47 protein-coding genes and 1 tRNA gene (1 of these 48 only partly in view) are annotated in these 57,185 nt (G+C 53.6%); 28 read left to right on the top strand and 20 right to left on the bottom strand.

Features of this window, described 5'->3' with window-relative positions; translation table 11 throughout:
- Window positions 1-90: 90 nt before the first annotated feature.
- The 3 genes from yfbR to AC1MDE_RS21450 form a co-directional block, all read right to left on the bottom strand.
- On the bottom strand, window positions 91-690 hold the full coding sequence (gene yfbR / locus AC1MDE_RS21460) for a 5'-deoxynucleotidase (RefSeq protein WP_034825080.1): 600 nt from the start codon (window positions 688-690) through the stop codon (window positions 91-93).
- A gap of 186 nt (window positions 691-876) precedes the next feature.
- Window positions 877-2,094, bottom strand: a complete 1,218-nt coding sequence (locus AC1MDE_RS21455) for a pyridoxal phosphate-dependent aminotransferase (RefSeq protein WP_034825078.1) — start codon at window positions 2,092-2,094, stop codon at window positions 877-879.
- A 27-nt stretch (window positions 2,095-2,121) separates the two neighbouring features.
- The gene (locus tag AC1MDE_RS21450) at window positions 2,122-2,355 is read right to left on the bottom strand and encodes a hypothetical protein (RefSeq protein ID WP_480345068.1); all 234 of its coding nucleotides are present in this window, start codon (window positions 2,353-2,355) and stop codon (window positions 2,122-2,124) included.
- Between the two features lie 704 nt (window positions 2,356-3,059).
- Here AC1MDE_RS21450 and lrhA point away from each other — a divergent pair.
- From lrhA to AC1MDE_RS21375, 15 genes are all read left to right on the top strand, one after another.
- Window positions 3,060-3,983: a transcriptional regulator LrhA gene (gene lrhA, locus AC1MDE_RS21445; RefSeq protein WP_058961296.1), complete on the top strand. Its 924-nt coding sequence runs from the start codon at window positions 3,060-3,062 to the stop codon at window positions 3,981-3,983.
- A gap of 660 nt (window positions 3,984-4,643) precedes the next feature.
- On the top strand, window positions 4,644-5,087 hold the full coding sequence (locus AC1MDE_RS21440; RefSeq protein WP_034825074.1) for an NADH-quinone oxidoreductase subunit A: 444 nt from the start codon (window positions 4,644-4,646) through the stop codon (window positions 5,085-5,087).
- A 15-nt stretch (window positions 5,088-5,102) separates the two neighbouring features.
- Entirely contained in the window at window positions 5,103-5,783 is a 681-nt protein-coding gene (locus tag AC1MDE_RS21435) for a NuoB/complex I 20 kDa subunit family protein (RefSeq protein WP_007889318.1), read from the top strand.
- Window positions 5,784-5,898: 115 nt separating this feature from the next.
- The gene (gene nuoC, locus AC1MDE_RS21430; protein WP_058961297.1) at window positions 5,899-7,698 is read left to right on the top strand and encodes an NADH-quinone oxidoreductase subunit C/D; all 1,800 of its coding nucleotides are present in this window, start codon (window positions 5,899-5,901) and stop codon (window positions 7,696-7,698) included.
- Window positions 7,699-7,700: 2 nt separating this feature from the next.
- Complete coding sequence (nuoE, locus tag AC1MDE_RS21425) at window positions 7,701-8,216, top strand: NADH-quinone oxidoreductase subunit NuoE (protein WP_058961298.1); 516 nt, start codon at window positions 7,701-7,703, stop codon at window positions 8,214-8,216.
- Between the two features lie 2 nt (window positions 8,217-8,218).
- Window positions 8,219-9,559 (top strand): NADH-quinone oxidoreductase subunit NuoF, encoded by a 1,341-nt coding sequence (nuoF, locus tag AC1MDE_RS21420; RefSeq protein ID WP_176505727.1) that lies wholly within the window; start codon window positions 8,219-8,221, stop codon window positions 9,557-9,559.
- A 104-nt stretch (window positions 9,560-9,663) separates the two neighbouring features.
- Window positions 9,664-12,387 carry an NADH-quinone oxidoreductase subunit NuoG gene (nuoG, locus tag AC1MDE_RS21415; RefSeq protein WP_480345067.1) on the top strand — a complete coding sequence of 908 codons (2,724 nt, stop codon included), beginning with the start codon at window positions 9,664-9,666 and terminating at the stop codon, window positions 12,385-12,387.
- Window positions 12,384-13,361: an NADH-quinone oxidoreductase subunit NuoH gene (gene nuoH / locus AC1MDE_RS21410; RefSeq protein WP_045813644.1), complete on the top strand. Its 978-nt coding sequence runs from the start codon at window positions 12,384-12,386 to the stop codon at window positions 13,359-13,361. Before nuoG ends, nuoH begins: the two co-directional genes overlap by 4 nt.
- Window positions 13,362-13,372: 11 nt before the next feature.
- The gene (nuoI, locus tag AC1MDE_RS21405) at window positions 13,373-13,915 is read left to right on the top strand and encodes an NADH-quinone oxidoreductase subunit NuoI (protein WP_034825061.1); all 543 of its coding nucleotides are present in this window, start codon (window positions 13,373-13,375) and stop codon (window positions 13,913-13,915) included.
- 10 nt (window positions 13,916-13,925) lie between these two features.
- Complete coding sequence (gene nuoJ / locus AC1MDE_RS21400; protein WP_034825059.1) at window positions 13,926-14,477, top strand: NADH-quinone oxidoreductase subunit J; 552 nt, start codon at window positions 13,926-13,928, stop codon at window positions 14,475-14,477.
- Window positions 14,474-14,776 carry an NADH-quinone oxidoreductase subunit NuoK gene (nuoK, locus tag AC1MDE_RS21395; protein WP_034825057.1) on the top strand — a complete coding sequence of 101 codons (303 nt, stop codon included), beginning with the start codon at window positions 14,474-14,476 and terminating at the stop codon, window positions 14,774-14,776. Before nuoJ ends, nuoK begins: the two co-directional genes overlap by 4 nt.
- Complete coding sequence (nuoL, locus tag AC1MDE_RS21390) at window positions 14,773-16,608, top strand: NADH-quinone oxidoreductase subunit L (protein WP_058961299.1); 1,836 nt, start codon at window positions 14,773-14,775, stop codon at window positions 16,606-16,608. The genes nuoK and nuoL overlap by 4 nt, the downstream gene beginning before the upstream one ends.
- 220 nt (window positions 16,609-16,828) lie before the next feature.
- Window positions 16,829-18,349 (top strand): NADH-quinone oxidoreductase subunit M, encoded by a 1,521-nt coding sequence (nuoM, locus tag AC1MDE_RS21385; RefSeq protein ID WP_058961300.1) that lies wholly within the window; start codon window positions 16,829-16,831, stop codon window positions 18,347-18,349.
- A gap of 6 nt (window positions 18,350-18,355) precedes the next feature.
- On the top strand, window positions 18,356-19,819 hold the full coding sequence (gene nuoN, locus AC1MDE_RS21380) for an NADH-quinone oxidoreductase subunit NuoN (RefSeq protein ID WP_034825051.1): 1,464 nt from the start codon (window positions 18,356-18,358) through the stop codon (window positions 19,817-19,819).
- A gap of 165 nt (window positions 19,820-19,984) precedes the next feature.
- Complete coding sequence (locus AC1MDE_RS21375; protein ID WP_058961301.1) at window positions 19,985-20,437, top strand: GNAT family N-acetyltransferase; 453 nt, start codon at window positions 19,985-19,987, stop codon at window positions 20,435-20,437.
- A 148-nt stretch (window positions 20,438-20,585) separates the two neighbouring features.
- On the opposite strand, the gene AC1MDE_RS21370 is transcribed toward AC1MDE_RS21375, so the two are convergent.
- Window positions 20,586-22,244: a glucan biosynthesis protein D gene (locus tag AC1MDE_RS21370; RefSeq protein WP_045813641.1), complete on the bottom strand. Its 1,659-nt coding sequence runs from the start codon at window positions 22,242-22,244 to the stop codon at window positions 20,586-20,588.
- A 291-nt stretch (window positions 22,245-22,535) separates the two neighbouring features.
- On the opposite strand from AC1MDE_RS21370, the gene elaB reads away from it, so the two are divergent.
- Window positions 22,536-22,844 carry a stress response protein ElaB gene (gene elaB / locus AC1MDE_RS21365; RefSeq protein WP_034825045.1) on the top strand — a complete coding sequence of 103 codons (309 nt, stop codon included), beginning with the start codon at window positions 22,536-22,538 and terminating at the stop codon, window positions 22,842-22,844.
- Window positions 22,845-22,996: 152 nt separating this feature from the next.
- Window positions 22,997-24,193 (top strand): nicotinamide mononucleotide deamidase-related protein YfaY, encoded by a 1,197-nt coding sequence (locus AC1MDE_RS21360; protein WP_058961302.1) that lies wholly within the window; start codon window positions 22,997-22,999, stop codon window positions 24,191-24,193.
- A gap of 59 nt (window positions 24,194-24,252) precedes the next feature.
- Here the strand turns inward: AC1MDE_RS21360 and yfaE are convergent, their stop codons facing one another.
- The 4 genes from yfaE to lsrK all read right to left on the bottom strand — a co-directional run bounded on the left by yfaE (window position 24,253) and on the right by lsrK (window position 30,034).
- A complete protein-coding gene (yfaE, locus tag AC1MDE_RS21355) occupies window positions 24,253-24,513 on the bottom strand; it encodes a class I ribonucleotide reductase maintenance protein YfaE (RefSeq protein WP_058961303.1) in 261 nt (86 codons plus the stop codon).
- A gap of 2 nt (window positions 24,514-24,515) precedes the next feature.
- Window positions 24,516-25,646, bottom strand: a complete 1,131-nt coding sequence (nrdB, locus tag AC1MDE_RS21350; protein ID WP_034825039.1) for a class Ia ribonucleoside-diphosphate reductase subunit beta — start codon at window positions 25,644-25,646, stop codon at window positions 24,516-24,518.
- A 65-nt stretch (window positions 25,647-25,711) separates the two neighbouring features.
- Window positions 25,712-27,997 (bottom strand): class 1a ribonucleoside-diphosphate reductase subunit alpha, encoded by a 2,286-nt coding sequence (gene nrdA, locus AC1MDE_RS21345; protein WP_058961304.1) that lies wholly within the window; start codon window positions 27,995-27,997, stop codon window positions 25,712-25,714.
- Between the two features lie 465 nt (window positions 27,998-28,462).
- Entirely contained in the window at window positions 28,463-30,034 is a 1,572-nt protein-coding gene (gene lsrK / locus AC1MDE_RS21340) for an autoinducer-2 kinase (RefSeq protein WP_058961305.1), read from the bottom strand.
- 208 nt (window positions 30,035-30,242) lie between these two features.
- On the opposite strand from lsrK, the gene lsrG reads away from it, so the two are divergent.
- The gene (gene lsrG / locus AC1MDE_RS21335) at window positions 30,243-30,536 is read left to right on the top strand and encodes a (4S)-4-hydroxy-5-phosphonooxypentane-2,3-dione isomerase (protein WP_058961306.1); all 294 of its coding nucleotides are present in this window, start codon (window positions 30,243-30,245) and stop codon (window positions 30,534-30,536) included.
- A 485-nt stretch (window positions 30,537-31,021) separates the two neighbouring features.
- Here the strand turns inward: lsrG and ubiG are convergent, their stop codons facing one another.
- Window positions 31,022-31,747 carry a bifunctional 2-polyprenyl-6-hydroxyphenol methylase/3-demethylubiquinol 3-O-methyltransferase UbiG gene (gene ubiG / locus AC1MDE_RS21330; RefSeq protein WP_479399079.1) on the bottom strand — a complete coding sequence of 242 codons (726 nt, stop codon included), beginning with the start codon at window positions 31,745-31,747 and terminating at the stop codon, window positions 31,022-31,024.
- A gap of 177 nt (window positions 31,748-31,924) precedes the next feature.
- Here ubiG and gyrA point away from each other — a divergent pair, with 177 nt between their 5' ends.
- Together gyrA and rcsC are read left to right on the top strand one after the other, a co-directional pair.
- Window positions 31,925-34,564, top strand: a complete 2,640-nt coding sequence (gene gyrA, locus AC1MDE_RS21325; RefSeq protein ID WP_058961308.1) for a DNA topoisomerase (ATP-hydrolyzing) subunit A — start codon at window positions 31,925-31,927, stop codon at window positions 34,562-34,564.
- A 166-nt stretch (window positions 34,565-34,730) separates the two neighbouring features.
- A complete protein-coding gene (gene rcsC, locus AC1MDE_RS21320; protein ID WP_058961309.1) occupies window positions 34,731-37,583 on the top strand; it encodes a two-component system sensor histidine kinase RcsC in 2,853 nt (950 codons plus the stop codon).
- A 41-nt stretch (window positions 37,584-37,624) separates the two neighbouring features.
- On the opposite strand, the gene rcsB is transcribed toward rcsC, so the two are convergent.
- The 3 genes from rcsB to AC1MDE_RS21305 are packed head-to-tail and all read right to left on the bottom strand — an operon-like array spanning window position 37,625 to window position 42,112.
- Complete coding sequence (rcsB, locus tag AC1MDE_RS21315) at window positions 37,625-38,275, bottom strand: response regulator transcription factor RcsB (protein WP_034825012.1); 651 nt, start codon at window positions 38,273-38,275, stop codon at window positions 37,625-37,627.
- A gap of 1 nt (window position 38,276) precedes the next feature.
- Window positions 38,277-40,934: a phosphotransferase RcsD gene (rcsD, locus tag AC1MDE_RS21310; protein ID WP_058961323.1), complete on the bottom strand. Its 2,658-nt coding sequence runs from the start codon at window positions 40,932-40,934 to the stop codon at window positions 38,277-38,279.
- A gap of 23 nt (window positions 40,935-40,957) precedes the next feature.
- On the bottom strand, window positions 40,958-42,112 hold the full coding sequence (locus AC1MDE_RS21305; protein ID WP_058961310.1) for an MFS transporter: 1,155 nt from the start codon (window positions 42,110-42,112) through the stop codon (window positions 40,958-40,960).
- Between the two features lie 909 nt (window positions 42,113-43,021).
- Here AC1MDE_RS21305 and ompC point away from each other — a divergent pair.
- On the top strand, window positions 43,022-44,122 hold the full coding sequence (ompC, locus tag AC1MDE_RS21300; protein WP_058961311.1) for a porin OmpC: 1,101 nt from the start codon (window positions 43,022-43,024) through the stop codon (window positions 44,120-44,122).
- A 312-nt stretch (window positions 44,123-44,434) separates the two neighbouring features.
- Here the strand turns inward: ompC and AC1MDE_RS21295 are convergent, their stop codons facing one another.
- Window positions 44,435-44,587: a hypothetical protein gene (locus AC1MDE_RS21295; protein ID WP_167347126.1), complete on the bottom strand. Its 153-nt coding sequence runs from the start codon at window positions 44,585-44,587 to the stop codon at window positions 44,435-44,437.
- A 402-nt stretch (window positions 44,588-44,989) separates the two neighbouring features.
- On the opposite strand from AC1MDE_RS21295, the gene apbE reads away from it, so the two are divergent.
- The 3 genes from apbE to AC1MDE_RS21280 all read left to right on the top strand — a co-directional run bounded on the left by apbE (window position 44,990) and on the right by AC1MDE_RS21280 (window position 48,422).
- On the top strand, window positions 44,990-46,027 hold the full coding sequence (gene apbE, locus AC1MDE_RS21290; protein ID WP_058961312.1) for an FAD:protein FMN transferase ApbE: 1,038 nt from the start codon (window positions 44,990-44,992) through the stop codon (window positions 46,025-46,027).
- Between the two features lie 15 nt (window positions 46,028-46,042).
- A complete protein-coding gene (gene alkB / locus AC1MDE_RS21285) occupies window positions 46,043-46,684 on the top strand; it encodes a DNA oxidative demethylase AlkB (protein WP_480345066.1) in 642 nt (213 codons plus the stop codon).
- A gap of 85 nt (window positions 46,685-46,769) precedes the next feature.
- Window positions 46,770-48,422 carry a multidrug ABC transporter permease/ATP-binding protein gene (locus AC1MDE_RS21280; protein ID WP_058961314.1) on the top strand — a complete coding sequence of 551 codons (1,653 nt, stop codon included), beginning with the start codon at window positions 46,770-46,772 and terminating at the stop codon, window positions 48,420-48,422.
- A gap of 130 nt (window positions 48,423-48,552) precedes the next feature.
- Here AC1MDE_RS21280 and AC1MDE_RS21275 read toward each other — a convergent pair whose 3' ends face one another.
- Window positions 48,553-49,242, bottom strand: a complete 690-nt coding sequence (locus AC1MDE_RS21275) for a 4'-phosphopantetheinyl transferase family protein (RefSeq protein ID WP_480345065.1) — start codon at window positions 49,240-49,242, stop codon at window positions 48,553-48,555.
- A 140-nt stretch (window positions 49,243-49,382) separates the two neighbouring features.
- Complete coding sequence (locus AC1MDE_RS21270) at window positions 49,383-49,586, bottom strand: hypothetical protein (RefSeq protein WP_034824993.1); 204 nt, start codon at window positions 49,584-49,586, stop codon at window positions 49,383-49,385.
- Between the two features lie 210 nt (window positions 49,587-49,796).
- On the opposite strand from AC1MDE_RS21270, the gene AC1MDE_RS21265 reads away from it, so the two are divergent.
- Window positions 49,797-50,348, top strand: coding sequence for a GNAT family N-acetyltransferase (locus AC1MDE_RS21265; RefSeq protein WP_058961316.1), 552 nt, complete (start codon window positions 49,797-49,799; stop codon window positions 50,346-50,348).
- A 54-nt stretch (window positions 50,349-50,402) separates the two neighbouring features.
- Here AC1MDE_RS21265 and AC1MDE_RS21260 read toward each other — a convergent pair.
- The 3 genes from AC1MDE_RS21260 to AC1MDE_RS21250 form a co-directional block, all read right to left on the bottom strand.
- Window positions 50,403-50,479 (bottom strand) — tRNA-Pro (locus AC1MDE_RS21260).
- 72 nt (window positions 50,480-50,551) lie between these two features.
- Window positions 50,552-52,303, bottom strand: coding sequence for an LPS biosynthesis-modulating metalloenzyme YejM (yejM, locus tag AC1MDE_RS21255; RefSeq protein WP_058961317.1), 1,752 nt, complete (start codon window positions 52,301-52,303; stop codon window positions 50,552-50,554).
- Window positions 52,304-52,326: 23 nt separating this feature from the next.
- Complete coding sequence (locus AC1MDE_RS21250; protein ID WP_034824987.1) at window positions 52,327-52,554, bottom strand: YejL family protein; 228 nt, start codon at window positions 52,552-52,554, stop codon at window positions 52,327-52,329.
- 158 nt (window positions 52,555-52,712) lie between these two features.
- Here AC1MDE_RS21250 and yejK point away from each other — a divergent pair, with 158 nt between their 5' ends.
- Window positions 52,713-53,717 carry a nucleoid-associated protein YejK gene (yejK, locus tag AC1MDE_RS21245; protein WP_058961318.1) on the top strand — a complete coding sequence of 335 codons (1,005 nt, stop codon included), beginning with the start codon at window positions 52,713-52,715 and terminating at the stop codon, window positions 53,715-53,717.
- A 56-nt stretch (window positions 53,718-53,773) separates the two neighbouring features.
- Here yejK and rplY read toward each other — a convergent pair whose 3' ends face one another.
- On the bottom strand, window positions 53,774-54,058 hold the full coding sequence (gene rplY / locus AC1MDE_RS21240) for a 50S ribosomal protein L25 (RefSeq protein ID WP_058961319.1): 285 nt from the start codon (window positions 54,056-54,058) through the stop codon (window positions 53,774-53,776).
- 128 nt (window positions 54,059-54,186) lie between these two features.
- A complete protein-coding gene (gene radD, locus AC1MDE_RS21235) occupies window positions 54,187-55,941 on the bottom strand; it encodes a DNA repair helicase RadD (protein ID WP_480345064.1) in 1,755 nt (584 codons plus the stop codon).
- A 168-nt stretch (window positions 55,942-56,109) separates the two neighbouring features.
- Between radD and rsuA the strand changes: the two genes are divergently transcribed.
- Window positions 56,110-56,832 carry a 16S rRNA pseudouridine(516) synthase RsuA gene (gene rsuA, locus AC1MDE_RS21230; protein ID WP_058961320.1) on the top strand — a complete coding sequence of 241 codons (723 nt, stop codon included), beginning with the start codon at window positions 56,110-56,112 and terminating at the stop codon, window positions 56,830-56,832.
- A 12-nt stretch (window positions 56,833-56,844) separates the two neighbouring features.
- Window positions 56,845-57,185: the start of a Bcr/CflA family multidrug efflux MFS transporter gene (locus AC1MDE_RS21225; RefSeq protein ID WP_034824979.1), read on the top strand. It continues 850 nt past the right edge of the window; the window shows 341 of its 1,191 coding nt (coding positions 1-341); its start codon is at window positions 56,845-56,847; its stop codon lies off the right edge, out of view.

The following is a 57,185-nucleotide window of genomic DNA, read 5'->3' as shown; positions in this document are numbered from 1 at the left end:
GGAAACGAAGCGTTTCCGGATTCTTACACAGCCACTGGATCGTTCAACTGATCCTTAACTGATCGGCATTAGGCCATAGCGGCCCGTTTTTTATAATGGGGTATCCTGAGAAATTTCATCCAGCGACAGGCTAAAGCTTGGAATGAATATCTCTACAAAGTAATCCATTTCGGGGGAACGACGCTGTGACAATGTTTTCTCCAGACGTGCCTTAGCCAGCAAAAACTCGTTATTTCCTGCTGACAGCTCTTCCAGACATTTCACGTAGGCGCACAGCGCGTCAGCCTGCTTCACCACCGCTTGTTCACTCTCGCTATGCAAATGCTCGTCAATCAACGGACGGTAGGCATCCTGCAATTCCGGCGGCAACATCTCGATCAACTTCTGCTGGGCTATCTTTTCGATCTTTTTGTACTCATGAGCAATTTGCGCGTTGTAATACTTCACCGGCGTGGGTAAATCACCGGTCAGCACTTCGCTGGCATCGTGATACAGCGCCAGCATCGCAATACGCTCTGCATTGAGATTACCGTTAAATTTTTTGTTTTTGATAATGGCCAACGCATGCGCCACCATCGCCACCTGAAGACTGTGTTCAGAGACATTTTCGGTGCGAACGTTGCGCATCAATGGCCAGCGATTGATCAGTTTAAGACGGGAGAGATGAGCAAAAAAGTGGCTACGGGTCATAGACGGTTCCTGTTCTCACGGCGGGGAAGGAGTGCCTTCCCCGAGATGAAAACAGTATATACCCTTCATACTTCGGGTTGCATGTGCGTTAGCTGCGTTCACTTACCCAAGTCGCTCACGCAGGTAAGCAACCTGAATTCATTCACTTGCTGCCTGCATGCATGCATTGTGGGTCAGTGTGTCAGACTACTGACGATAGCCTTGCAGGAAACGACCAAATTTATTGATCGCCATCTCCAGATCATCAACACGTGGCAAGGTGACGATGCGCACATGATCCGGCCATGGCCAGTTAAAGGCGGTACCCTGAACCAGTAGCACTTTCTCTTGTAACAGGAAATCCAGCACCATTTTTTGATCGTCAAAGATGTTGAATTTCTTGGGATCGATGCGCGGGAACATGTACAAAGCGCCTTGCGGTTTCACGCAGCTGACGCCCGGAATGTCGTTGATCAATTCCCAGGCACGTTGGCGCTGTTCATACAAACGACCACCAGGTGCAATAAACTCGCTGATACTTTGATAGCCACCTAACGCCGTTTGAATCGCATGCTGAGCAGGCACGTTGGCGCACAAACGCATCGACGCCAGCATCTCCAGCCCTTCGATATAGCCCTTAGCGTGTTTCTTCGGACCGTTTAACACCATCCAACCCTGACGGAATCCCGCAACACGGTAGGTTTTAGACAGGCCATTAAAGGTCACGGTCAGCAGATCCGGCGCCAGTGCCGCAATCGAATGGTGCTGTGACTCGTCATACAAAATCTTGTCGTAGATTTCGTCAGCGAAAATGATCAGGTTGTGCTGACGCGCAATCTCCACTACTTCCATCAGCAGTTCTTTGCTGTACACCGCACCCGTTGGGTTGTTCGGGTTAATGATGACGATGCCACGCGTGCGCGGAGTTATCTTACTCCGGATATCGTCCAAATCCGGGAACCAGCCCGCAGACTCATCACACAGATAATGCACAGCTTTACCGCTCGACAGCGACACGGCTGCCGTCCACAAGGGATAATCTGGCGCAGGTACCAGCATCTCATCACCACTGTTCAGCAATGCTTGCATCGCCTGCACAATCAGTTCAGATACACCGTTACCAATGTAGATATCTTCGACGGTAACATCGCGCATATCACGCGCCTGGTAGTGCTGCATAATCGCTTTACGCGCCGAATACAGCCCTTTTGAATCACAATAGCCTTGCGAGCTCGGCAGGTTGCGAATCACATCAACCAGAATTTCATCAGGGGCTTCAAAACCAAACGGGGCAGGGTTGCCGATGTTGAGTTTGAGAACTTTATTACCTTCTTCTTCCAGACGCTTAGCTTCTTTCAGTACCGGGCCACGGATGTCATAACAGACATTTTCCAGCTTGCCGGATTTATCAATTTGAAAATTCATCGTTACCGCCTTAACGGGCAGAGTCCTTTAACCTGCCACCAAAATCAAACCTGCCCAATTTACTCCTCTCACTGTCACAAAAGAAGGGCGGCTTAAGGTTTTGGCGCGTTTGCCAATGATTCCTGTCTTGAGTGGCGTAAAACGCAGTTTGCGAAGGTTAATCTGGTTAATAACTCTATTGTTTGATTTTTCTGTAATATAAAATGCTGGTGGTTTGTGCTGGCACTGTAAAGCCGCTAATCCATAGAAAATGGAGGTCATTAAGAAATTTTTTATTTACATCCTGCAAAAAAAACCATTAGCGACCTGATGAAATAGTTAAAGAAATCTTGTTGGATGTCGAAGAACTAAACAGTGCCGTTGCAGCCATCGCTGGTGCCATTAAATGTCATGCATTCTTAATCAGTTTAAGGTGGCAGCATGAAGCGCTGCGAAGTGACCTGTTCTGATAACAGCAGCAGTTTAAATAGCATTTACACTGTAACTTTAACGCAGCTGCAGCAGTTTAAGAACCTGGGGGGTTAAAAAATGAGCGCTGTTGTGGCAGGATGTGGCGGAAAAGGGATTTGGTCAAAAAATGCGATGATTTGATCAAAAACATTTCCCTTTAAAGCGTAAAAATGATTAAGTATAATTTATTATTTGATGCACTTTATCGCTTCGCATCAGCATAACATGATGTTATCTCTTTTTGACCCGCAGGCCGTTTTCGCGGGAAACTAGACAACTACGCAGCTTCCAGCACCTGTGCGACATACGTCTTCGGACCCGAAGTTGTTCTGTCTTATTAGACGGCACTCCTCTGAATACAGAGTGACGTATCCGTCGGCATCCGCCTGACACGATTTTTCCATGACAGCTCCACACAGGGCTGTCATTAAGCACCATTACCTCTTATCTATTTGATAAGTAGGGTAATACACCAGGGTAGTAGTTTTAAAAAATCTTATAAGTGAAGAAAAAACATGACTAATGCAAATCGTCCGATACTGAATCTCGACCTCGATCTGCTGCGTACTTTTGTTGCTGTCGCTGACTTGAATACTTTTGCGGCGGCGGCTGCAGCAGTGTGCAGAACGCAATCCGCAGTAAGTCAGCAGATGCAACGTCTGGAACAATTGGTAGGTAAAGAGCTGTTTGCCAGACATGGACGTAATAAACTGTTGACGGAGCATGGCATTCAGTTGCTAGGCTACGCCAGAAAGATCCTTCGTTTCAATGACGAAGCGTGCACCTCTTTAATGTACAGCAACATCCAGGGCGTACTGACTATCGGCGCCTCCGATGACACTTCCGATACCATTCTGCCGTTCCTGCTTAACCGCGTAACGTCGGTCTATCCGAAGCTGGCCATTGATGTGCGCGTCAAACGCAACCCGTTCATGATGGAAATGCTGAATCAGGGTGAGGTTGATCTGGTTGTCACCACGTCCAGTCCTGGTAATTTCACCCATCAGGTCCTGCGTACTTCTCCGACGCTTTGGTACTGTGCTGCGGATTACATCTTCCAGCGCGGCGAAGCCATTCCACTGGTGCTGCTGGATGAACCAAGTCCGTACCGTGACATGGCGATCGATCACCTGAATGAAGCGGGCATCCCATGGCGCATTTCGTATGTTGCATCAACGCTGGCAGCAGTGCGTGCGGCAGTGAAAGCGGGTCTGGGTGTCACAGCACGCCCGGTTGAGATGATGAGCCCAGAGCTGCGTGTAATGGGTGCAGCTGAAGGGCTGCCGGTATTGCCCGATACTCAGTACCTGCTGTGCCGTAACCCAGACAGTGATAACGAGTTGGCGCTGGCGATCTTCAACGCGATGCAGTCCACCAACGATCCTTACAATCTGACGGCAAATGCAGATGGCACCCTGCTGCTGGATGACGAAGAGTAAGGTCAACAATAGCGGGTTATTCCTTCACGTTGGAATACCGGTTAATTGTTAAAACTTATTAAAATGAGCCTTAGACTGATAAACATCAGCTAAGGCTTTTTTTATGCATTTTAATTCACGCTTTCTAACGCGATTCACCACCAATAATTTTCCTCTCTTCCTGAAAAATGGAAATTGTTCCATTTTTGCTCAAAGTGGAACTTCTTTATCATTCCGTGCCATCTTTCCCAGGGCATTTGCCTGTACCGATCGCCGATTTTTACAGCAAAAAACACCATTATGTGTTCTGGATCAAAAAAATACCCCCTATAAGGGGGGGGAAATCCCTGTAAGACCTGTCAAAATATGATTGTTAAATGCACGATCCATGCATGTGAATACCCGCTACACTGAAATTAACCTCACAAACTGAAGCGATTTAGCTGGTATGATGGGGTTCGTTTGTTAATAATATGCTACTGGTGTTAATTAATGTTTGGATGCTTTTGTCAAAGTTGACAAAAGGTTATAGAAAGGAGTAAAAAACCCCATAAAATTGCTGCTTATTTGATAATGACAGCATAGTTTACAAGGTTTTTTATCCTTCCCTTGAATTCATGTGGTGTGTTTGCTGCAACAGTGCAGGATGCCAGCGCCACTTTTGATGAGTAAGCAAAGAGTATGTCGACAACCACAGAAGTGATCGCTCATCACTGGGCGTTTATTGTTTTTATTGTTATTGCATTTGGCCTGTGTGCCTTCATGTTGACCGGCGGTTGGTTGTTAGGTGGTCGTGCGCGGGCACGCCATAAAGACACCCCGTTTGAATCGGGTATCGAATCCGTCGGTGATACCCATATTCGCCTCTCCGCTAAATTCTATCTGGTTGCGATGTTCTTCGTTATTTTCGACGTCGAAGCCCTCTATTTATACGCCTGGTCGACTTCAATCCGTGAGAGCGGATGGGTCGGCTTTGTCGAAGCCGCAATTTTCATTTTGGTGCTATTGGCAGGCCTGGTTTATCTGGTGCGCATCGGTGCACTGGATTGGGCTCCTGCGCGTCGTCGCGTAGTGGTCAAATCAATTCCGGTCAGTCACAACCACACCAACCCTCATAAGCAGTAAAAGCGAGGCAATAAGATGGACTACACGCTGACACGCGTAGACCCGAACGGCGGCGGTGATAACGATCGCTATCCGCTGCAGAAACAGGAGATTGTTACCGATCCTCTGGAGCAGCACGTTCATCGCAGCGTCTATATGGGCAAGCTCGAGCATGCCCTGCATGACATGGTGAACTGGGGTCGTAAAAACTCTCTGTGGCCGTACAACTTCGGTCTTTCCTGTTGCTACGTGGAAATGACCACGTCATTCACTGCGGTGCATGACGTGGCGCGTTTTGGTGCGGAAGTCATGCGCGCCTCCCCACGTCAGGCTGACTTTATGGTGATCGCCGGTACGCCGTTTACCAAAATGGCGCCGGTTATTCAGCGTTTGTATGACCAGATGCTGGAACCGAAATGGGTGATCTCCATGGGTGCTTGTGCAAACTCGGGCGGCATGTACGACATCTACTCTGTGGTGCAAGGCGTGGATAAATTCCTGCCGGTTGACGTGTACATTCCGGGCTGCCCACCGCGTCCTGAAGCTTACATGCAAGCGCTGCTGCTGCTGCGTGAGTCGATTGGTAAAGAGCGCCGTCCACTGTCGTGGGTGGTGGGTGATCAGGGCGTTTATCGCGCCAATATGCAGCCAGAGCGTGAAAGAAAACGCGGCGAGCGTATTGCCGTCACTAACCTGAGAACGCCAGACGAAGTCTAAGCTTCCCGTACACGGATGGCACAACGGCCGCAGCAGAACATCACAATTTAATGTGCGCCGCCATCCTGACGCCTTCTTTTAGCGCCTGATTACAGGCCGGAATGGTGAGTAACGTATGACAGATTTAACCACGCAAGATCTCGCTCAGCCTGCATGGCAAACCCGCGACCATCTGGATGATCCAGTGGTCGGCGAGCTGCGTAACCGTTTTGGGCCGGATGCCTTTACCGTTCAGGCCACCCGCACCGGTATTCCGGTCGTCTGGGTGAAACGTGAACAGTTACTGGAAATTGTCGAATTCCTGCGTAAGCTGCCAAAGCCGTACGTCATGCTGTATGACTTGCACGGTTTCGATGAGCGTTTACGTACCCACCGCGACGGTTTACCCGCCGCGGATTTTTCCGTTTTCTATCACCTGCTTTCGATTGAACGCAACCGCGACATCATGCTCAAGGTGGCGCTGTCTGAAAACGATCTGAATGTGCCAACCATCACCAAAATCTTCGCCAATGCCAACTGGTATGAGCGCGAAACCTGGGAGATGTTTGGTATCACCTTTAATGGTCACCCGCACCTGACGCGCATCATGATGCCGCAGACCTGGGAAGGCCATCCGCTGCGTAAAGATTACCCGGCGCGAGCCACTGAGTTCGACCCGTTCGAACTGACCAAACAGAAAGAAGATCTGGAAATGGAGGCGCTGACCTTCAAGCCTGAAGACTGGGGCATGAAGCGTAGCACCACCAATGAGGACTTCATGTTCCTCAACCTGGGTCCTAACCACCCGTCCGCGCACGGTGCCTTCCGTATCATCCTTCAGTTGGATGGCGAAGAGATAGTCGACTGCGTGCCGGATGTCGGCTACCACCATCGTGGTGCTGAGAAGATGGGCGAGCGCCAATCCTGGCACAGCTATATTCCGTACACCGACCGTATCGAATATCTCGGCGGCTGCGTGAACGAGATGCCTTACGTGCTGGCGGTGGAAAAATTAGCCGGCATCACCGTGCCGGATCGCGTCAACGTGATCCGCGTGATGCTGTCAGAGCTGTTCCGTATCAACAGTCACTTGCTGTACATCTCCACCTTTATCCAGGACGTGGGTGCCATGACGCCGGTGTTCTTCGCTTTCACCGACCGTCAGAAAATTTATGACGTGGTTGAAGCGATTACCGGTTTCCGTATGCACCCAGCCTGGTTCCGCATCGGCGGTGTGGCACACGATCTGCCGAAAGGGTGGGAGCGTCTGCTGCGTGAGTTCCTCGACTGGATGCCGAAGCGTCTGAAAGAGTATGACAAAGCCGCACTGCGCAATACCGTGTTGATGGGCCGTTCGCAGGGCGTTGCGGCCTATAACATGGACGAAGCGCTGGCGTGGGGCACCACTGGTGCTGGCTTACGTGCCACCGGTCTCGACTTTGACGTGCGTAAATGGCGTCCGTATTCAGGCTATGAAAACTTCGATTTTGAGATCCCTGTTGGCGCAGGTATTAGTGATGCCTACACCCGCGTTCAACTGAAAATGGAAGAGATGTGGCAGTCACTGCGCATTCTGGAACAGTGCCTGAAAAACATGCCGGAAGGCCCGTTCAAAGCGGATCACCCGCTGACCACGCCGCCACCAAAAGAGCGCACGCTGCAACACATCGAAACCCTGATCACGCACTTCCTGCAAGTTTCGTGGGGCCCGGTCATGCCGGCCAACGAATCCTTCCAGATGATTGAAGCGACTAAAGGGATCAACAGCTACTACCTGACCAGCGATGGCAGCACCATGAGCTACCGCACCCGTGTGCGTACGCCAAGCTTCCCGCACCTGCAGCAGATCCCATCGGTGATCCGCGGCAGCCTGGTATCCGACTTGATCGTATACCTCGGTAGTATCGATTTTGTTATGTCAGACGTGGACCGCTAATTATGCACGATCAAAAAATTGCCATTCACACTATCGACCCTGATGAGGTCTTTGTGCTGAGCGAGACCGAGCACCACGCTATTGAGCACGAAAAACACCATTACGAGGATGCACGCGCCGCCTCAATTGAAGCGTTGAAGATCGTGCAGAAGCAGCGTGGATGGGTGCCAGATGGCGCCATCAATGCCATTGCTGAAGTGTTGGGCATTCCAGCCAGTGACGTAGAAGGTGTGGCGACGTTTTACAGCCAGATCTACCGCACGCCGGTTGGCCGTCACGTCATTCGTTATTGCGACAGCGTGGTGTGCCACATCACCGGTTTCCAGGGCATTCAGGCTGCGCTTGAGCAGAATCTGAATATCAAGCCGGGCCAGACCACAGCCGATGGCCGCTTTACCCTGCTGCCAACCTGCTGCCTGGGCAACTGTGACAAAGGCCCAACCATGATGGTGGATGAAGATACCCATGTTCATCTGACGCCGGAAGGCATCGCCAACCTGCTGGAGCAGTATCAATGACCATTAAACAGATCATTCGTACTGCGGAAACGCATCCACTCACCTGGCGTCTGCGCGACGACAAGCAGCCGGTGTGGATCGATGAATATCGCAGTAAAAACGGTTATGTCGGCGCTGATAAAGCACTGAAAGGCATGAGCCAGGACGAAATCGTTGCGGCAGTGAAAGACTCCGGTCTAAAAGGTCGCGGTGGCGCAGGATTTAACACCGGCCTGAAGTGGAGCCTGATGCCGAAAGACGAATCCATGAACATCCGTTACCTGCTGTGTAACGCCGATGAAATGGAGCCGGGCACCTATAAAGACCGCCTGCTGATGGAGCAAATGCCGCACCAGTTGGTGGAAGGTATGCTGATCAGTGCGTTCGCTTTGAAAGCCTATCGTGGCTACATCTTCTTACGTGGCGAGTACATCGAAGCGGCCGTGCATCTGCGCCGTGCGATTGCCGAGGCCACCGAAGCGGGATACCTCGGTAAAAACATCCTCGGTACCGGTTTCGATTTTGAACTGATCGTGCACACCGGCGCGGGACGTTACATCTGTGGTGAAGAGACCGCGCTGATCAACTCACTGGAAGGTCGTCGTGCGAACCCGCGTTCTAAGCCACCGTTCCCGGCGAGTGCGGGCGTGTGGGGCAAGCCAACCTGCGTCAACAACGTGGAAACCTTGTCCAACGTCCCAGCCATCTTCCTCAACGGCGTTGACTGGTACAAGAACATCTCTACCAGCGAAGACACCGGTACCAAAATGATGGGCTTCTCTGGCCGCGTGAAAAATCCAGGCGTGTGGGAACTGCCGTTTGGCACCACCGCGCGTGAGATTCTGGAAGATTATGCCGGTGGCATGCGCGATGGCCTGAAATTTAAAGCCTGGCAGCCAGGCGGTGCGGGTACGGATTTCCTGACCGATCAACACCTTGATCTGCCAATGGAATTTGCCAGCATCGGTAAAGCCGGCAGCCGTTTAGGCACGGCATTGGCGATGGCGGTCGATCATGAAATCGGCATGGTTTCGCTGGTGCGTAATCTGGAAGAATTCTTTGCGCGCGAGTCCTGTGGCTGGTGTACGCCGTGCCGTGATGGTTTGCCATGGAGCGTGAAGATCCTGCGTGCGCTGGAGCAGAAAAAAGGCCAGCCGGGTGACATCGAAACCCTGCTGCAACTCTGTCGCCAACTTGGCCCAGGGAAAACCTTCTGTGCCCACGCACCGGGTGCCGTTGAGCCATTGCAGAGCGCGATTAAATATTTCCGTGAAGAGTTTGAAGCCGGCATTGCGCCGCAGGTGTTTGGCAATACCCGATCGATCGGTGGTATTCAGCCCAACCTGCTGAAAGCGCGCTGGTAATCAGCCGCCGTACACGGAATTCACCCTGCGCCGACACGGCGCGGGGGACAGAATTAGATGTTTAACGCTCGTCTTAGGGCGAGCCTTACGGAAGCATGTTCACTATGGCTACAATCCATGTAGACGGTAAAGAATATGATGTGAACGGAGCGGACAACCTGTTGCAGGCGTGTCTCTCTCTGGGCCTTGATATTCCTTATTTTTGCTGGCATCCGGCGCTGGGAAGCGTGGGAGCCTGCCGCCAGTGTGCGGTGAAGCAATTCCAGAATGCCGAAGATACCCGTGGTCGTCTTGTTATGTCATGCATGACACCGGCGTCGGACGGCACCTTTATTTCCATCGACGATGGCGAAGCGAAAGAGTTTCGTGAAAGCGTGGTGGAATGGCTGATGACCAACCATCCGCACGACTGTCCAGTGTGCGAAGAGGGCGGTAATTGCCATCTGCAAGATATGACGGTCATGACGGGCCACAGCTTCCGTCGTTACCGCTTCACCAAACGTACGCACCAGAATCAGGATCTCGGCCCGTTCATCTCCCATGAAATGAACCGCTGTATCGCCTGCTATCGCTGCGTGCGTTACTACAAAGATTACGCAGACGGCAAAGATCTCGGCGTTTACGGTGCCCACGATAACGTTTACTTCGGTCGCCCGGAAGATGGCACGCTGGAGAGCGAGTTCTCCGGTAACCTGGTCGAGATCTGCCCGACCGGCGTATTCACCGATAAAACGCACTCTGAACGCTACAACCGTAAATGGGATATGCAGTTCGCACCGAGCATCTGCCAGCAGTGCAGCGTGGGTTGTAACACCAGCCCAGGCGAGCGTTATGGTGAACTGCGTCGTATCGAAAACCGTTACAACGGTACCGTAAACCACTACTTCCTGTGTGACCGTGGTCGTTTCGGTTATGGCTATGTGAACCGCAAAGATCGTCCACGTCATCCAGTACAGAAGCGCGGCAACGATTGGGTCAGTCTGAATGCCGAACAAGCGGTGAATGCCGCGGCTGACGTACTGCGTCAGGCGAAGCGTGTGATTGGGATTGGATCACCGCGTGCCAGCATTGAAAGCAACTTTGCGCTGCGTGAACTTGTCGGTGCGGAAAACTTCTCCACCGGTATGCCTGCCGCTGAGCAGGCACGCGTTGAGTTGATGCTGAAAGTATTGCAGGAAGGCGGTATTTACACGCCATCACTGCGCGAAATCGAAAGCTACGATGCGGTGCTGGTGCTGGGTGAAGATCTGACTCAGGTCGGTGCGCGTGTCGCACTTTCTGTGCGTCAGGCGGTGAAAGGTAAAGCACGTGAAATGGCAGCAGCCCAGAAAGTGGCTGACTGGCAGATCGCGGCGATCCTGAACATTGGTCAGCACGCCAAACATCCGCTGTTTGTCACCAACGTTGATGAAACTCGTCTTGATGATATCGCGGCGTGGAGCTATCGCGCACCGGTGGAAGATCAGGCTCGTCTCGGCTTCGCTATTGCCAATGCGCTCGATGAAGCCGCTCCAGCCGTCAGTGGCTTTGACAGCAAGCTGAATGGCAAGCTGGATGTGGTGGTACAGGCGTTAGCTGGTGCCAAAAAACCACTGATTATTTCTGGTACTCACTCTGGCAGCACCGCGATGATTGAAGCGGCCGCCAACGTGGCAAAAGCACTGAAAGGTCGCGGCGCCGATGTCGGTATCACTTTCCTTGCCGGTGCAGCTAACAGCTTTGGTCTCGGCCTGATGGGTGGTCAATCGCTGGATAGCGCGCTGGAGCAGCTGGATAAAGGTGAAGCAGAAGCGCTGGTGGTGCTGGAAAACGATCTCTATCGTCACGCACCAAAGGCCACCGTTGATGCGGCACTGCACAACACCGCACACGTGATCGTGGTTGATCACCAACGCACCGCCACGCTGGAAAAAGCCGGTCTGGTGCTCTCGACGGCGAGCTTCGCCGAGAGCGATGGCACCTCGATCAACCAGGAAGGCCGCGCACAGCGTTTCTTCCAGGTTTACGATCCGGCTTACTACGATAACAGCATTGTGATGCTGGAGAGCTGGCGCTGGCTGCACTCGCTGCACAGCACTGTTGAAAGCCGTCAGATTGACTGGACGCTGCTTGATCACGTGATCGATGCCACCGTTGCAGCATTGCCCCAGTTGAAAGGTATTAAAGACGCGGCGCCGGATGCAAGCTTCCGTATTCGCGGTCAGAAACTGGCGCGTTCACCGCACCGTAACAGTGGCCGTACCGCGATGCGTGCCAATATTAGCGTGCACGAACCGCGTCAGCCGCAAGACAAAGACACCATGTTTGCCTTCTCAATGGAAGGTAACAACCAACCAGGCGCACCACGTTCGCAGATTCCATTCGCCTGGGCTCCAGGCTGGAACTCCCCGCAAGCATGGAACAAGTTCCAGGCTGAAGTCGGTGGCAAACTGCGTCATGGCGATCCGGGTGTGCGTCTGTTTGAAGCGAGCGAAGGATCACTGCCGTGGTTCACCGCCGTGCCAGAAAGCTTTGTTGAAGGCAGCCAATATCGCGTTGCACCTTACTATCAGCTGTTTGGTAGTGAAGAGATGACTCAGCGTTCACCGACCTTCCAGAAGCGTATGTCGCCAGCTACGCTGGTGATTAACCCGGCTGATGCGGAGAAACTGGGCGTCAATAACGGCTCTGCGGTTGAACTGGTTTGTGCCGGTGAAACGCTGCGTCTGCCAGTACGCTTCTCCACTTCCCTGCAAGCAGGGCAGGTGGGTCTGCCGCTGGGTATGCCAGGTGTGCCGCCGTTCCTCTCAGGTGCGCAAGTTGACAAACTGCAGGGGGCTGCACAATGAGCTGGCTGACACCGGACGCTATCGACATCCTCATCCAGATCCTGAAAACCATTGTGATTCTGCTGGTGGTGGTGGGTTGTGGTGCCTTTATGAGTTTCGCCGAGCGTCGTCTGCTCGGCTTATGGCAGAACCGTTATGGACCGAACCGTGTTGGCTGGGGCGGCTCACTGCAGCTGGCGGCGGACATGATCAAAATGTTCTTCAAAGAGGACTGGGTTCCGCCGTTTACCGACCGCTTCATCTTTACTCTGGCACCGGTTATTGCCTTTGTATCGCTGCTGCTGGCGTTTGCCATCGTGCCGGTTTCACCGACCTGGATGGTGACAGACCTGAATATCGGTCTGCTGTTCTTCCTGATGATGGCCGGTCTGGCGGTTTACGCCGTGCTGTTCGCCGGTTGGTCGAGTAACAACAAATACTCACTGCTGGGTGCAATGCGTGCTTCCGCGCAGACGCTGAGCTACGAAGTGTTCCTTGGCCTGTCGCTGATGGGTGTGGTGGCGCAAGCCGGTTCATTCAACATGAACGCCATCGTCGAGAGCCAGACGCACTTGTGGAACATCATTCCGCAGTTCTTCGGCTTCGTGACCTTCTGTATCGCGGGCGTCGCGGTTTGTCACCGTCATCCGTTTGACCAGCCAGAAGCGGAACAGGAACTGGCCGATGGTTACCACATCGAATATGCCGGTATGAAGTTCGGTCTGTTCTTCGTCGGTGAATATGTGGCGATCACCACGGTTTCAGCGCTGATTGTCACGCTGTTCTTCGGTGGCTGGCATGGTCCATTCCTGCCGCCATTCATCTGGTTCGCCCTGAAAACGGCGTTCTTTATGGTGATGTTTATCCTGATTCGTGCTGCGCTGCCGCGTCCACGTTATGACCAGGTGCTGTCGTTCGGCTGGAAAGTGTGTCTGCCGTTGACGTTATTGAACCTGCTGGCGACCGCCGCAGTGATTCTGTACAGCGCGCAGTAAGGGGTTTTGAGATGACTTTAAAAGATATTGTCGTTGGCTTCGGCACGACAGTGCGCAGTATCTGGATGATAGGCATGCATGCCTTCGCCAAGCGCGAAACCCAGATGTATCCAGAAGAACCGGTTTACCTGCCGCCGCGCTACCGTGGCCGTATCGTGCTGACGCGCGATCCGGACGGCGAAGAGCGCTGTGTTGCCTGTAACCTGTGTGCGGTAGCCTGTCCAGTGGGTTGTATCTCACTGCAGAAAGCGGAAACGGTTGATGGTCGCTGGTATCCGGAGTTCTTCCGCATCAACTTCTCGCGCTGCATCTTCTGCGGTCTGTGCGAAGAAGCCTGCCCGACCACGGCGATTCAGCTGACCCCCGATTTTGAGTTGGGTGAGTTCAAGCGTCAGGATCTGGTGTACGAGAAGCAGGACCTGCTGATTTCCGGTCCGGGTAAATATCCGGAATACAACTTCTATCGCATGGCGGGTATGGCGATCGACGGGAAAGAGAAGGGCGAAGCGGAAAACGAAGCCAAGCCAATCGACGTCAAAAGCTTGTTACCTTAAGGAGCCAGGTATGGAATTTGCGTTTTATCTTTGCGGACTGGTGGCGGTGCTAACGACATTGCGCGTTATCACTCACACCAATCCGGTACATGCGCTGCTGTACCTGATTGTTTCGCTGCTTTCGATTGCGGGCGTGTTCTTCTCAATGGGCGCTTACTTTGCCGGTGCGCTGGAGATCATCGTTTACGCCGGTGCCATTATGGTGCTTTTCGTGTTCGTGGTGATGATGCTGAACCTGGGCAAAACCCAGCAGGACCAGGAGCGCGAGTGGCTGAAGCCTTCGCTGTGGATTGGGCCTGGCATCGTCTCCCTGTTGCTGCTGGTGGTGATGATTTACGCCATTAGTACCGCGCACGATCAGGGCATTGATGGCACCGTCATCGATGCCAAAGCGGTGGGTATCAGTCTGTTTGGTCCTTACGTACTGGCGGTTGAGCTGGCGTCAATGCTGCTGCTGGCCGGTCTGGTGGTGGCCTTCCATATCGGACGTGAAGAGCGTCAGGGCGAAGTGCTGAGCAATCGCCATGCTGATGCACATGCGAATAAGGAGGATCACGCATGATCCCGTTACAACACGGCCTGATGTTGGCTGCTGTGCTGTTTGTCCTCGGCCTGACCTCGCTGGTACTGCGCCGCAATTTGCTATTTATGCTGATTGGTCTGGAGATCATGATCAACGCCGCGGCACTGGCGCTGGTGGTAGCAGGGAGCTACTGGGGACAAGCTGACGGCCAGGTGATGTACATTCTGGCGATCAGCCTCGCGGCGGCGGAAGCCAGCATCGGCCTGGCCCTGCTGCTCCAGCTCTATCGTCGTCGTCAGACGCTGAACATTGACACAGTGAGCGAGATGCGCGGATGAATCTTCTCTATTTAACCGTATTATTTCCGCTGATTGGCTTCCTGCTATTGGCGTTTTCCCGTGGTCGCTGGTCGGAGAATCTGTCGGCAGCGGTGGGAATGGGATCGGTCGGTCTGGCGGCGTTGACCACCGTTTTCGTTGGTATGGATTTCTTCAGTAACGGTCAACAGCCTTTTACTCAGGCGTTGTGGACATGGATTCAGGTCGGCCACTTTGATATCAAAGTCAACCTGGTACTGGACGGCTTGTCACTGACCATGCTGTCAGTGGTCACGGGTGTCGGCTTCTTCATCCACATGTTTGCTTCCTGGTACATGCGCGGTGAAGAGGGCTATTCACGCTTCTTCGCTTACACCAACCTGTTCATCGCGAGCATGGTGGTGTTGGTGCTGGCCGACAACCTGATGCTGATGTATCTCGGTTGGGAAGGCGTGGGCCTTTGCTCTTATCTGCTGATTGGCTTCTACTACAGCAACCCAGAGAATGGCAAAGCGGCGATGAAAGCCTTTATCATCACCCGTGTCGGTGACGTGTTCCTGGCATTCGCACTGTTCATTCTCTACAACGAACTGGGTACGCTGAACTTCCGCGAGCTGGTGGAACTGGCGCCGGCGCATTTCGCCGCTGACAACCACATGCTGCAGTGGGCAACCCTGATGCTGTTGGGCGGTGCGGTCGGTAAATCTGCACAGTTGCCACTGCAAACGTGGCTGGCTGATGCGATGGCGGGTCCTACGCCGGTATCAGCTCTGATCCACGCCGCCACCATGGTAACCGCGGGTGTTTACCTGATTGCGCGTACCCATGGCTTGTTCCTGCTGACGCCGGAAGTGCTGCATCTGGTGGGTATTGTGGGGGCGATTACGTTGGTGCTGGCAGGCTTTGCCGCGCTGGTGCAAACCGACATCAAACGCGTGCTGGCTTACTCTACCATGAGTCAAATCGGCTACATGTTCCTCGCGCTGGGCGTGCAGGCATGGGACGCGGCCATTTTCCACTTGATGACGCACGCCTTCTTCAAAGCACTGCTATTCCTTTCTTCCGGTTCGGTCATTCTGGCCTGCCACCACGAGCAGAACATCTTCAAAATGGGCGGCCTGCGTAAGAGCATCCCACTGGTGTACACCTGCTTCCTGGTCGGCGGCGCTGCGCTGGCGGCGCTGCCGCTGATTACCGCAGGTTTCTACAGTAAAGATGAAATCCTGTTTGGTGCGCTGGCGAATGGTCACATCAATCTGATGGTGGCGGGTCTGGTCGGTGCATTCCTGACCTCAATCTACACCTTCCGCATGATCTTTATCGTGTTCCACGGCGAAGAGAAAATTCATGCGCATGCGGGCAAAGGCATTACTCACCATCTGCCACTGATTGTGCTGTTAGTGCTCTCCACCTTCGTTGGCGCCATGATTACGCCACCGCTGGCGGGTGTACTGCCGCAGAATGAATTCGGTGAAGGCGGCAAAGTGGCGCTGGAAATCACCTCAGGCGTGGTCGCGATTGTCGGCATCCTGATTGCTGCTGCCCTATGGCTCGGCAAACGCCAGCTGGTCACCAGTGTCGCCAACAGCGCGCCGGGTCGTTTCTTCGGCACCTGGTGGTTTGCGGCATGGGGCTTCGACTGGCTGTATGACAAGGTGTTTGTGAAACCTTATCTGGGCATTGCCTGGCTGCTGAAGCGCGATCCGCTGAACTCACTGATGAACCTGCCTGCGCTGCTGTCGCGCATTGGTAATAAAGGCCTGGTGGTGAGCGAGAACGGTTACGTGCGCTGGTATGTGGCTTCCATGAGTGTCGGTGCCGTGGTGGTACTGGCGCTGATGCTGGTGATTTAAAGATTGATGAGCGGGGGCGAGAGGATCAAGGATTCTCTCATCCCAGAAGCGAATGTGAAAAATTGCCTGAATGACGAAGCGTTATTGATGTAGCCCGTTTCGTTGCCGTCAGTGTGTAGCAACCCAAGCGTATTTTGTTCGTGAGGGTGGCGAGCGCTGACGGTGATGAACGTGGCAAGCAAGATAGCTCGAAATCAGGTTGAAAAAAGGGAAGTATGCCGTGCTATTACCTTGGCTAATAATCATACCTTTTGTTGGGGGTCTGCTTTGCTGGTTAGCAGAGCGCCTCGGCGCAAAAGTGCCGCGCTGGATCGCCATGATCACCATGGGACTGACGCTGGCACTCGGTCTGCAGTTGTGGCTGCAGGGAGGCTATTCACTCACCCAGGCTGCAGGAATGCCGCAGTGGCAGTCGACTTTCTCGGTGCCATGGATTCCGCGCTTCGGCATTAACTTCCATCTGGCTATCGACGGTTTGTCACTGCTGATGGTGGTGCTGACCGGTCTGCTCGGGTTGATGGCGGTGCTCTGTTCCTGGAATGAAATCGAGAAGTATCAGGGCTTTTTCCACCTCAACCTGATGTGGATCCTCGGTGGTGTGATTGGCGTGTTCCTCTCCATCGACATGTTCCTGTTCTTCTTCTTCTGGGAAATGATGCTGGTGCCGATGTACTTCCTCATCGCGCTCTGGGGTCACAAAGCCTCTGACGGTAAAACGCGTATCAGTGCCGCAACCAAATTCTTCATCTATACCCAGGCTTCGGGGCTGGTGATGTTGATTGCGATTCTGGCGCTGGTATTTGTGCACTACAACGCCACGGGCGTCTGGACCTTCAGCTACGAAGAACTGCTGAAAACGCCAATGTCGCACACCGTTGAATATCTGCTGATGCTCGGCTTCTTTATCGCTTTCGCAGTGAAAATGCCAGTGGTGCCCCTGCACGGCTGGTTGCCGGATGCGCACAGTCAGGCACCGACAGCCGGTTCGGTTGACCTCGCAGGAATCTTGCTGAAAACGGCGGCGTATGGTCTGCTGCGTTTCAGCCTGCCACTGTTCCCGAATGCTTCCGCAGAGTTTGCGCCGATTGCTATGTGGCTCGGTGTACTGGGTATCTTCTACGGTGCCTGGATGGCGTTCTCGCAGACGGATATCAAACGTCTGATTGCTTACACCTCCGTTTCGCACATGGGCTTCGTGCTGATTGCTATCTACACTGGCAGCCAGCTGGCGTTCCAGGGCGCGGTGATTCAGATGATTGCTCACGGCCTGTCCGCCGCAGCACTGTTCATCTTGTGTGGGCAGCTTTATGAGCGTCTGCATACCCGTGACCTGCGTCAGATGGGTGGTTTGTGGTCACGCATTAAATGGATTCCAGGCCTGTCGCTGTTCTTCGCGGTGGCCAACCTCGGTATGCCAGGCACCGGTAACTTTGTCGGCGAATTTATGATTCTGACCGGCAGTTTCCAGGTGGTGCCGGTGATTATCGTGATTGCCACCTTTGGTCTGGTGTTTGCCTCGGTGTATTCGCTGGTGATGATGCAGCGCGCTTACTACGGCGAAGCGAAATCGAAAGCTCCGCTGCCGGGCATGTCACCGCGTGAATTCATGACGATCGGCGTGCTGGTGGTGCTGCTGGTTCTGCTGGGTGTTTATCCACAGCCGATCCTTGATACCTCTCACGCTGCGATGAGCAATATTCAGCAGTGGTTTACCGCTTCAATTTCAACTACAAGGCCGTAATTCGCCATGACAATAACTCCTCAACATCTGATTGCGTTACTGCCGCTGTTGATCGTCGGATTGACGGTGGTGGTGGTGATGCTGTCCATTGCGTGGCGACGCAACCACTTTGTTAATGCCACGCTGACGGTCATTGGCCTGAACGTAGCGCTGTTTTCACTGTGGTTTGTCGGTCATGTCGGTGCCATGGATGTCACGCCGCTGCTGCGCGTTGACGGTTACTCAATGTTCTACACCGCGCTGGTGCTGCTGGCCAGCCTCGCAACCTGCACCTTTGCTTATCCGTGGCTGGCCGGTTTCCCGGACAACAAAGATGAGTTCTATCTGCTGGTGCTGATTGCGGCGCTCGGTGGCATCGTGCTGGCGAGTGCCAACCATCTGGCGGCGCTGTTCATCGGTATTGAACTGCTGTCACTGCCGCTGTTTGGTCTTATCGGTTACGCATTCCGTCAGAAACGTTCGCTGGAAGCGGCACTGAAGTACATGATCCTGTCCGCTGCAGCGTCCTCGTTCCTGATCTTTGGTATCGCGTTGATTTATGCCGATTCTGGCAGCCTGAGCTTTGTGCAACTGGGTAAAAGCCTGAATGACAGCATGATCCAACAGCCGCTGCTGCTGGTCGGTTTGGGCATGATGATTATCGGCCTCGGCTTTAAGCTGTCACTGGTTCCGTTCCACCTGTGGACACCAGACGTTTATCAGGGTGCGCCTGCGCCGGTTTCAACCTTCCTGGCCACCGCCAGCAAAATCGCCATCTTTGGTGTGGTGATGCGCTTGTTCCTGTACGCGCCAGTAACCGACAGCGAAGCCGTGCGCACCGTGCTCGGTGTTATCGCCTTTGTGTCGATTCTGTTCGGTAACCTGATGGCGATTTCGCAGAGCAATATCAAACGTCTGCTCGGTTACTCATCGATCGCGCATCTTGGCTATTTGCTGGTGTCACTGATTGCGGTGAAAACCCATCAGCTGTCGCTGGAAACGGCGGGTGTGTACCTGGCGGGTTACCTGTTCAGCAGCCTCGGCGCGTTCGGTGTGGTCAGCCTGATGTCCAGCCCGTACCGTGGCCCGGATGCGGATACGCTTTACTCTTACCGTGGTCTGTTCTGGCATCGTCCAATTCTGTCAGCGGTCATGACCGTTATGATGCTGTCTCTGGCCGGTATCCCGATGACGCTGGGCTTCATTGGTAAGTTCTATGTCATTGCTTCCGGTGTGAACGCGCATCTGTGGTGGTTAACCGCGGCAGTCGTTGCCGGCAGTGCGATCGGTCTTTACTACTATCTGCGTGTGACGGTGAGCCTGTACCTCAGCCCACCAGAAATGCACACGCGCGATCGTGACACGCCAGCCAACTGGGCCTTCACCGCTGGTGGTGTGGTGGTGCTGATTTCTGCGATTCTGGTGCTGCTGCTGGGTGTCTATCCTCAGCCACTGATTTCGCTGGTGCAGATGGCTCAGCCGCTGATGTAAATGCGCTTTGACCCCATGAATCAGGCCTCAGGGCCTGATTTTTTTTGCCTGTAATCTGAGAATACGATCACGGCAAGGCAATGCGGCAACCCTGTATGGCTGCTCAATCCCGCGCGCTGTGATACTCTCAGGAGATCACTTTTTTCGCTCAGACAAGGAAGCATCATGGAAATGCAATGGCTTGATTGCCACCACAGTGAACTGAGTGCACAGCAGTTATATACCGTGCTGGCACTGCGCAATCACGTATTCATTGTGGAGCAGAACTGCCCCTATCAAGACGTAGATGGTCAGGATTTGCGAGCAGAGAATCGCCACATCATGGGCTTCCTTGACGGCAAATTATTGGCCTACGCTCGTGTGCTTACGCCCTCACTGGACAGCGCCCCGGTGATGATTGGTCGCGTGATCGTGTCCGAAGAAGCGCGTGGCCTGAAGTTGGGCTATCGACTGATGGAGAAAGCGCTGGAGAGTTGCGATACCCATTGGCCGCTACGCACTATTTATTTATCGGCGCAGGCCCATCTGGAAGGGTTTTACGGTCGTCTTGGCTTCAAAGCGGTGGGGGACGTTTACATGGAAGATAACATTCCACACATCGGTATGCAGAAAGCGTAATGGCGAGGAATACTCCTCGCCATTTATACCCGTCATACTTCAAATTTCCGGTGAGTTGGCTGCCTGGCTCACCCGAATCACTAACTTGAGTCAGCTCATCGGGCTCTCTTGTTTACCGCCTTCCTGAAATTCGAACTTTTAGGGGATATCAGCCCGGCGTCATCTGTCGGTCATCGGTGTATTTACGCTGATCCGGCGGCGGTGGGAAATACTGATACAGCCAGGTTTCACTTAAGGTCTCATCTTTGGTGCGCAGGAACAGGCGCATATCCACCGGCTTAGTGGAGTCACTGTTCGGGTACCAGTCAAACAAGATGCGGTAGCCGTTGAGGGGTTCAACATACAGGATCTCAACCTGCTTGATGGTACCGGCATTGACGGTGATCACCGGCTCAATACCTTTCGGCGCTGCGGCTTTCAGATCGCCACCGACGAAATCAATCGCAAAGCGACGGCACCACTGATCAGGGAAGTGTTCGCCCGGCGCCCAACCTTCTGGGAAGCCACCAATACCGGTACGTGTCGCATCCACGCGCGCCAGACCGCTGCGCACAGGTGGCAGCTGGCTCCAGTAGAGTTTGTACTGGAAGTTGAATTCGCTGCCTGCTTTGACCGGCTCGGTTGGCTGCCAGAAGCACACCACGTTATCCAATGTTTCACCAGTGGTCGGGATCTCCATCAGATTGATGGCGCCTTTACCCCATTTGCCAATTGGTTCGACCCACAGGCTAGGACGTTTGTCATACCAGCCAATGACATCCTGATAATCTTTGAAGTCGTGATTGAGCTGCAACAGGCCGAAACCACGTGGGTTTTCATCTTCATAGGCATTGAACTGCAAGCGCTGCGGGTTGTTCAGCGGGCGCGCAATCCACTCGCCTTTACCGGTCCACATTGCCAGACGATCGGAGTCATGGATTTGTGGATGATAGGTATTACACATGCGACGCTCGTTGGTGCCGCAGCTAAACATACTGGTCATCGGCGAGATGCCGAGCTGACGAATGTCGTTACGAGCAAACAGGTGGTTTTCCACCTCCATCACCACGCGTTTCTCTTCGCAGTGGATAGTGAACTTGTACGCACCAGTGACGCTGGCGCCGTCCAGCAGCGCATAAACCACAAAGGTGGTATCGTCGGCTTTCGGTGTTTCAAACCAGAAGGCGGTAAAGTCAGGGAACTCCTCGTGGCCGTTGCTGAAGGTATTTACCGCCACGCCGCGCGCTGACAAGCCGTACTGGAAGGTTTCATCAACCGCACGGAAGTAGCTCGCGCCGAGGAACGAGACGATATCGCGACGCGCCAGTTCTGGTTTTTTAAACGCGCGGAAACCGGCGAAGCCCAAATCGGTTTTGCCGACCAGCTGCTGGGTATCGACGTTAGCGTTATGATAGTTAAACAGTTCAGGGCGGAAGTGGATTTCGCGCGCTTCGCGACTATCGGCATCCACGGAGAACATGCGGATACGGCGTTTAAAGCCCATCCCCACGTGGAAGAACTGCACATCTAATTCGCGATCGGGAATGTTGTTCCACAGCGAATGGTTGGCATCGTACTGAATTTCGTTGTAAGCCTGCGGTGTCAGATTGGCCAGGGTGTCAGGAAGCGGGCCGGGTGCGCCGCCCCAGGGCTGTTTCGCCAGCGCGGAAGCTTTCTTTTTCAGTGAGTCGAAATCGAAGCGCACTGCGGTGCCGTCGGCGATGCCATCATCGGCCCAGGCGGACTGCGCAAACAGCGAGGAGAGCCCGGTCATGCCGCTTGCGGCAGAGAGGGCCATGGACGCTTTCATAAATTTTCTACGATTCATGCCGGAAATCTAATCCTTAGCTGCTCTGGTGTGTTGTGACTGTCGTAAGACGCATTGCGTCTGGCTACAAGGGGATACGACAGTCGCGGAATTAAAAAATTCAGTCTGACAAAAATTTATCAGATTAATCAAATAAGCGAAGCAGAATTCACGCGGCAACAGCGCGGATTACGCAACTTTGCATTGAGTCGAGCAAAAACCAGCGCAATCCGAATCCCTTGCGCGCAGCAAATACCGAATTTATGACTATAGTTAAACGACGATAAGTGACGAGCATGGAGGAAGTATAACGTGTCATCTTCAGATCAATTTGAAACTCGCCTTGATGACGACCTGGCGCTACTGACAGAAACTTTGGAAGAAGTACTGAAATCGTCGGGTGATCCGGCCGATCAAAAGTACATCGAATTGAAACTTAAAGCGGAACAAGCGCTGGAAGACGTGAAGAATCGCGTTAGCCAGGCTTCTGACAGCTATTATTACCGTGCCAAAAAAGCGGCCTATCGTGCCGACGATTATGTGCATGAAAAACCGTGGCAGGGGATCGGCATTGGCGCCGCCGCTGGCCTGTTTGTCGGTTTACTGTTGGCCCGCCGCTAAATTGTCGGGGCGTAACGCCGGTTACGCCCGATTCCTCTTTTTTACCGCGTTATCCCTCTCATTTGTCTCGAATCCTTGTTTCGCATCAACGGCGATTGTGTTTCGCGTGCGCGCTTTCTACAGTAAAGCGACAGGGATAAGGAGAAAGTAACGTGATACGTGTTGAAATGCTCTCAACGGGCGATGAAGTGTTGCATGGGCAGATTGTCGATACTAATGCCGCATGGCTGGCGGATGTGCTGTTCCAGCACGGTTTGCCAATGACCAGCCGCAGTACCGTTGGCGATGCGATGTCCTCGCTGGTGGAGGCGCTGCAGAGTCGCAGCCAGATTGCCGATGTGCTGATTGTGAACGGTGGCCTTGGCCCAACCAGCGACGATCTCAGTGCGCTGGCCGCTGCCACCGCGTGTGGCACCGAATTGGTGATCCAGCAGGAATGGCTGGAGAAGATGGAAGCCTGGTTTGCCAGCCGTGGACGCATCATGGCGCCGAGCAACCGCAAGCAGGCGGAAATTCCGGCGAATGCCGAGCTGATTGATAATCCGGTGGGGACCGCGTGTGGCTTTGCACTTCAGCTCAATCGCTGCTGGATATTCTTCACGCCGGGGGTGCCGTCCGAATTCAAAGTGATGGTCGAGCAGGAGATCATTCCGCGTTTGAAAGCGCGTTTTGATTTACCTGAGCCGCCGCTGTGTTTGCGTCTGACCACCTTTGGTCGCGGCGAGAGTGACATTGCTGCCGAACTGGAGCCGTTACCGTTGCCGGAAGGTGTGGTAATGGGCTATCGCTCATCAATGCCAATCATTGAAATCAAACTCACCGGACCGGCCAGCCAGCGTGTGGCGATGGAGCAGGCGTGGCAGCAGGTTAAGCTGCTGCTGGCGGAATGCACTATCTTCGAAGGCACTGAAGGTTTGCCTGCTATGTTAGCGCGTGAGTTGCAACAGCGTGGTTTCCGGTTGGCGCTAAGCGAGCAATATACGGCGGGATTACTCAACTGGCAGCTGGCGTCAGCGGACGTGCCGCTCAGCGCAGCAGAGATTCTGCCTCCTCATGATGAACCGCTGGAATCCCAGGTCGAGCGCACGCGCAATCTGGCCGCACATCACGGCACGGTGTTGGCGCTGTCGGTGGGCAATCTGGAAGAGGGCGAAGTGGCGATTGCGCTGCATACGCCGGAAGCCAGCTGGGGCCAGCGCGTGAAGTTCACCCATGGGCGTCACAATGTTGAAACCCGGCAGAAAGTTGTGGCGATGATGGCGATGAACATGCTACGTCGCTGGCTGCACGGCAGTGAAGTCAGTACCGGGCATGGCTGGATTGATGTGCTGGAAGCCGTGAAACAGTAACTGCGTGGGCAGGCTTTGCCATGAATTTCACCGGATCGCCATTGATGGCGACCCGGTGTTTAAATCTCGATCTCAATCTCCCCTTTGGCGCGGCAGCAGCAGGGCAAAATCTCGCCCTTCTGGATAAACGCCAACGGGGTTTCTGCGTAAGCCACTTCGCCTTTCAATAGACGCATGCGACATGAACCGCAGTAGCCTTCACGGCACTGAAACTCTACGCAGACATTGTGCGCTTCCAGTGCCGTCAGCAGATTGGGATGATCTTCTGCGCACTCCAGCCGGGAGCCGGAACTGCGCAGAATAACAACAGAACGACTCATGCTTACAGCTGGAAGTCGTTGAAGTCGTCTTCGCCGACTTCGGCATCAATCTGACCCACCAGGTAAGAACTGACTTCCACTTCCTGCGGTGCCACCTGCACGTTATCTGATACCAACCAGGAGTTGATCCATGGAATCGGGTTAGAACGCGTCTGGAACGGCAGATCGAGGCCAACCGCTTGCATGCGGATGTTGGTGATGTACTCAATGTACTGGCACAGAATGTCTTTATTCAGACCGATCATCGAGCCACCGCTGAACAGATAATCTGCCCACTCTTTCTCTTGCTCGGCGGCTTTCTTGAACAGGTCGAAACACTCATCACGGCACTCGGCGGCGATCTCTTTCATTTCAGGATCATCTTCACCGGTGCGCAGCAGGTTCAGCATGTGCTGAGTGCCGGTCAGGTGCAGAGCTTCATCGCGCGCAATCAGTTTGATGATTTTGGCGTTACCTTCCATCAGCTCGCGCTCGGCGAAGGCGAATGAACAGGCGAAGCTGACGTAGAAGCGAATCGCTTCCAGTGCGTTAACGCTCATCAGGCAGATATACAGCTGCTTTTTCAGCGCACGCAGATTCACGGTCACGGTTTTACCCGCCACTTCGTGCGTGCCTTCTCCCAGCAGATGCCAGTAGCTGGTCATCTCGATCAGATCGTCGTAATACTTCGAGATGTCCTGTGCACGCGCCAGAATCTGCTCGTTAGTGACGATGTCGTCAAACACCAGTGAAGGATCATTCACGATGTTACGGATGATATGGGTATAAGAGCGCGAGTGGATGGTTTCAGAGAACGCCCAGGTTTCAATCCAGGTTTCAAGTTCTGGAATCGAAATCAACGGCAGCAGGGCCACGTTAGGGCTGCGACCCTGAATAGAATCCAGCAGCGTCTGGTATTTCAGGTTGCTGATAAAGATGTGTTTTTCGTGATCTGGCAGCGCCTGATAATCGATACGATCGCGTGAGACGTCCACTTCTTCCGGACGCCAGAAGAAGGAGAGCTGTTTTTCGATCAGCTTTTCAAAAATGTCATATTTCTGCTGGTCGAAACGGGCAACGTTCACTGACTGGCCGAAGAACATCGGTTCTAACAGCTGGTCGTTTTTGTTCTGCGAAAATGTGGTGTAAGCCATGGCTAAGTCCAAAAGTGATGAGGGCCGACCATTGCCGGCCCTGACAAGATAGGGCGTCTGACTAATTAAATCTTACAAGCGCCGCTTTCGCAGCCGTCATCCTGAATGGAAGGAGCCAGGTCGTCCTGCGCATCTTCCGCACCGTCACGGGTGTTTTGGTAGTACAGGGTTTTCACGCCAAATTTATACGCGGTCAGCAGATCTTTCAGCAGCTGTTTCATCGGCACTTTGCCATTGGCAAAACGGCTTGGATCATAGTTGGTGTTCGACGAAATCGCCTGATCGATAAATTTCTGCATCACACCAACCAACTGTAAGTAACCGTCGTTAGAGGGCATTTCCCACAGCAGTTCGTACTGATCTTTCAGACGCTCATACTCTGGCACCACCTGACGCAGAATACCGTCTTTGGATGCTTTGATGCTGATGTGACCGCGCGGTGGCTCAATACCGTTGGTGGCGTTTGAAATCTGTGAGGAGGTTTCAGACGGCATCAGGGCAGAGAGCGTGGAGTTACGCAGACCGTGCGCAACGATCGACTCACGCAGACCTTCCCAATCCAGGTGCAACGGCTCGCTGCAAACGGCGTCGAGATCCTTTTTATAGGTGTCGATCGGCAGAATGCCCTGTGAGTAGGTGGTCTCTTTGAACCACGTACAGGCACCTTGCTCTTTCGCCAGCTCGTTCGAAGCTTTCAGCAGGTAGTACTGGATCGCTTCAAAGGTTTTATGCGTCAGGTTGTTGGCGCTGCCATCAGAATAACGCACGCCGTTTTTCGCCAGATAATAAGCGTAGTTAATCACGCCAATACCCAGAGTACGACGACCCATTGCGCCGCGTTTTGCCGCCGGGATGGGGTAATCCTGGTAATCCAGCAGTGCATCCAGTGCACGTACCGCGAGGGTCGCCAGCTCTTCCAGATCGTCGAGGCTGTCAATCGCACCGAGGTTAAAGGCAGACAGCGTACACAACGCGATTTCACCGCTTTCGTCATTCACATCGTTCAGCGGTTTGGTCGGCAGCGCGATTTCCAGGCACAGGTTAGACTGGCGGACGGGCGCGATAGCCGGATCAAACGGGCTGTGGGTGTTGCAGTGATCGACGTTTTGGATGTAGATACGGCCAGTAGAAGCACGTTCCTGCATCATCAGTGAGAACAGTTCAACTGCTTTCACGCGCTGTTTGCGGATGCTGTCGTCTTTCTCGTATTTGGTGTACAGACGCTCAAACTCGTCCTGATCGGCGAAGAACGCATCGTACAGACCTGGCACGTCAGACGGGCTGAACAGGGTGATCTCTTCACCTTTCAACAGACGGGTATACATCAGCTTGTTGATCTGTACGCCGTAGTCCATGTGACGTACGCGGTTGCCTTCAACGCCACGGTTGTTTTTCAGCACCAGCAGGCTTTCCACTTCCAGATGCCACATTGGGTAGAACAGGGTGGCTGCACCGCCACGTACGCCGCCTTGTGAGCACGACTTCACTGCCGTCTGGAAATGTTTATAGAACGGGATGCAACCGGTATGGAAGGCTTCGCCGCCACGGATTGGGCTACCCAGCGCACGAATGCGACCAGCGTTGATACCGATACCCGCACGCTGCGACACGTATTTTACGATAGCGCTGGAGGTGGCATTGATGGAATCAAGGCTGTCACCGCATTCGATCAAGACGCAAGAGCTGAACTGACGCGTTGGGGTACGCACGCCAGACATGATTGGCGTCGGCAGTGAGATTTTGAAGGTGGACACGGCATCATAGAAGCGACGCACGTAATCCATACGCGTCTCACGCGAATAACCGGAGAACAGGCATGCAGCAACCAGAATATACAGGAACTGGGCACTCTCGTAGATTTCACCGCTCACACGGTTCTGCGCCAGGTATTTCCCTTCCAGCTGCTTCACCGCAGCGTAAGAGAAGTTCATGTCGCGCCAGTGGTCGATGAAGCCGTCCATCTGCTCGAACTCTTCTACGCTGTAATCTTCCAGCAGGTGACGGTCGTATTTGCCCATCTCAACCATTTTCACGACCTGATCGTACAGCTTCGGCGGCTCAAACTGGCCGTACGCTTTTTTACGCAGGTGGAAGATGGCGAGGCGAGCAGCCAGGTACTGGTAATCCGGCGCATCACGGGAGATCAGGTCTGCAGCGGCCTTGATGATGGTCTCATGGATATCAGAAGTACGAATTCCATCGTAGAACTGAATGTGGGAGCGCAACTCAACCTGAGACACGGAGACGTTATTCAGCCCTTCAGCGGCCCAATCCAGTACCCGGTGAATCTTATCGAGATCAATGCGCTCCTGGCGGCCATCGCGTTTAGTAACGAGCAGACTTTGGTTCATGTCGCGTGTTTACCTGTCCATGAAAGAGTGAGTTATCCCCCATCTATTCACAAGGTCTATGCACAAGCCGCTCGTTGTGAGTAAGCCTGTGGATAAACACTATATATAGGGGGTGCGGGAAGTTTGAACAACAATATGGTGAGTATTCTAGTCAGCATTCTGATCATCACAAGAGTTGATTTTCGCGAAAAAATCCGTCCAGGGGGGTAGCGAAATTCCTGGATCCCCATTCCGTAAGGCCTGCCAATGGTGTCAACTGCCAGCGACTTTTTTTTCACTTTTTGATCGAGCGCGTGTTTATTGCTCAAAGGTTCTCATCACGGATATTTCTGAAGTCAAAAAAGCCCTGACAAGGCCGCCAGTAGCGAACTTATCTAAAATTGCTTATGAATTTTTTGTGACCAATCCAGCCTACAAAAATGCGTGGCATGCGTCTAAAAGGAAATTGATCTGGAAAGCAGTGAGTTACAAACCTGGCGCTTTCCACATCGAGGTGGTTAACCCACTGTCCACCAGGGTGAGTTGGTCGGCATAGACTTTCTGCCAGTTGGCTTTTTGCTGTTGATAGAGTTGGTGGTGTTCTGCGTTGGGGTGAAATTCGCGCTCCCAGCGTACTAATGCTTGCCCGGTTTCCTGCAAACTGCGGTAAACCCCTGCGGCGACGCCGGCCGCAATCGCGCAGCCCAGGGCAGTGGCTTCTTTCACTTGCGGCACTTTGACCGTCAGCCCCGTGACATCGCTCAAAATCTGGCTCCACAATTTGCCCTTCGCACCGCCTCCGGCAAACACTATCTGTGAGGTTTGGACACCGGAAAAGGCGGCCACCTGATCCAGATTGCAGGCCGAAACAATCGCGGCATTCTCTTCCAGCGCACGGAAGAGCGTCTGTTTATTGCAGCGTTCGGGGTCGATGGAAAGATTAATAAAGGAAGGCGCAGCGTGATACCACTTGTTGAAGTGCATTGCATCTGAGAACACCGGCATCACGCCCCAGGATCCGGCGGGGACGCGTGCCGCCATCTCTTCCAGCAGGCTGTAGCAATCCACACCCAGCCGCTCCGCCAGCAGTTTCTCTTCACCGCAAAAGGCATCACGGAACCAGCGCATCGTTAGGCCGGTAAAGAAACTGATCGCTTCCGCCTGCGCCATACCGGGGATCACATGCGGATTCACGCGAATGTTCATTTGAGGATCAATCTGCGGCTGCGGCAGATTCACCACCTGCTGCCAGAAAGTGCCGCCGAGCACAGCAGTTTCCCCCGCCTTCACCACGCCTAACCCCAGTGTCCCCAACTGCACATCACCGCCGCCCATGCCAACCACTGTGCCTTGCGCCAGCCCACACTGCTGAGCGGCTTCGGCTGTCACAGTTCCCAGTTGCGTACCGGTTTCGGCCACGGGTGACAATATATCGCCGCGCAACCCCGCCATCTCCAGCAAATCAGGCCGCCAGTTTCGGGTGCGTAAATCCAGCAGGCCGGTGGTGCCCGCGTTGGAGGGATCCACTGCCAGTTCGCCACTCAGGCATTTTGCCAGCCAGTCGCTGATCATCGACAGCGTTGCCGCCTGACGATAAATATCGGGTCGATGATGCGCCAGCCATAACAGGCGTGGCATTGCCCCGAGTGCCAGGGTTTGCCCTGAGCACTGATAGATTTCACGCTCAAACTCGCCGTGATGAATCTCTTTCAGCTCACTCACTTCGCGGCTGGCGCGGGCATCCACGTTGGCGCAGGCCCAAATTGCTTCGCCGGCTTTGTTATAGAGCACGATCCCTTCGCGCATGGAGCAGCAGGCCACGCTGCGAATCGCGCTGGCTGGCAACTGCGACTGTTGCAGCACCTGCTGAATACACTGACAGGCGAGTGGCCAATTGTGGCTCAGATCAAACTCCATCGATCCCGGCACATCGGGCAGGGCAAGGTGCCGCCATTCAGCCTGCGCCACAGCGATCTGCTCGCCCTGAAGATTGAAAATCACGGCGCGAATGCTGCCAGTACCGGCGTCGAGCGCCATCAGATGCGGGGCGTGTGACATCGCAAAACTCCTGTTGAAACGGAAAAGTGCTCCACGCCGACGGCCCAACGGGTGTTACTGCAAAGATAGCTGTGCGCGAGGGTTTTCACCTCCAGATGAACGGTTTAGCCCACCGCTGAAAGTTTGAACTGTGATCGCTGCGAGAGTTTTATTAAACAAGCTTTACCAGGATTGCCACTTTGCCAATCGCGATAAAAAGGACAAGCCGATGGAAGTCACGCTGGTCGAGATCAACGTCAAACCCGACTGTATCGACGAGTTTTTGCGGGTGTTTGAGCTGAATCATGTGGGAGCGTTGGGGGAACCTGGGAATTTGCGCTTTGATGTTTTACAGGATAGCCACGTGCCGACGCGCTTCTTTATTTATGAAGCTTACACCGATGAGGCCGCCGTGCTGGCGCACAAGAAAACGGCACACTACCTGACGTGCGTTGAGGCGTTGGAAGCGTTAATGAGCGAACCAAGAAAGAAAACCGCGTTTAAGGGGATATTTCCGCAGTGACGCCAAGTCATTCTCCGTACAAGGGCGAAGCACCATCATTCGAGGTTTTTAAAGGAGTATTGAAACAACCGAAAGCGCAATGATATGTACTGCAACCGTATAATGTTCAATATGGAGGCGACGCAGAATTCTTCGCACAATCCCAGCATGATTAGGTGTTAGTAGAGGTGGGTTTAAGCGACGGATAGCTCAATAATTTGCGCAGCAGTCGCTGCATTATGATATCGAAAGCGGCTGCGTGGACACCTTAATGAACCCCATCCACAACGCAGCGTGACTCAAAGCAATGACCAACGTTCAGGGCCAGTAAAGCCCCGCCCGAAGAGCAAAGCGTCCGCCGCAGGGATGCGGCGGACGATCTGCATGGATGCGTGTTTCCTTTGCGATCGGGCGGGGCTTTACTGGCCGACGCACCGTCCCCGCAGCAACCATGCACAAGTCCCTACAGCAACCATGCATCGTCCCCGCAGCCACCACGCAAACACTCAATCCTGACGATGCGTATGCACCATATAATTCACATCCACGCCACGTCCCAACCGGAACTGATTGGTCAGCGGATTGTAGTGCAGGCCGATCATACCCATCTCACGCAGCGGCGTCTCATCAACCCAATTCAGCAACTCCGCCGGACGGATAAACTTCTTCACGTCATGCGTACCGCGCGGCACCATGCGCATTACATATTCGGCACCAAACACCGCCAGCAACCACGCCTTGGGATTACGGTTAATGGTCGAGAAGAACACTTCGCCGCCCGGTTTAACCAACTGCGCACATGCCAGCACCACAGAACGCGGATCCGGTACGTGCTCCAGCATCTCCATGCAAGTCACCACGTCATAGGCCCCCGCATGGCTGATCGCATGATCTTCCACGGTCTGCTGCACATAGTTCACGCTCACAGCGCTCTCCAGCGCATGCAACCGTGCTACTTCCAGCGGCTCCGCACCCATATCCAACCCGGTCACGTTGGCTCCTTCACGCGCCATGCTCTCCGCTAAAATACCGCCGCCGCAGCCGACATCCAGCACCTTCTTACCAAACAAACCATTGCTGTGCTGGGCAATCCAGCCAAGACGCAGGGGATTGATGCGGTGTAACGGCTTAAACTCACCCTCTAAATCCCACCAGCGCGATGCGACCGCTTCAAACTTGGCAATCTCAGCATGGTCGACGTTTTGGCGGCTTTCCTGCGGTTGTTCACTCATTGAATCACGACTCCTGACAAAATATTCCCTCAGTATAAACGCTTAACTCTTGCTAGCGCATCTCTCACCTGCAAGGAAAAGCGGCATTAAACCCTGCTTTACGTTCACCGAGGGCAACCACTGTGATATACTTTCGCACCATTAAAAACCGGCATTATGTAGAGGGATAGCGGCTCCATGAGCGACCTTGCGAGAGAAATTACACCGGTCAATATCGAAGAAGAGTTAAAAAACTCCTACCTCGATTACGCCATGTCGGTCATCGTTGGCCGAGCTTTACCCGATGTGCGTGATGGCTTGAAGCCGGTGCACCGCCGTGTGCTTTTTGCCATGAGCGAACTGGGTAACGACTGGAACAAAGCTTATAAGAAATCGGCCCGTGTGGTCGGTGACGTGATCGGTAAATATCACCCACACGGTGATTCCGCGGTATACGAAAGTATCGTTCGTATGGCCCAGCCGTTCTCCCTGCGCTACATGCTGGTAGATGGTCAGGGTAACTTCGGTTCCGTTGATGGCGACTCCGCCGCAGCGATGCGTTATACCGAAGTGCGTATGGCGAAGATCTCTTCTGAACTGCTGGCGGACCTCGAAAAAGAGACCGTCGATTTTGTGCCGAACTACGATGGCACCGAGCAGATTCCTGAAGTGCTGCCGACCAAAATTCCTAACCTGCTGGTGAACGGCTCGTCCGGTATCGCCGTAGGTATGGCGACCAACATTCCACCGCATAACCTGACGGAAGTGATCAACGGCTGCCTCGCCTTTATCGAAGACGAAGACATCACTGTTGAAGGCTTGATGGAACACATCACCGGCCCTGACTTCCCGACTGCGGCGTTCATCAACGGTCGTCGTGGTATCGAAGAAGCCTATCGCACCGGTCGCGGTAAGATTTATATCCGCGCACGCGGTGAGATTGAAACCGACGCAAAAACCGGCCGCGAAACCATCATCGTCAATGAAATCCCGTATCAGGTAAACAAAGCGCGCCTGATCGAGAAAATTGCCGAGCTGGTGAAAGAGAAGCGTGTGGAAGGCATTAGCGGCCTGCGTGATGAATCCGATAAAGACGGTATGCGTATCGTTATCGAGATCAAACGCGATGCGGTCGGTGAAGTGGTGCTCAACAACCTCTATTCCCTGACGCAACTGCAAGTCTCCTTCGGCATCAACATGGTGGCACTCCATCAGGGCCAGCCGAAGATCATGACGCTGAAAGGCATCATTGAAGCCTTCGTGCGCCACCGCCGTGAAGTGGTGACGCGCCGTACCATTTTCGAACTGCGCAAAGCGCGTGACCGTGCACACATCCTTGAAGGTCTGGCCATTGCGCTGGCCAACATCGATCCGATTATCGAACTGATTCGTCGCGCACCAACGCCAGCTGAAGCGAAAGCGGGCCTGTTGGCACAGCCATGGGATCTGGGCAACGTAGCCACCATGCTGGAGCGTGCGGGCGATGACGCAGCACGTCCAGAATGGCTGGAAGCGCAGTTCGGTATTCGTGACGGTCAGTACTACCTGACTGAACAGCAAGCTCAGGCAATTCTGGATCTGCGTCTGCAGAAACTGACCGGCCTTGAGCACGAAAAGCTGCTCGACGAATACAAAGAGCTGCTGGACCAGATCGCAGAACTGATCCACATCCTGCAGAGCGCCGAGCGTCTGATGGAAGTCATCCGCGAAGAGCTGGTGGCAATGCGCGACCAGTTTGGTGATGAACGTCGTACTGAAATTACCGCCAACAGCGCCGACATCAACATTGAAGACCTGATTAATCAGGAAGATGTGGTGGTCACGCTGTCGCATCAGGGTTATGTCAAATATCAGCCGCTGACTGACTATGAAGCGCAGCGTCGTGGTGGCAAAGGCAAATCCGCAGCACGTATTAAAGAAGAAGACTTTATTGATCGTCTGCTGGTGGCCAACACCCATGATACCATTCTGTGCTTCTCCAGCCGTGGCCGTCTCTACTGGATGAAAGTTTACCAGCTGCCAGAAGCGAGCCGTGGCGCACGTGGTCGCCCAATTGTTAACCTGCTGCCGCTGGAAGCCAACGAACGTATCACCGCCATTCTCCCGGTGCGTGAATACACCGAAGGCTTTAATATCTTTATGGCGACCGCTGACGGTACCGTGAAGAAAACTGCCCTGCAGGAATTCAGCCGTCCACGTAGCGCCGGTATTATCGCCATTAACCTGCGTGAAGATGATGAATTGATCGGTGTTGCGCTGACCAACGGTAGCGATGAGGCCATGCTGTTCTCTGCTGCGGGTAAAGTGGTGCGCTTCTCTGAGACTGCGGTTCGCGCCATGGGCCGTTCGGCCTCGGGCGTGCGTGGTATCAAGCTGGCTGAAAGCGATAAAGTGGTTTCACTGATCGTGCCACGTGAAGAGGGTGCCATCCTCACTGTGACGCAAAACGGTTACGGTAAACGTACAGCGAATAGCGAATACCCAACCAAGTCGCGTGCAACCCAGGGTGTGATCTCAATTAAAGTCACCGAACGTAACGGACCGGTTATCGGTGCGGTGCAGGTGGTGGATGGCGATCAGATCATGATGATTACCGATGCCGGTACGCTGGTGCGTACACGCGTATCGGAAGTCAGCGTGGTTGGCCGTAACACCCAGGGCGTGATTCTGATTCGTACCGCGGAAGACGAAAACGTGGTGGGTCTGCAACGTGTTGCTGAGCCGGTGGAAGAAGAAGAACTCGACGCCATCGACGGCAGTGTTGCAGAAGGCGAAGAAGATATCGCGCCGGAAGTCGACAACGACGACGATGCACCTGAAGCGGATGAAGAAGAGTAATCCGCAGCGGTGAACAACAGCGGCAGGTCAGGGCAACCGACCTGCCGTTTTTTTATCTGAGTTTTACTCCCAAAGTCGCGCACCAACTGGCTTTTTCGGGCCGATAAAGCTAGTGTATGAGGGCTTTTCAACTTCCTGACAACCCCTTACCGCCAGTGAGTCTCTTTTGAAATATCTCGTCTCCTTTCGCACTACGCTTCGCATCTCGCGCTATCTGTTCCGTGCGCTGGCGCTGCTGCTTTGGACGTTGGGTGCGTTGCTGACTACCTTCTTCATCATCAACGTACTGCACGAAAAAGAGAACGCGGTTCGCCAGGAATTTGACACCAATTATGGCCAGGCGGAATGGTATGTACGCCACTCGGCCGACGTCATGCGTGAACTGAAATACATCACCGAAAACCGCTTAAGTAACAGTAGCAACGGTTTGGACGTGCTGAATGGCCTGCCTGCCAGTAAAAGTACCTTGCCACAGTTCACGCCGCTGTTTTCTGATGGTGATTGCACTTCAATGAGTAACACCTGGCGTAACTCGCTCGATTCGCTGGGTTACTTCATCAACTACTGGAAAAGTAACTTCACCTCCGCTTACGAACTCAACCGTGTGTTCTTTATTGGGGGTGAAAATCAGTGTCTGGCCGATTTCGCCATTGGTAACAACAATTCAGTCGATCGTGAACGGAGCCTGAAAGCCCTGCGCGAGCGGGTGCTGCACTATCGCAGCGGCAACGAAGAAGAGCGGCGTAATCCGATGTACTGGATTACGCCGAGCAGCCAGCCTGGTGTCGGTAATTTCTACATGGTGATGCCGGTGTATGTGGCCAACAAGCTACAGGCGTTGCTGGGCGTGGAACAAAATATCCGTCTTGATGAATTTATTCAGCCGGGCGGCTTGCCGCTGGTTGCCACCATTACTGATGAGAACTACCGTCCGTTGCTGAGTTCGCGTCGCGGTGGCCCCGGCTACTCTTTTGACGATCTGCCGGATGACAGCACCTGGTTTGGTTATCTTGATAGCTATCGCCAGTTAGTCCTGAAGAAACCGCTGCCGCCGTCCAATCTTAACGTGGTGTGGTCACTCTCTACTGACGTGCTGGTGGATCAGCTCAAGCTGATGCTGATTAACGCGCTGTTGCTGAATATCTTCAGCGCATTGATCCTGTTCACGCTGGCATGGATATTCGAACGCCGCATGTTCCTGCCAGCGGAAGATAACGCACATCGGCTGGAAGAGCACGAGCAGTTCAACCGCAAAATTGTCGCTTCGGCGCCGGTCGGCATCTGTATTTTGCGCACCAGCGACGGCACCAATATTCTGAGTAACGAACTGGCTCACAACTATCTGACGCTGCTGACGCAGGAAGATCGTCAGCGCCTCAATGAGATCATCGGGGGCCAGCAGGTCAACTTTGTCGATGTGCTCACCGGTACCAATACCAACCTGCAAATCAGCTTTGTGCATTCACGCTATCGCAATGAAAACGTAGCGATTTGCGTGCTGGTGGACGTCTCAACGCGTGTGCGCATGGAGCAGTCATTGCAGGAGATGGCGCATGCGGCAGAGCAGGCCAGCCAGTCAAAATCCATGTTCCTTGCCACCGTCAGTCACGAACTGCGCACCCCGCTGTACGGCATCATCGGTAATCTCGACCTGCTGCAAACCAAGTCGTTGCCAAAAGGTGTGGAATCGCTGGTGACGGCGATGAACAACTCATCGAGCCTGCTGCTGAAAATCATCAGTGATATTCTCGACTTCTCGAAAATTGAGTCGGAGCAGCTGAAGATTGAGCCGCGGCCGTTCTCGCCGCGTGAGGTGGTCAATCACATCGCCAGCAACTATCTGTCGCTGGTGGTGCGTAAACGCCTGACGTTATATGTGATGATCGAAAATGATGTGCCGCTGACGATGGATGGCGATCCAATGCGTCTGCAGCAGGTCATTTCTAACCTGCTGAATAATGCGATCAAGTTCACCCATACCGGCTGCATTATTCTCCATGCCTATGTCAAAGATGGGTATTTAGCCTTCCGCGTGCGCGATACCGGCGTCGGTATTCCAGCGAAAGAAGTGACGCGTCTGTTCGATCCCTTCTTCCAGGTGGGCTCTGGCGTGCAGCGCAACTTCCAGGGCACCGGGCTGGGTCTGGCAATCTGTGAAAAGCTGATCAACATGATGGACGGTGATATTGAGGTCGACTCTGAGCCGGGCATGGGTAGCCAGTTTATCATCCGTATCCCCATTTACGCTGGACAACAGCCTGCGCCGCCGCTGCTGGATGGTTTGCAGGAAAAAGCCATCTGGCTGGATATGCGCAATGATTATCTCGCGGTCTTCCTGCTGCGTCTTTTGCAGCAACAGGGCATTGCGATCGCGCATTATCAGGGTAATGCCGGTAGCGACGATGTGATTATTAGCGACCATCAGGATACGGTGTCACAGGCCGTGCGCGCACAGATTCACATCTGCGGTCAGCACATCGACATGCCGCAGGAAACCGCGCCGGGTCAGTGGGTGCAGAGCAGTGCGATGCTGCACGATCTGCCTTCATTACTTGGCCGCATCTATCGCCTCAATATTGATAGCGAAACCAGCACGCCGTTGCAGTTGGCCGCACCGCAAGAGGCCAACCGTTACGATGACATTATGGTATTGATTGTTGATGATCACCCGATTAACCGTATGTTGCTTTCCGAGCAACTCGGCACACTGGGCTATCAAACCAAAACTGCACAGGATGGGGTCGATGCGCTGAATGTGCTAAGCCGTAATCACATTGATATTGTGCTGAGTGACGTCAATATGCCGAATATGGATGGTTATCGCCTGACGCAGCGCCTGCGTCAGTTGGGCCATGCCTTCCCGGTGATTGGGGTGACGGCCAATGCGTTGGCAGAAGAGAAGCAGCGCTGTATGGATGCCGGGATGGATAATTGCCTATCCAAGCCTGTTACGCTTGATGTGTTGAAATCCACGTTGGCAATCTATGCCGAGCGGGTAAGAAAAAGCAGGAAAGGGTAGTACAGAAGAACAGGCGCACCGAAGTGCGCCTTTTTTACATCTTAATCTCTTTCAACCTGAGTCGCGCTCACGGAAGAGAGGTAATTCAGCAGGGCGATATCATTTTCCACCCCGAGTTTCATCATCGCCGATTTCTTCTGGCTACTGATGGTTTTGATACTGCGGTTCAGTTTCTTAGCGATTTCCGTTACCAGGAAACCTTCGGCAAACAGGCGCAGAACTTCACTCTCTTTCGGCGACAGACGCTTGTCTCCGTAACCGCCAGCACTGATTTTCTCCAGCAGTTTCGCCACGCTTTCAGGCGTATATTTTTTGCCTTTCTGCAGGGCTGCCAGCGCTTTTGGCAGATCGGTCGGTGCACCTTGCTTCAGTACAATCCCTTCGATATCCAGATCCAATACGGCGCTCAGGATCGCTGGGTTATTGTTCATGGTCAGAACGATAATTGAGAGATCCGGATAGTGACGTTTGATGTACTTAATCAGTGTGATGCCATCACCGTATTTCTCGCCTGGCATAGAGAGATCAGTAATCAGAACGTTAGCATCCAGTTTGGACAAGCTGTTAATCAGTGCTGTTGAGTCTTCAAACTCACCTACAACGTTGACCCATTCGATCTGTTCCAGAGACTTACGGATACCGAACAGAACAATCGGATGGTCATCGGCAATAATTACATTCAGGTTATTCATCTTATGGGTTACCTTGCTGCAGCAGTTGGTTGACGTATGCGTCAATTTCACTGGTGGTATTTATAATGGTTAAATCTTCACATAGTTTTATGTGATGTTCTAACTCTTCACAAAGCTGTTTACCTGGAACCAGATTTAGCATGGCGAACACGCCTTTCAGGCGATGTGCAGTCTGAGCAAGCGAGGGATAATCCTTCTCCGCTGCCTCAGTATACAGTCTCTTCACATCAGGCGGTACTGTCTCGGTAAACAGCTGGAAATAGCCTCCGCTCATCAGCGGCGTGGCAGCCTCATCTTCACTACTTTCCTCCATCAAATCATGAGCCATTTGCTTTTCAATCAGTGCCAGCAGCGCGTCAAGCAGCGCATTGCTGAGATTGAAATTGACCCGGTATTGCTGATCGTTCAATGCGTGGTGACCCATTTCGTCACCGGCTAATAGCAGAGCCCAGCCATTGAGGCGGGCGGGATCGTCAGTGATCAGCACATCATGATCCTGACCGGATAAACGTTCGTCAGAGGTCAGGCAATTCGCTCCCCAGTTTTCTAACTGGCGGCAAACAATTTTGTGCACATCCTCGACGGCGATATCGACCAGTGCGGTTACACCTTCCAGCAGCTTCTCTTCCTGCTCGCCTTGCAGTTCCAGCGCGAGGGGCAACTGAATATTATAGCGTGTGCCGATATCGGGTTTGGCGATGATCTCCAGCTGGCCACCCATCTGCTTGCACAGCTGCTTGCAGAGGAAAAATGCCATGCCAGAGGCCTGACCGTAACGATCCTGGGTGGTTTCACCCAGATATGGGAAATCAACATTCGCCAGCTCATCGACGCTCAGGCCGGAGCCGGTATCCACCAGTTGCAGCAGCACTGAGTTAGGTTTGTTCTCGCTGGCCTTAATCTCCAGCGTAATTTTGCCCCACTGCGTGGTGGTGAGCGCATAGTGCATCAGGGTGGTCATGACTTTGCGCAGTGCACGGCGATCGCCAAAGCGCATCTCGTCGTTGGCCAGATGGTTGTTGACTACCAGCGCCAACCCTTTACGGCGCATCAGCGGTAGGCTCTCCAGCGCGATGTCATCCAGCAACTCCTGCAAATTGAACACGCTAGCATCCGGCGACCAGTCGTGTGCTTCCAGGCGGTTCAGCAATACAATGTCATCAACCAAACGAGACAGGCCCTGACTTTCATCAAGCAAATCCAGCACGCTTTCGTCTTCATCACGCTGGCTGAGTTGCACCAGTTGCGCCACCATACTCTCCAGCGGACGGTTGAGGGCGTGACCGAGATTTTGCATCAGCTGCTGACGCATCTGATGATTACGATCCAACACCTGCTGTGCCTTCTGCAGTTTTTTATTCACCAGCAATTCACGGTCCTGATCGCGCATCATAAACAGCTGAGTATGCGGTGACAGCACGCTACGGGCGTGGCGGATCTCATACACCTCGTTGTTGATGGTGGCCTGCAGCACGCCCTGATGCTGATCGGACATATTGATGATTTTCTGCAGGTTCAGATGGGGTAACAGATGCTCAGCAATCTTGTTGCTCAACAGCGTGCGATTGGTAGCGAAGTCATACACCAGCAAACCCACCGGCAGGCTCGCAACAATCTCTTCATTCAGCATGCGCAGCGAATCTAACTCGGCGCTTTGGTTCTCGTTCGGGCGCAATGACTGCTGACGCAATAAGGTGATGCCGGCAATCGAGAGCAGTAACAGCACCAGATTGATCAACAGCGGCCACATCAGATTATGCAGGGTATCCAAAGCGAGGCTGGTGAGCGGCACGCGATATACTAACTGTAACGAAGTGCTGGGCAGTGACGCCGCAATGACGAGATTAGGATTCGCCAGTGAAACAGATGTCGTTTCGCTAGTGGCATCGTCGCTGCTGGTGCTGGAAGATTGCGTGGCATCCTGAATCAACTGGAAATTTTCCAGCGGCATGCTGTGCGGGATCAAATCGTTGATCGGCAGATCAAAAGCGACCACCGTGGCGAGGTGACCAGGCTGGTTGAAGGTGGTGCGCAGGGTAAAGTAGTGATCGTTCTGCCAGGCGAAATGGCGCAGCGGTGAAAAGCTTTCACGTTCGTCCAGCGCATTGGCCTGTTGCAGCATCTCGGCACGGCGGCTGTCGACCAGCGTATTGATGGCGCTCTCTTTATAACGCGTTGCCATATCTTTTAATGGCAGCGTCGAGATCATGATCAGGCTGTTGTCCTGGCCATTGAGGAAATACATCGACCAGGTGGGATTCTCTGCACCCCACAGCGTATCGAGGTAGTTGGACATGCGCATCGTCATATCCAGCGTGCTGCTGTCGTGGGAGCCAAAGATCAGCGCCTCCGTTTTACGGCGCGTCTTTTCCAGGTAGTAAACATCCGGGCGCAGGCGGGTTTCCAGAAGATTGGTGTTGGGTGCAGATCCGGCCGCACTGGTGGCGAGATTTTCATAAATCTGCCAGGTCGCGAAACGCGAAGCGTCGATGCGTTTTTGTACGGCACGCGCTAAATCGGTCATCGCGTAACGCTTCTCAGTAAGCCAGGCGTTAACACTGTTGTGCACCATAGCTCCCAGGGCCAGAAACAGCACCAGGTTGAACACCACGAAGAAGCGGGTGACGTTACCCGAGGTCAGCGGAAATTTGTAAGGCAGCATAGTGTCTCAGGATCCTGCGATTAGCGCGCCACCAGGCGAGCACTGGCGGCAACGGCCAGCAGCAGCAGGGCGATCAATAAAAATGCGCCACTCAAACTGAGCCACTGGGAAATAAATCCGATTAGAGCCGGACCTGAAAGAATACCTGCATAGCCTAATGTTGTCATGGCAGAAATCGCCAGATTCGACGGCATATCGTGTTGATTCCCGGCCGCATTAAACAGCATTGGCACGGTGTTGGCTAAGCCGAATCCCACCAGCAGGAAAGTCAGCAGTGCAACCTGTGGCCACGGCAGTAACACCGCCAGCGTCATACCCGCTGCAGCGGCTAATGCACCCGTGACCATGACGGGATAGCGACCAAAACGTTGAATGACTTTATCACCGGTGAGACGGCCGATTGTCATCGCCACGGAGAAGATGGCATAGCCCAATCCCGCATGTGCTACGTCCATCTCTGTGTTTTGCAGTAACAGCAGTGCGCTCCAGTCAAGCACCGCGCCTTCTGCCAAAAACAGAATGAAGCACAGTAACCCCAGGAAAGCGACCCAACCGCGTGGGATCACCAGCCAGGGTTGATCGGGCTGATGCAACCGTTCAGTCATTAACGTTGGCAGGCTGATCACCAGCAGCACCACGATTAACACCATCACCACCGCGACAGCATGCAGGGGCGAGAGACCACTGGCCAGCAATAAACTGACGCTACCGGCACCAATAATCCCGCCCAGGCTGAAGAAACCATGGAAACCCGACATCATCGGCTTGCGTGCCGCTTTCTCCACTTCAACGGCCTGCACATTCATGGCGACATCCAGCATGCCTAACCCGGCACCGAAGATCATCAGTGCCGCAGCCATCAACCACATCACATTTAGCAGAGTGAGCAGTGGCAGGATCGCCAGCACCACTAACGTGGAACATAACATCACCCGACGGCCGCCCACGCGGGCAATCAGCGCACCGGTAATCGGCATCGCTGCTAGCGATCCCACACCGAGACACAGCAGCAGTCCACCTAACGATGCGCCGCTCAGTGCCAGACGCTGGCTGGCAAAGGGCACCAGTGGCGCCCATGCCGACATGCAAAGTCCGGCGATCAGAAAGACGATGCGTGTACCCATGTTGACACGCTGATGCAAATGATTGTGCTGTGCGGCGTCCAGTGCTGTCATAAAAGTCTTTTTCAATAGCCGTCAAAGCGACGAAGTTTAGCATTAAAGCTGACGTCTCACCGCAGTTCAGAACCGATGAGTTCAGAAAAGATGAGCGCCAGAAACAGGCATATTACCGAGTTTTGGCGTGGCGTGACGCTTTTCCAGAACTTTCCTGGCACTTTCACGGCCTTCCTGCCGCGATCAATCGGTCGCAAATTGAAATTTCACGATGGAAAAGGATGAATATAAAATCATCATCGGTAATAAATCAGCGCTGCACTTTGCCTTAACCAATTGAATAAGAGAAGACTCCTGTAGGCTAATAGGAGAGAGTCTGGGCCAGTGCATATTCCAGTATTCTTCATTACGCACAGAAATTAACATTGCAGAATGATGGCTATCGATTGAACAAAAAGTGCGAAAAATAGCTAATAATGCGCCTGAGAGATTGCGTTAATTTAACCCAATCAACTAACTTTACTTAAAATTACGCGGGGATGAGTGATTTTGGCAAAAAAATGCCGGACAAACATGTCCGGCGGGAATTAGGGTAAAACAACTCATTCGGGGTGAATGAAGGGAATAATGAAATAAATGATGATAGCGGGAGTAATTGTATGCGCTGAAGTGACTTTAGTTTTATCATTCAGTGCGGCAGGGTGAGTCAATTTAAATTGTTGTTATTAAATGGATAAATAATCGATTACCAATATGTGCTGTATTCTTTGTTGATCCGTGCTGATTATTAGTTCCACGATGTTTACATTTGGAAATAACTATTAAATACAATGAAACACTTTTGGAAATTTAGTATCATTTTCGTGATAGATTATTGCCCCGTATAAAATAACAATGGCTTGCCGGCTGAATTTTTAATCGTTCAGTTTGCAGTGGCATAAATAAAGGCACATTAAAGAGGGTAATAAAATGAAACGTCGCGTTCTCTCCCTGATGATCCCTGCATTGCTGGTTGCAGGTTCAGCAAGCGCAGCTGAAATTTACAACAAAGATGGCAACAAATTAGACCTCTACGGTAAAGTCGATGGTCTGCACTATTTCTCCGACAACTCAGGTTCAGACGGTGATCAGTCTTACCTGCGTTTCGGTTTCAAAGGTGAAACTCAGGTCACAGACCAACTGACCGGTTACGGCCAGTGGGAATATCAGGCTGCCCTTAACACCTCTGAAAACGAAGGCACCGCCAACAGCTTTACGCGTGTCGGCTTTGCCGGTGTGAAATTCGGTGATGCCGGTTCATTCGACTACGGTCGTAACTATGGCGTGATCTATGATGTTTCGGGCTGGACTGACGTATTGCCAGAGTTCGGTGGCGATACCTACGGCGCGGACAACTACATGTTCCAGCGCGGTAACGGTATGGCGACCTACCGCAACACCAACTTCTTTGGCCTGGTGGATGGCTGGAACTTTGCAGTCCAGTATCAGGGCAAAAATGACAACCCAACTGAATCCTCTAGCGGCCGTGATGTGCTGGGTGAGAACGGTGATGGTTACGGCCTGAGCACCACTTATGACATCGGATCCGGTTTCGGTATCGGTGCAGCGATGTTCCAGTCTGACCGTACTAACAACCAGAACACCGGCGCTATCCTGGGTCGTGGTGATAAAGCTTCTGCTTACACCGGTGGCCTGAAATATGACGCCAACAACGTGTATCTGGCCGCGATGTACACCCGTTCGTACAACGCGACGCGCTTTGGCTCAAGCGATGCGACCTCATACGGTTATGCGGATACGGCGGATAACTGGGAATTGGTGGCACAGTACCAGTTCGACTTCGGTCTGCGCCCATCCCTGGCGTTCGTTTCTTCTCGCGGCAACGTGCAGAACTACGGCGATCAGAACCTGAAAAAATATGTTGATGTGGGTGCGACTTACTACTTCAACAAAAACATGTCGACCTATGTTGATTACCAGATCAACCTGCTGGACGACAACAACTTCACCAATGCGGCCGGTATCAACACCGACGACATTGTGGCACTGGGCCTGGTTTACCAGTTCTAAGTTGCAGCTTGGTAGGGCGCGCCACGGTGCGCCCTCGGCGGCCTTCGGGCCGCCGCTACTGCATCTGTTGATTTAACGCACTTTGTCATACCTCCACGATATCCTCTGCCTGTTTCCTCCTCTGTATTCGCACAATGGCACCGTCGACCAGCAACATTATCTGTGCAGCCTTAAACTGCCTTTATGCTGGTAACTTCTCAGGGATTTTCTTTTTTAACGGCTGACCGATAGCGGCAGAAGAGTCTCTGTTTCACTGTAAGGCAGGAAGACGCCCGGATGACCATCCGGGCCTGGGCGAGCTGAGTGATGAGATTACGATACAGGGCGCCATTTTTTGGCTTTTGGCGCGGGCACTACCGACGTATGGGGCGTGGGTGTGCTGCCTTCCATTGCGACGCCTGCCAGCGTAAACGCGGAGAAGCGCAACCAGTGTTGCCAGGTTTGTTGGGTTTTTGTCTTATCCATTTTGCACCTCGCTGATGTTCAACTCAGTCTCAACGGTGCAGAATTCATGCCAGGTCACCGCTCTCAGCGCCACGCGGCCTCAATCTGATTTGCTACACTCCGGCAGCGCTGAAGCGGTGCATATTCATTAATCCATGGTGCAAAAATTTAACGTTTGCGCGAGGGGTAATGCTGAATCAGGCGATGGCGATAGTGTTGCCAGCAGCGGAAAGTCCCGAAGATGAACAGAACGGCGGATACAGCGAGAATCATAAAAATCATCTGTCGCTCCTGTGCGGTTGGGGGGGCTTGAACGCTCAATCCTGTGCAAGTCAGGTATGAACATCAAGCAGCTTTAGCCTGTTTTACAAGCGGTTTATGCTTTGAAACAGGATGAATTAATGAGTTACAGATGAGGAAGTGATGATTATTAAGAATATTCTGCTAATTGGTGTTATGACCAGCGCGTTGTTCGGCTGCGACCAGCAGGCCTCCCGTAGCGCACTGGTGCTGGAAGGGAAAACCATGGGCACCCAGTGGCGCGTCAGCGTCGCGGGCGTCGATCCCCAACGGCAGGCCGCTTTGCAGCAGGCTATTCAGCAGCAGCTTGATCGTGATGATCATGAACTCTCCACCTGGAAGCAGGATTCAGTTTTGTCGCGCTTCAACCAGTATCAGGGTGATCAGCCGCAGCCGGTGAGCGCGGATATGGCGGATATCGTGGTTGAAGCCCTGCGCATCGGTCATAAAACCGAGGGTGCGATGGATATCACCGTCGGCCCGCTGGTCAATTTGTGGGGGTTCGGGCCCACCAAACAGCCTGCGCACACTCCGAGCCAGACGCAGATTGATGCAGCGAAAGCGCAAACCGGCTTACAACATCTGCATGTGATCCAGAGCGTAGAGGGGCAGTGGTTGCAGAAAGATCTGCCCGCGCTGGATGTCGACCTTTCGACCATGGGGGAAGGATATGCCACCGATCATCTGGCACGATTGATGGAGCAGCAGGGCATTACCGACTATCTGGTGTCGGTGGGCGGCGCGGTGTTAACCCGTGGGCAGAATGCCAGTAACCAACCCTGGCGTGTGGCGATCCAGAAACCCACCGATCGTGAAAACGCCGTCGAAGCGCGCGTTGACTTACAGGGGCACGGAATCAGCACCTCAGGCAGCTATCGCAACTATTATGAACTGGACGGCAAACGCATTTCGCACGTGATCGATCCCGCGACCGGACGCCCCATCGAACATAAACTGGTGTCGGCCACCGTGATTGCGACTACCGCGCTGGAAGCCGATGGCTGGGATACCGGGTTGATGGTGCTGGGCAGCGAACGGGCACAAGCGTTGGCAATCAAGGAACATTTGGCGGTTTATCTGATCAGCAAGCAGGGTGACGGCTTTACGCACTGGATGTCACCCCAGTTCAAATCCTTCCTGATCGATCAGGAAAGCAAATAACGGCAGGAGGCGCAGATGTTGGATCTGTTTAGTGAAGAAGCACCCTGGCAGGAACCGTTAGCGGAAGGCGCGGTGATTTTACGCCGCCGCGCGCGCGATGAAGCGGACGCATTGCTGGCGGCGATACAGGAGATTGCCGGGCAAAATCCCTTTGCTCACCGCATCACGCCGGGCGGGCATCGCATGTCGGTGGCAATGACCAACTGTGGCGACTTAGGCTGGTCAACGGATTCGCGCGGCTACCAATACACGGAGCAGGATAATGCCAGTGGGCACAAATGGCCGCCGATGCCTGCGCTGTTCCGCACGCTGGCGCAGCAAACCGCGCAGGAAGCGGGTTTTTCCGGCTTTAACCCGGATGCCTGCTTAATCAACCGCTATGAACCCGGTGCCAACCTCACGCTGCATCAGGATAAAGACGAGAAGGATCTGCGTCAGCCGATAGTTTCAGTGTCATTAGGCCTGCCAGCGGTGTTCCAGTTTGGTGGTTTTGAGCGCGGTGATGCCACGCAGCGGGTGCTGCTGGAGCACGGTGATATCGTGGTGTGGGGCGGCCCCTCACGCCTGCGTTATCACGGCATTCTGCCGCTCAAACCCGGTATTCACCCGGCAGCGGGCGCCTTTCGCTTTAATCTCACTTTCCGCCGCGCCCACTAACGGCGCGGTGAATGAGAATTAATCTTGCTATCAACCGGAGCGCCATTAAACTGCAGGCTGCTTGGTTGACCTCCGGAATTTGTTAATGGCATTGCTGCATGTAGTTTATCGCCAGTATCGCTGGCCTTTTATTGGCGTCATTCTGCTGACGTTGTTAAGCGCCGCGCTCGGCATCGGCTTAATCGCCTATATCAATAACGAGCTGATCGTCGCGGTGAATACCTCGATTTCTGTGCTGCCGAGCTTTCTGGGGCAGCTGTTTCTGCTGATGGCCGTGACGCTGGGATCGCAACTGGCGTTGACTCAGCTTGGTCATCACTTTGTCTGGCGCCTGCGCGGCGAATTCATCAAACGTATCCTCGATACACGCGTCGAACGCATTGAGCAGATAGGTAACGCGCAACTGCTGGCGGGACTCACCAGTGATGTGCGTGCCATCACCATCGCCTTTGTCCGCCTGCCGGAACTGATTCAGGGCATCATTATTACCCTGGGTTCCGCGCTCTATCTGGCGTGGCTGTCACCTAAAATGCTGCTGATCACCTCGCTGTGGTTAGTGATCACGCTGGTTGGCGGCTGGCTGCTGGTGTCACGCGTTTATCAACACATGGCGAAGCTGCGTGAAATCGAAGACGATCTCTATCGTGATTTCCAGACCATTATTGAAGGACGCAAAGAGCTACAGCTTAACCGCGAGCGCGCTCAACTGATTTACGACAACGTCTATCAGGAAAACGCCACAAGCTATCGTCATCATATCGTTCGTGCCGATACCTTCCATCTCAGCGCGGTTAACTGGTCAAATATCATGATGCTGGGTGCGATTGGCATTGTGTTCTTTATGGCTAACGGTCTGGGTTGGGCGAACACGGCGGTGGCCGCCACCTATTCACTGACGCTGCTGTTCCTGCGCACGCCGTTACTGGCGGCGGTGGGTGCCTTGCCGACCTTGCTCAGTGCGCAGGTCGCCTTCCGCAAAATCAACACCTTCGATCTCGCACCTTATGATGCACAGTTCAAAGCACTGCCGCAGGTGAGTGACTGGCAAACGCTGGAACTGCGCGATGTCTGCTTCCATTATGGTGAGCACGGTTTCCAGGTTGGCCCGATTAATCTGACGCTGCGTCGCGGCGAGTTAGTGTTCCTGATTGGGGGTAACGGCAGTGGCAAGTCAACGCTGGCGATGTTGCTGACCGGCCTGTACCAGCCACAATCGGGCAGTTTGCTGCTGGATGGCAAAGTGGTCGACTGGCACAACCTCGATGCTTACCGTAAACACTTCTCGGCGGTATTTACCGATGTGCATTTGTTTGATCGCCTGATCGGCCACGGCGGTCAGCCAGCCAATCCTGGGCTGGTGCAGCAGTGGCTGGAACGCCTGAAGATGCAGGACAAACTGAAGCTACAGGGCAATAAGGTGCTGAATCTGCAGCTCTCTAAAGGACAAAGTAAGCGACTGGCGCTGCTGCTGGCAGCGGCAGAGGAACGCGACATCTTGCTGCTGGATGAGTGGGCTGCCGATCAGGACCCGCATTTCCGCCGCATCTTCTACCGCGAACTGCTGCCCTGGCTGCAGGAATCTGGCAAAACCGTGTTTGCTATTAGTCATGATGATCACTACTTCATTCACGCCGACCGCTTGCTGGAGATGCGCGAAGGCCAGCTAAGTGAACTCACCGGTAACGAACGTGAGATGGCTACGCTGGATGCGGTGAAGCGCACCGACACCGGCCATTAACATCTGTCGAAAAAGCTTAGCAAAAAGCCTTATTGGGCAAGGTGTTGCCAGGCGAGTAAGCTGAGTTTCAACAGAGATTCCTCGTCTCTGTCTCCCTGGAACACTTCTGTCGTCTTGTGTTGTCACCGGCTTAGATTGATTCTGAGCCGGTTTTTTTTTGGTTATTCAGGGGATGAGCGATCAGCGTGATAACGCGGTCGCCGCGTCGCCAGAAGTGCGCCTGCAGGCGAGTACCGGCGTTAAACTCGCGTGAAAAGTCCTGCGTCAACGTGAGCGTGGCGCGGCCTTGCGTCAAATCCCACTCCAGCAACTCCGCGTGCAGAAAATCCATCGGCTGATGCAACCGTGGCCACAACGCTTTATAGACACTCTCTTTCAGTGAAAACAGCAAAGTGGCCGCCGCTGCAAACGGCAGTGCAGCGGCGGTTAACCGTTGACGCTCTGCACGGCTCATCAGCATCTCCGCCGTTTCCTCTGCGGTCTGTTCTGCCATCACTTGCTCGGCATCAACGCCTATGCACAGGGGCGCCTGTGTTGCCGCGATGACGGCCATTTGCTGCGAATGCGAGAGTGAGGCCTGAATCCCCACCGGCCATACAGGCGAGCGATCGGGCGCATTACGCAGGATAAAGTCAGGCATCGCGTAGCGCGCCAGCATCTGCTGCGCCAGCCAGCGACTGGCTAAATGCTCAGCTTTACGCTTGGTGACGGCACTGTGTAGCGCCAGTGGTAGCGGGAGCTGCCAGTGTTGATGCAGATCGCTGTGCCATGCCTGCTGATTAAATTCACACCACGCAATAGGGAGCGGAGAGCTTGTCATAGCCGCAGCGGTGATAAACGGAGAGGGGGGCAGTGCCAGGGGAATTTCAGAAGCAAACATTAAGCATCACGGCTGACGGTTAAAACGCTATTTTTACCCGTCAGCCGTGAAAAGAGCAAGCCAAAGCGGCTCACCCACGTTTAGTGATTAGGCGGAATCGACATGCCTTTGATCTGTACCACAAAGTGCTCGTTGCCTTTGGTTATACGCGCACCGCGGTCACACCACCGCGAAGCCAGGCGGAAAAAATCGTCGCTGCCGATATCGTAAGCCAGTTCAACTTTACTGATACCTGAATGCAGGAGTTCTTCCGCGTCCTGCAGGTTTTTAGCTTTGATGACCATAATAAGTGTCCATCGAAAAACAGGAAGGATAAGAGTAATTAAACTGTATGACAGTTTTGTTTCAATCAGATGAAATGCTGTCATATTTGACGAAAAATGTGATCCCGCTCCGCTTTGATTGCTTTCGGTAACTGACTGATTATTTCGGAGAAGATTTTCCACTCAGGCCGTTTTACGATAATACTGAATGGGTAAACCAAGGAGGTTGTTATGGAAATACCGCGTCTGGAAACGCCCCGTTTACTGCTGCAACCGCTGCGAAGCGAAGATGCGATTCAGGTACAGCAGGTTTTCCCGCGCTGGGAAATCGTGCGGCATCTGATCGGTTCTGTGCCCTGGCCTTATCCCGCTGATGGCGCCCGTCAATATATTGAGGGTATGGCGCTGCCTGCAATGAAAGCAGGGCAGGCGTGGCACTGGAGCCTTCGCCATCGATCTGATCCCAACAGTCTGATTGGTTTAATCTCACTACGTCTGGGGCCGGAAGATAACCGGGGATTCTGGTTGGTGCCCGAATGGCAGAAGCAGGGATTGATGAGTGAAGCCTGTGCAGCAGTTACCGAATTCTGGTTTATCCATCTCGATCAGACGCGTCTGCGTGTGCCCAAGGCAATGGATAATCTGGCTTCTCGTCGCATCTCAGAACGCACCGGCATGCGCTTAGTCGAGACCTATCGCAAAACCTTCGTGGAAGGCGAGTTAGAGGCGGGAACCTGGGAGCTGACGCGTGACGAGTGGCTGGCGCAACGTAACAATGCCTAGCGGCGCCTTCAGAAAGCAAAAAAGCAGCCACAAGGGCTGCTTTTTTTGGGATTTTGGTCGGCACGAGAGGATTTGAACCTCCGACCCCGGACACCCCATGACCGTGCGCTACCAGGCTGCGCTACGTGCCGAACGTGGAGAAGTAGTCTACTGGTTCCGCTCACGATTGCAATATGCGCAGGTTTTAACTGCCTCATAATTAATCAGTTTGCGGTAAAGCGCTTCTCTTCCGTCAATACCTGTAGCAGTAATGCCAGCTGCGGTTTGTGATCCTTCAGTTTGTTACCCTGAGCATCGTAGGCGCTGTAACTGCCGTTGTTATTCAGCACCAGCGTCACGGTTGGCGTTGTCACCACCAGTTTGCCCTCTTCACTACTGGCGACCCAGTTGTGGCTGCGCTGAGCAGCAAACAGGTCTTCCCCCTGTGAATAGTTGGCCGGATTGGTGCGCACATGTAGCAGACGTTGCATTAACGTCGTCATCACATCCTGCTGGTCGGTCAGACGATCGATGGTCTGCGCCGGCGTATTCGGCCAGTGCACCACAAGAGGCACCCGTAACGTTGCACGGTTGCCCGGATTATCATCATTATCCGGCGTAACCGCACGCTGGGCGGTAATCACCACCACGGTATTTTTGAGCAAATCGCGTTGCTGCAACGTCTGTAGCACGGCCGCAATTTGCTCATCAACGCTGTTAGCCTGGCGCAAATAGCTGCGCTGACGCGCTTTAATGCTTTCGCCAGTCACGTTGACGCCATCAAGTGAAATCCATGAGAACCAGGGCGCACCCTCGGCTTTCTGGCCGTTGAGCCAGTTTTGCCATTGGTTCACCGTCGTGCTGTTCGGCTGAGCATCCGCCTCTGGCAGGCTGTAATCCGCTAACAGCGCCTGGCGATACAAGGGCTGGCTGAAGCCGTCGGAGGAGAACAGACCAAACTGATACCCCTGCGAATTCAGCGCACCAAGTAATGCCGAAGGCATGCGCGCAGCAAGTACGCCGTCCATATAGCTGGAGGAGATGCCGTAGAACAGACCGAACATGCCTTTTTCCGGCGCAATCCCGGCACTGTAGTGTTGGGTAAAACGTACGTTGTCACTGGCAAACTGATTCAGCGATGGCAGTGCCTTATCCAGATTGTCATGACTCAAACCATCAACGGTCAGCAGCAGCAGGTTGTGCCGCGTGCCGCCATCGCGGAAGGTGATATCACTCAGCGGATACTGCACTGACAGCGCCTCAGGATCACCCTGTTGCACCAGACGACGCTGATACTCCTGCGCATCCAGCAAGCCATGACGTTCAAGAAAACGTCGCGCGGTCATCGGATAGGAGAGCGGCAGATTGGCGCGCTGCATGGTAATCGGGCGATAGAAATTGGCATCGGCCCAGATATACAACAGATGGCTGGCAAAGAAAGCACAGATAAACAGCGCGGCCAGCGGCTTACCAAATGAGCGTCGATTCAGGCTGCGCAGCTTCTGCCAGCTCCAGGTGGCAAACAACATCTCCACGAGGAAGATGACCGGTACGCTAATAAACATCAGCTGCCAGTCGCGCGCCATCTCGCTTTGGTCGGGGTTGATGACTAACTCCCACACCACCGGATTCAGATGGAGGTGGAAGCGGTTGAATACCGCGCTATCGACCATAATCAGCGTCAGCCCGGCAGTGGCGATAATCGCCGACAGCACCCTAAGCAATCGCTGTGACATCACCACAAAGGTGAGCGGAAAAATCACCAGCAGATAACCGGCGAACACGATAAAGCTAAAGTGACCAATCCAACTGGTATAGGCATAAATACGACCCGCGAGTGACGCAGGCCAGTCGGCGACCAACAGATAGCGGCTGCCTAAAATCAGCGCGAAGATGATATTAAACAGAGCAAACCAGTGCCCCCAGCTGATCATCTGGGAGACTTTTTCGCGGTAGCGCTGCCGGTTGGTTACCATATTTATGAGGTCAGATCTGCAATTTAGTGGGCGTTGTCATCGCGAACGGAAGACTGCAACGCTTCCGCGAAAGATTTCGCCAGGCTGCGGCGCTGGGCCGGCGAGACACTGGTGTTAATCAAATTGGTTACCATGTTCCCTAACACCATCAGGGAAAGGTCGGTTGGCGCTTTGTCTTTTTCAAGAATCTGCGCCATCTGCGCGAGAAGCTTCTCTACGCGCTCGTCGCTATAACGGGATGATTGTGGCATATCGTCGACTAATCAAGTGTGAAAAGGCGGTATATTACCGTAACAAAGCGCTTTTTTCCGCAATTAAATCGCAAGCAGAGCGATCAGTTTGTGCGTGGAGTTGAAAGCAGCGGCGGGCGGTGTTTGAATACGCGCCTGAGCCCAAAGGAGAGTCTACCATGAGTCTGGATATCGACCAGATTGCCCTGCATCAGTTAGTTAAACGTGATGAAAATCAGCTTGAGCTGGTCCTGCGTGACACATTACTGCCGACTACCCGTGCGGTAGAAGAGATGGCAGAGGAGCTGCATCGGGTGTACAGCGCCAAAAGCAAAGCCTATGGCCTGTTTAATGAAGAGAGTGAACTGGCCGATGCGCTGCGCAATTGCCGCAAAGGGGAAGATGACTTTCTGGCCTTTAGCCGCGCCGCGACCGGGCGTCTGCGTGATGAGCTGGGCAAATATCCGTTTGCGGAAAGTGGCGTGGTGCTATTCCTGCACTATCGCTATCTGGCGGTGGAGTATTTGCTGGTGGCGATGCTGAGCAGCCAGTCGAGTATGCGCGTCAATGAGCAACTGGATATCAGCAGCACCCATTATCTTGATATCAATCATGCGGATATTGTGGCGCGTATTGACCTCACTGAATGGGAAACCAACCCAGAATCCACCCGATATCTGACCTTCCTGCGTGGACGTGTCGGGCGCAAAGTGGCCGATTTCTTTATGGATTTCCTCGGTGCCAGCGTTGGCCTCGATACCAAAGCACAGAACCGGGGGTTGCTGCAGGCGGTAGATGATTACTGCGCGGAATCGAATCTCGATAAGAACGAGCGCCAGAACTATCGTCAGCAGGTTTACAGCTACTGCAATGATCAACTGCAGGCAGGTGAGGAGATTGCGCTGGAAGATTTGTCCAGTGAACTGCCGCCACTGGGAGAGAAAACCTTCCAGGCCTTTACCCAGGAGCAGGGGTACGAGTTGGAAGAGCATTTCCCGGCTGACCGTAGCACATTGCGCCAGTTGACCAAGTTTGCTGGCAGCGGTGGCGGCCTGACGCTGAATTTTGATGCCATGCTACTGGGCGAGCGCATTTTTTGGGATCCCGCGACCGATACCCTGACAATCAAAGGCACACCACCTAATCTGCGCGATCAGTTACAGCGCCGAACCGGCGGTAACTGATTTTCAGGCAAAAAAAACGCCGCGTAAGCGGCGTTCTCTTTTCAACTCGTTGGCGATTAAGCGCGAACGAAGTCGATGTGGTGCAGTTTTGGCTTGAACGGGTGACGTTGCACCGCCTGAGCCTTAACTTTAACTTCTTTACCATCAACAACGATGGTCAGCACGTCGGTGTAGAACTCAGGCTTAGCCTGCAGGTTCATAACCTGGTCGTGGTCCAGTTCGATAGCAACTGGCGCTTCGTTTCCGCCATAGATGATGGCTGGGAATTTATTTGCTACACGCAGACGGCGGCTCGCACCCTTACCCTGCTCTTTACGTACTTCAGCGTTGAAAGTGGTCATTTGATTTCTCTTCAATCATTTCTGCTACAGGCGACCCAGCAACAGACGGTTATTCATATGCTTTTACGGATGCAAAAGCGGGCGGCATTATAGCCGCAATAGAAGACGCGGGCAAATGATTCCGTCGTTTAACGCAGCTCATTCGCGCGTCGATAACGTCCCTGATAATCGAACATCTTCTCGCGAATTTGCCAGAAATGACCTTTCGCGCGTGCCACCACAAAATCGGGATGACGCAGCAGTGGCTGCAAAGCAATAACATCCGCAGCAGTTTGCCAACCGAGTTCCACGCCGGGTGCGCGCTGGTGTGGGCGCATAAACAGCTGCTCAAAGGCTTTGCGTTGTGCAGGCGTTTGCAGACGAAAACGTTCACTGACGCTGGTGCCATCTTCATCAAAGTAGGTCGCTTTCAGCCATTCGCCTTTCTCGTCGCGCCCTTGTTCCAGCGTCATGCCGCCGCAGCGCAGCACGCGTGCATCTTTAAGTTTTAGCGCGGCTTTCAACATATCATCAGGGTCGACCATGATGCGATCGCACTGATGACAGCGGCGGGCCGCAATATCGTTTTCTGCACCGCAGTCGGGACAACTTTTAAAGCGGAAGCGATAGTCGCACTGTTCACGATTGCCCTCATCATCCTCCATCACGCCCTGACACCGACGGCCATAATGTTCAATGATATGGCCATCTTCGGTGGTTTTTCCCCAGAAGGTATTGGCGAAACCACAGGCAGGGCAGAACACTTGCACCGGCTGATTGTCACTGGCGCCTTTTGGCGTGCCGACTTCAGGGGTAAAGAGATCGTGCGGATTGCCAGCATAATCGAGGATCAGGCAGTCGGTTTTGCCTGGTGACAAACGCAGGCCGCGTCCGACGATTTGCTGATACAGGCTGACAGATTCAGTAGGGCGAAGAATGGCGATGAGATCGACGTGTGGCGCATCAAAGCCGGTGGTCAGCACCGCCACGTTCACCAGAAACTTTAACTGCTGTGCTTTAAATTCGCTGATCAAGCGGTCACGTTCTTTCACCACCGTTTCCGCTGAGACTAATGCACTGTTTTCCGGCAACAGAGACAGAATTTCACGCGCATGTTCTACCGTAGCGGCGAATACCATCACACCACGACGATCCTCCGCGAACTCCACGATCTGTCTGATGATGTGCGGCGTGACGCGATTCTGCTGCTTTAATTCGCGATTGAGATCGGCTTCGCTGAATAAACCGTTATTTTGCGGGATCAGGCGGCTGAAATCATACTGTACTATCGGCATATCCAGCCGTTCGGGTGGCACAAGGAAACCGTGCTTGATCATGTAGCGCAGCGGCAATTCATAAATACAGTCACGGAATAGCGCGTGCTGATCGCCGCGTACCATGCCGTGATAGTGAAACTGATAAATCCAGCCTTTGCCGAGGCGAAAGGGGGTGGCGGTGAGCCCCAGCAGACGCAGTTGCGGATTATGCTGCCGCAGATGGGCGAACAGCTGCTGATACTGACTCTCTTCGTTGTCGCTGATGCGGTGGCACTCATCAACGATGACCAGGGAGAAGACACTGTCGAAGCGATCCAGATTGCGCGCCACCGACTGCACGCTGCCAAATACCACTTTGCTTTCGCTCTGTTTGCGCTGCAAACCGGCGGCAAAAATATCGGCTTCCAGACCATACGCCTGATATTTGCTGTGGTTCTGCTCGACCAACTCTTTCACATGCGCCAGCACCAGCACGCGGCCTCGGGCAATGCGCGCCAGTTCAGCAATCACCAGACTTTTACCGGCACCCGTCGGCAGCACAATCACGGCGGGCGTATCGTGGCGGCGAAAATGCTGGAGCGTGGCGTCAACGGCCTCTTGCTGGTACGGGCGCAGGGTGAAAGACATCAGGGCAAACTTTTTTTTCAAACGGGCACGCATTATGCCATGAAAACAGCTGAAACGCAGGCGCGGTACTGTTAGCAGGCGAAGGATCAAGCTATACTGCCCACACTTTTTTAACGGTTTAAAAACGCCGTTTCAGTTCCCTCCGTAGTAACAGGCAAAAGCGAATTCATGCGACTCGAAAAATTCATATCTCAGCAGCTGGAAGTCAGCCGTGCTATCGCTGGCCGCGAAATCCGCGCCAGGAAAGTCACCATTAATGGCGAAGTGGTTCGTGACGCGGGCTACAAAGTGTTGCCAGATGACGAAATCGAATACGACGGCAACCCCCTGGTGGTGCAAACCGGTCCACGCTACTTCATGCTGAATAAGCCGCAGGGCTATGTCTGCTCCACTGACGATCCCGATCATCCTACCGTGTTGTTCTTCATGGAAGAACCGGCTGCCTTTAAGCTGCATGCGGCGGGCCGCCTGGATATCGATACCACCGGTTTGGTGCTGCTGACGGACGATGGTCAATGGTCCCACCGTATTACCTCTCCGCGCCATCACCTCGAAAAAACCTATCTGGTTGAGGTAGAAGAGCCGATTGACCCTGCGTTGGTGGAGAAGTTTGCGACGGGGATTCAACTGCACAATGAGAAAGAACTGACCAAACCGGCGGTGCTGGAGATCCTCGACGAAAAGGCCGCTCGTTTAACCATCACGGAAGGCCGCTATCATCAGGTCAAACGCATGTTTGCCGCGATGGGTAACCATGTGTCCGCGCTGCATCGCGAAAGCATTGGCGAGATCGTGCTGGATGACGACCTGGCTGAAGGTGAATACCGTGAACTCACGGAAGAAGAGGTCGACAGCATCGGCCTGCCAGAAGAGCTGAAAAAACGCAAATAGCGGGAGAAAGCGGTGCGTAAGGAAAAGAATTCACCGGTAGGGTTGGTCGTGATTCTGGGATTGCTGGCGATGCTGATGCCGCTCTCCATTGATATGTATTTGCCGGCAATGCCGCAAATCGCACGCGAATTTGCCGTTTCGGCAGGCAGCGTGCAGATGACGCTTAACCTTTACATTCTGGGGTTTGCTATCGGGCAGTTGGTGTATGGCCCGCTGGCGGACAGCTACGGACGTAAACCGGTGATTGTGCTGGGCACGCTGATCTTTGCCTGCGCCGCGGCGGCATGTGCCTTGTCGCAGTCCATTGATCAACTGATCTTTATGCGCTTCCTGCACGGCTTGTCGGCGGCAGC

Source organism: Pantoea folii (genome assembly GCF_056678875.1).
Note: the sequence above shows the minus strand (reverse complement) of the source record. Positions and strands in the feature narration are given on the sequence as shown.

Coding starts and splice junctions, on each gene's coding strand:
- yfbR (WP_034825080.1), bottom strand. CDS start 690: ATGACCCGTAGCCACTTTTTTGCTCATCTCTCCCGTCTTAAACTGATC.
- AC1MDE_RS21455 (WP_034825078.1), bottom strand. CDS start 2,094: ATGAATTTTCAAATTGATAAATCCGGCAAGCTGGAAAATGTCTGTTAT.
- AC1MDE_RS21450 (WP_480345068.1), bottom strand. CDS start 2,355: ATGACCTCCATTTTCTATGGATTAGCGGCTTTACAGTGCCAGCACAAA.
- lrhA (WP_058961296.1), top strand. CDS start 3,060: ATGACTAATGCAAATCGTCCGATACTGAATCTCGACCTCGATCTGCTG.
- AC1MDE_RS21440 (WP_034825074.1), top strand. CDS start 4,644: ATGTCGACAACCACAGAAGTGATCGCTCATCACTGGGCGTTTATTGTT.
- AC1MDE_RS21435 (WP_007889318.1), top strand. CDS start 5,103: ATGGACTACACGCTGACACGCGTAGACCCGAACGGCGGCGGTGATAAC.
- nuoC (WP_058961297.1), top strand. CDS start 5,899: ATGACAGATTTAACCACGCAAGATCTCGCTCAGCCTGCATGGCAAACC.
- nuoE (WP_058961298.1), top strand. CDS start 7,701: ATGCACGATCAAAAAATTGCCATTCACACTATCGACCCTGATGAGGTC.
- nuoG (WP_480345067.1), top strand. CDS start 9,664: ATGGCTACAATCCATGTAGACGGTAAAGAATATGATGTGAACGGAGCG.
- nuoH (WP_045813644.1), top strand. CDS start 12,384: ATGAGCTGGCTGACACCGGACGCTATCGACATCCTCATCCAGATCCTG.
- nuoI (WP_034825061.1), top strand. CDS start 13,373: ATGACTTTAAAAGATATTGTCGTTGGCTTCGGCACGACAGTGCGCAGT.
- nuoJ (WP_034825059.1), top strand. CDS start 13,926: ATGGAATTTGCGTTTTATCTTTGCGGACTGGTGGCGGTGCTAACGACA.
- nuoK (WP_034825057.1), top strand. CDS start 14,474: ATGATCCCGTTACAACACGGCCTGATGTTGGCTGCTGTGCTGTTTGTC.
- nuoL (WP_058961299.1), top strand. CDS start 14,773: ATGAATCTTCTCTATTTAACCGTATTATTTCCGCTGATTGGCTTCCTG.
- nuoN (WP_034825051.1), top strand. CDS start 18,356: ATGACAATAACTCCTCAACATCTGATTGCGTTACTGCCGCTGTTGATC.
- AC1MDE_RS21375 (WP_058961301.1), top strand. CDS start 19,985: ATGGAAATGCAATGGCTTGATTGCCACCACAGTGAACTGAGTGCACAG.
- AC1MDE_RS21370 (WP_045813641.1), bottom strand. CDS start 22,244: ATGAATCGTAGAAAATTTATGAAAGCGTCCATGGCCCTCTCTGCCGCA.
- yfaE (WP_058961303.1), bottom strand. CDS start 24,513: ATGAGTCGTTCTGTTGTTATTCTGCGCAGTTCCGGCTCCCGGCTGGAG.
- nrdB (WP_034825039.1), bottom strand. CDS start 25,646: ATGGCTTACACCACATTTTCGCAGAACAAAAACGACCAGCTGTTAGAA.
- nrdA (WP_058961304.1), bottom strand. CDS start 27,997: ATGAACCAAAGTCTGCTCGTTACTAAACGCGATGGCCGCCAGGAGCGC.
- lsrK (WP_058961305.1), bottom strand. CDS start 30,034: ATGTCACACGCCCCGCATCTGATGGCGCTCGACGCCGGTACTGGCAGC.
- lsrG (WP_058961306.1), top strand. CDS start 30,243: ATGGAAGTCACGCTGGTCGAGATCAACGTCAAACCCGACTGTATCGAC.
- ubiG (WP_479399079.1), bottom strand. CDS start 31,747: ATGAGTGAACAACCGCAGGAAAGCCGCCAAAACGTCGACCATGCTGAG.
- gyrA (WP_058961308.1), top strand. CDS start 31,925: ATGAGCGACCTTGCGAGAGAAATTACACCGGTCAATATCGAAGAAGAG.
- rcsB (WP_034825012.1), bottom strand. CDS start 38,275: ATGAATAACCTGAATGTAATTATTGCCGATGACCATCCGATTGTTCTG.
- AC1MDE_RS21305 (WP_058961310.1), bottom strand. CDS start 42,112: ATGACAGCACTGGACGCCGCACAGCACAATCATTTGCATCAGCGTGTC.
- ompC (WP_058961311.1), top strand. CDS start 43,022: ATGAAACGTCGCGTTCTCTCCCTGATGATCCCTGCATTGCTGGTTGCA.
- AC1MDE_RS21295 (WP_167347126.1), bottom strand. CDS start 44,587: ATGGATAAGACAAAAACCCAACAAACCTGGCAACACTGGTTGCGCTTC.
- apbE (WP_058961312.1), top strand. CDS start 44,990: ATGATTATTAAGAATATTCTGCTAATTGGTGTTATGACCAGCGCGTTG.
- alkB (WP_480345066.1), top strand. CDS start 46,043: ATGTTGGATCTGTTTAGTGAAGAAGCACCCTGGCAGGAACCGTTAGCG.
- AC1MDE_RS21280 (WP_058961314.1), top strand. CDS start 46,770: ATGGCATTGCTGCATGTAGTTTATCGCCAGTATCGCTGGCCTTTTATT.
- AC1MDE_RS21275 (WP_480345065.1), bottom strand. CDS start 49,242: ATGACAAGCTCTCCGCTCCCTATTGCGTGGTGTGAATTTAATCAGCAG.
- AC1MDE_RS21270 (WP_034824993.1), bottom strand. CDS start 49,586: ATGGTCATCAAAGCTAAAAACCTGCAGGACGCGGAAGAACTCCTGCAT.
- AC1MDE_RS21265 (WP_058961316.1), top strand. CDS start 49,797: ATGGAAATACCGCGTCTGGAAACGCCCCGTTTACTGCTGCAACCGCTG.
- yejM (WP_058961317.1), bottom strand. CDS start 52,303: ATGGTAACCAACCGGCAGCGCTACCGCGAAAAAGTCTCCCAGATGATC.
- AC1MDE_RS21250 (WP_034824987.1), bottom strand. CDS start 52,554: ATGCCACAATCATCCCGTTATAGCGACGAGCGCGTAGAGAAGCTTCTC.
- yejK (WP_058961318.1), top strand. CDS start 52,713: ATGAGTCTGGATATCGACCAGATTGCCCTGCATCAGTTAGTTAAACGT.
- rplY (WP_058961319.1), bottom strand. CDS start 54,058: ATGACCACTTTCAACGCTGAAGTACGTAAAGAGCAGGGTAAGGGTGCG.
- radD (WP_480345064.1), bottom strand. CDS start 55,941: ATGTCTTTCACCCTGCGCCCGTACCAGCAAGAGGCCGTTGACGCCACG.
- rsuA (WP_058961320.1), top strand. CDS start 56,110: ATGCGACTCGAAAAATTCATATCTCAGCAGCTGGAAGTCAGCCGTGCT.